Origin of the sequence: Streptomyces sp. NPDC127068 (assembly GCF_042724695.1) — a bacterium.
Taxonomy (GTDB): Bacteria; Actinomycetota; Actinomycetes; order Streptomycetales; family Streptomycetaceae; genus Streptomyces.
In genome coordinates this window covers 57672-113099 of record NZ_JBHXEN010000002.1, presented here as the reverse complement: position 1 = coordinate 113099, position 55428 = coordinate 57672, and the positions used below count along the sequence as shown (strand labels likewise).

At 72.1% G+C, this 55428-nt stretch carries 51 protein-coding genes and 1 pseudogene (2 of these 52 running past the window's edge); 24 read left to right on the top strand and 28 right to left on the bottom strand.

Annotated elements, in window-relative coordinates; all coding sequences use genetic code 11:
• On the bottom strand, window positions 1-744 hold the 5' portion of the coding sequence (locus ACFWIA_RS01845; protein ID WP_386999382.1) for a sigma-70 family RNA polymerase sigma factor. It extends 663 nt beyond the left edge of the window; 744 of the gene's 1407 nt are visible here — the first part of the coding sequence; it begins with the start codon at window positions 742-744; its stop codon lies off the left edge, out of view.
• A 325-nt stretch (window positions 745-1069) separates the two neighbouring features.
• Here ACFWIA_RS01845 and ACFWIA_RS01840 point away from each other — a divergent pair, with 325 nt between their 5' ends.
• On the top strand, window positions 1070-2032 hold the full coding sequence (locus ACFWIA_RS01840; protein WP_386999380.1) for a helix-turn-helix domain-containing protein: 963 nt from the start codon (window positions 1070-1072) through the stop codon (window positions 2030-2032).
• Between the two features lie 49 nt (window positions 2033-2081).
• On the opposite strand, the gene ACFWIA_RS01835 is transcribed toward ACFWIA_RS01840, so the two are convergent.
• Together ACFWIA_RS01835 and ACFWIA_RS01830 are read right to left on the bottom strand one after the other, a co-directional pair.
• Window positions 2082-3290, bottom strand: a complete 1209-nt coding sequence (locus ACFWIA_RS01835) for a S1 family peptidase (protein ID WP_386999378.1) — start codon at window positions 3288-3290, stop codon at window positions 2082-2084.
• 325 nt (window positions 3291-3615) lie between these two features.
• The gene (locus ACFWIA_RS01830; RefSeq protein WP_386999376.1) at window positions 3616-4620 is read right to left on the bottom strand and encodes a LuxR C-terminal-related transcriptional regulator; all 1005 of its coding nucleotides are present in this window, start codon (window positions 4618-4620) and stop codon (window positions 3616-3618) included.
• A 433-nt stretch (window positions 4621-5053) separates the two neighbouring features.
• Here ACFWIA_RS01830 and ACFWIA_RS01825 point away from each other — a divergent pair, with 433 nt between their 5' ends.
• Window positions 5054-6226 (top strand): S8 family peptidase, encoded by a 1173-nt coding sequence (locus ACFWIA_RS01825; RefSeq protein WP_386999374.1) that lies wholly within the window; start codon window positions 5054-5056, stop codon window positions 6224-6226.
• A 130-nt stretch (window positions 6227-6356) separates the two neighbouring features.
• Here ACFWIA_RS01825 and ACFWIA_RS01820 read toward each other — a convergent pair whose 3' ends face one another.
• Window positions 6357-7157 carry an SGNH/GDSL hydrolase family protein gene (locus ACFWIA_RS01820; protein ID WP_386999373.1) on the bottom strand — a complete coding sequence of 267 codons (801 nt, stop codon included), beginning with the start codon at window positions 7155-7157 and terminating at the stop codon, window positions 6357-6359.
• Between the two features lie 516 nt (window positions 7158-7673).
• On the opposite strand from ACFWIA_RS01820, the gene ppk2 reads away from it, so the two are divergent.
• Window positions 7674-8672: a polyphosphate kinase 2 gene (gene ppk2 / locus ACFWIA_RS01815; RefSeq protein WP_386999371.1), complete on the top strand. Its 999-nt coding sequence runs from the start codon at window positions 7674-7676 to the stop codon at window positions 8670-8672.
• Window positions 8673-8908: 236 nt separating this feature from the next.
• Here ppk2 and ACFWIA_RS01810 read toward each other — a convergent pair whose 3' ends face one another.
• On the bottom strand, window positions 8909-9811 hold the full coding sequence (locus ACFWIA_RS01810) for a hypothetical protein (RefSeq protein ID WP_386999369.1): 903 nt from the start codon (window positions 9809-9811) through the stop codon (window positions 8909-8911).
• Between the two features lie 373 nt (window positions 9812-10184).
• Here ACFWIA_RS01810 and ACFWIA_RS01805 point away from each other — a divergent pair, with 373 nt between their 5' ends.
• Entirely contained in the window at window positions 10185-12047 is a 1863-nt protein-coding gene (locus ACFWIA_RS01805) for a transglycosylase domain-containing protein (protein WP_386999367.1), read from the top strand.
• A gap of 45 nt (window positions 12048-12092) precedes the next feature.
• Here the strand turns inward: ACFWIA_RS01805 and ACFWIA_RS01800 are convergent, their stop codons facing one another.
• On the bottom strand, window positions 12093-12527 hold the full coding sequence (locus ACFWIA_RS01800; RefSeq protein ID WP_386999365.1) for an ATP-binding protein: 435 nt from the start codon (window positions 12525-12527) through the stop codon (window positions 12093-12095).
• A 379-nt stretch (window positions 12528-12906) separates the two neighbouring features.
• Here ACFWIA_RS01800 and ACFWIA_RS01795 point away from each other — a divergent pair, with 379 nt between their 5' ends.
• The gene (locus ACFWIA_RS01795; RefSeq protein ID WP_386999363.1) at window positions 12907-14604 is read left to right on the top strand and encodes a PucR family transcriptional regulator; all 1698 of its coding nucleotides are present in this window, start codon (window positions 12907-12909) and stop codon (window positions 14602-14604) included.
• 278 nt (window positions 14605-14882) lie between these two features.
• On the opposite strand, the gene ACFWIA_RS01790 is transcribed toward ACFWIA_RS01795, so the two are convergent.
• Window positions 14883-15125 (bottom strand): hypothetical protein, encoded by a 243-nt coding sequence (locus ACFWIA_RS01790; protein ID WP_386999361.1) that lies wholly within the window; start codon window positions 15123-15125, stop codon window positions 14883-14885.
• A 14-nt stretch (window positions 15126-15139) separates the two neighbouring features.
• On the opposite strand from ACFWIA_RS01790, the gene ACFWIA_RS01785 reads away from it, so the two are divergent.
• From ACFWIA_RS01785 to pxpA, 9 genes are all read left to right on the top strand, one after another.
• On the top strand, window positions 15140-15595 hold the full coding sequence (locus ACFWIA_RS01785; protein ID WP_386999359.1) for a cache domain-containing protein: 456 nt from the start codon (window positions 15140-15142) through the stop codon (window positions 15593-15595).
• On the top strand, window positions 15592-17094 hold the full coding sequence (locus ACFWIA_RS01780; protein ID WP_386999357.1) for a PucR family transcriptional regulator ligand-binding domain-containing protein: 1503 nt from the start codon (window positions 15592-15594) through the stop codon (window positions 17092-17094). Before ACFWIA_RS01785 ends, ACFWIA_RS01780 begins: the two co-directional genes overlap by 4 nt.
• 161 nt (window positions 17095-17255) lie before the next feature.
• Window positions 17256-18815, top strand: coding sequence for a purine-cytosine permease family protein (locus ACFWIA_RS01775; RefSeq protein ID WP_386999355.1), 1560 nt, complete (start codon window positions 17256-17258; stop codon window positions 18813-18815).
• 2 nt (window positions 18816-18817) lie between these two features.
• Complete coding sequence (locus ACFWIA_RS01770) at window positions 18818-19780, top strand: carboxyltransferase domain-containing protein (RefSeq protein ID WP_386999353.1); 963 nt, start codon at window positions 18818-18820, stop codon at window positions 19778-19780.
• Window positions 19780-20772 carry a biotin-dependent carboxyltransferase family protein gene (locus ACFWIA_RS01765; RefSeq protein WP_386999351.1) on the top strand — a complete coding sequence of 331 codons (993 nt, stop codon included), beginning with the start codon at window positions 19780-19782 and terminating at the stop codon, window positions 20770-20772. Before ACFWIA_RS01770 ends, ACFWIA_RS01765 begins: the two co-directional genes overlap by 1 nt.
• A 44-nt stretch (window positions 20773-20816) precedes the next feature.
• Window positions 20817-22178: an acetyl/propionyl/methylcrotonyl-CoA carboxylase subunit alpha gene (locus ACFWIA_RS01760; protein WP_386999349.1), complete on the top strand. Its 1362-nt coding sequence runs from the start codon at window positions 20817-20819 to the stop codon at window positions 22176-22178.
• A 6-nt stretch (window positions 22179-22184) separates the two neighbouring features.
• Window positions 22185-22400, top strand: coding sequence for a biotin/lipoyl-binding carrier protein (locus ACFWIA_RS01755; RefSeq protein ID WP_386999347.1), 216 nt, complete (start codon window positions 22185-22187; stop codon window positions 22398-22400).
• A gap of 17 nt (window positions 22401-22417) precedes the next feature.
• Window positions 22418-23002 carry a biotin transporter BioY gene (locus ACFWIA_RS01750; RefSeq protein WP_386999346.1) on the top strand — a complete coding sequence of 195 codons (585 nt, stop codon included), beginning with the start codon at window positions 22418-22420 and terminating at the stop codon, window positions 23000-23002.
• 83 nt (window positions 23003-23085) lie between these two features.
• A complete protein-coding gene (pxpA, locus tag ACFWIA_RS01745) occupies window positions 23086-23814 on the top strand; it encodes a 5-oxoprolinase subunit PxpA (RefSeq protein ID WP_386999344.1) in 729 nt (242 codons plus the stop codon).
• A gap of 82 nt (window positions 23815-23896) precedes the next feature.
• Here pxpA and ACFWIA_RS01740 read toward each other — a convergent pair whose 3' ends face one another.
• Entirely contained in the window at window positions 23897-24364 is a 468-nt protein-coding gene (locus tag ACFWIA_RS01740) for a hypothetical protein (protein WP_386999342.1), read from the bottom strand.
• A 160-nt stretch (window positions 24365-24524) separates the two neighbouring features.
• Window positions 24525-25031 (bottom strand): MarR family winged helix-turn-helix transcriptional regulator, encoded by a 507-nt coding sequence (locus ACFWIA_RS01735; protein ID WP_386999340.1) that lies wholly within the window; start codon window positions 25029-25031, stop codon window positions 24525-24527.
• 110 nt (window positions 25032-25141) lie between these two features.
• Between ACFWIA_RS01735 and ACFWIA_RS01730 the strand changes: the two genes are divergently transcribed.
• Window positions 25142-25891: a dienelactone hydrolase family protein gene (locus ACFWIA_RS01730; RefSeq protein WP_386999339.1), complete on the top strand. Its 750-nt coding sequence runs from the start codon at window positions 25142-25144 to the stop codon at window positions 25889-25891.
• Window positions 25892-25906: 15 nt separating this feature from the next.
• On the opposite strand, the gene ACFWIA_RS01725 is transcribed toward ACFWIA_RS01730, so the two are convergent.
• Window positions 25907-26815 (bottom strand): LysR family transcriptional regulator, encoded by a 909-nt coding sequence (locus ACFWIA_RS01725; RefSeq protein WP_386999337.1) that lies wholly within the window; start codon window positions 26813-26815, stop codon window positions 25907-25909.
• Window positions 26816-26910: 95 nt separating this feature from the next.
• Here ACFWIA_RS01725 and ACFWIA_RS01720 point away from each other — a divergent pair, with 95 nt between their 5' ends.
• Complete coding sequence (locus ACFWIA_RS01720; protein ID WP_386999335.1) at window positions 26911-28068, top strand: nuclear transport factor 2 family protein; 1158 nt, start codon at window positions 26911-26913, stop codon at window positions 28066-28068.
• A gap of 17 nt (window positions 28069-28085) precedes the next feature.
• Here ACFWIA_RS01720 and ACFWIA_RS01715 read toward each other — a convergent pair whose 3' ends face one another.
• Window positions 28086-29186: an epoxide hydrolase family protein gene (locus ACFWIA_RS01715; protein ID WP_386999483.1), complete on the bottom strand. Its 1101-nt coding sequence runs from the start codon at window positions 29184-29186 to the stop codon at window positions 28086-28088.
• 113 nt (window positions 29187-29299) lie between these two features.
• Between ACFWIA_RS01715 and ACFWIA_RS01710 the strand changes: the two genes are divergently transcribed.
• A complete protein-coding gene (locus ACFWIA_RS01710; protein WP_386999333.1) occupies window positions 29300-29764 on the top strand; it encodes a MarR family winged helix-turn-helix transcriptional regulator in 465 nt (154 codons plus the stop codon).
• A gap of 91 nt (window positions 29765-29855) precedes the next feature.
• Here ACFWIA_RS01710 and ACFWIA_RS01705 read toward each other — a convergent pair whose 3' ends face one another.
• The gene (locus ACFWIA_RS01705; RefSeq protein WP_386999331.1) at window positions 29856-30590 is read right to left on the bottom strand and encodes a vancomycin high temperature exclusion protein; all 735 of its coding nucleotides are present in this window, start codon (window positions 30588-30590) and stop codon (window positions 29856-29858) included.
• A 256-nt stretch (window positions 30591-30846) separates the two neighbouring features.
• Between ACFWIA_RS01705 and ACFWIA_RS01700 the strand changes: the two genes are divergently transcribed.
• Window positions 30847-31128, top strand: a complete 282-nt coding sequence (locus tag ACFWIA_RS01700; RefSeq protein ID WP_386999329.1) for a DUF5988 family protein — start codon at window positions 30847-30849, stop codon at window positions 31126-31128.
• A gap of 65 nt (window positions 31129-31193) precedes the next feature.
• On the opposite strand, the gene ACFWIA_RS01695 is transcribed toward ACFWIA_RS01700, so the two are convergent.
• From ACFWIA_RS01695 to ACFWIA_RS01675, 5 genes are all read right to left on the bottom strand, one after another.
• Window positions 31194-32474, bottom strand: a complete 1281-nt coding sequence (locus ACFWIA_RS01695) for an ABC transporter substrate-binding protein (protein WP_386999327.1) — start codon at window positions 32472-32474, stop codon at window positions 31194-31196.
• A gap of 20 nt (window positions 32475-32494) precedes the next feature.
• Window positions 32495-33460 carry a hypothetical protein gene (locus tag ACFWIA_RS01690; protein ID WP_386999325.1) on the bottom strand — a complete coding sequence of 322 codons (966 nt, stop codon included), beginning with the start codon at window positions 33458-33460 and terminating at the stop codon, window positions 32495-32497.
• The gene (locus ACFWIA_RS01685) at window positions 33457-34947 is read right to left on the bottom strand and encodes a VWA domain-containing protein (protein ID WP_386999323.1); all 1491 of its coding nucleotides are present in this window, start codon (window positions 34945-34947) and stop codon (window positions 33457-33459) included. Before ACFWIA_RS01685 ends, ACFWIA_RS01690 begins: the two co-directional genes overlap by 4 nt.
• Before the next feature lie 85 nt (window positions 34948-35032).
• Window positions 35033-37189 carry a tetratricopeptide repeat protein gene (locus ACFWIA_RS01680; protein ID WP_386999320.1) on the bottom strand — a complete coding sequence of 719 codons (2157 nt, stop codon included), beginning with the start codon at window positions 37187-37189 and terminating at the stop codon, window positions 35033-35035.
• Window positions 37190-37193: 4 nt separating this feature from the next.
• Entirely contained in the window at window positions 37194-38912 is a 1719-nt protein-coding gene (locus ACFWIA_RS01675) for a trypsin-like peptidase domain-containing protein (protein WP_386999318.1), read from the bottom strand.
• Between the two features lie 172 nt (window positions 38913-39084).
• On the opposite strand from ACFWIA_RS01675, the gene ACFWIA_RS01670 reads away from it, so the two are divergent.
• A complete protein-coding gene (locus tag ACFWIA_RS01670; protein WP_386999316.1) occupies window positions 39085-39558 on the top strand; it encodes an NUDIX hydrolase in 474 nt (157 codons plus the stop codon).
• 48 nt (window positions 39559-39606) lie between these two features.
• Here ACFWIA_RS01670 and ACFWIA_RS01665 read toward each other — a convergent pair whose 3' ends face one another.
• The 8 genes from ACFWIA_RS01665 to ACFWIA_RS01630 all read right to left on the bottom strand — a co-directional run bounded on the left by ACFWIA_RS01665 (window position 39607) and on the right by ACFWIA_RS01630 (window position 47568).
• Window positions 39607-40185 carry a dienelactone hydrolase family protein gene (locus ACFWIA_RS01665; RefSeq protein ID WP_386999314.1) on the bottom strand — a complete coding sequence of 193 codons (579 nt, stop codon included), beginning with the start codon at window positions 40183-40185 and terminating at the stop codon, window positions 39607-39609.
• Window positions 40186-40258: 73 nt separating this feature from the next.
• Window positions 40259-41053 (bottom strand): ABC transporter ATP-binding protein, encoded by a 795-nt coding sequence (locus ACFWIA_RS01660; protein WP_386999312.1) that lies wholly within the window; start codon window positions 41051-41053, stop codon window positions 40259-40261.
• Window positions 41054-41055: 2 nt separating this feature from the next.
• Window positions 41056-42138 (bottom strand): FecCD family ABC transporter permease, encoded by a 1083-nt coding sequence (locus ACFWIA_RS01655; RefSeq protein WP_386999310.1) that lies wholly within the window; start codon window positions 42136-42138, stop codon window positions 41056-41058.
• Window positions 42138-43205, bottom strand: a complete 1068-nt coding sequence (locus ACFWIA_RS01650) for an ABC transporter substrate-binding protein (protein ID WP_386999308.1) — start codon at window positions 43203-43205, stop codon at window positions 42138-42140. The genes ACFWIA_RS01655 and ACFWIA_RS01650 overlap by 1 nt, the downstream gene beginning before the upstream one ends.
• 73 nt (window positions 43206-43278) lie before the next feature.
• Complete coding sequence (locus ACFWIA_RS01645) at window positions 43279-44406, bottom strand: SagB/ThcOx family dehydrogenase (RefSeq protein WP_386999306.1); 1128 nt, start codon at window positions 44404-44406, stop codon at window positions 43279-43281.
• 211 nt (window positions 44407-44617) lie between these two features.
• Window positions 44618-45808, bottom strand: coding sequence for an MFS transporter (locus tag ACFWIA_RS01640; RefSeq protein WP_386999304.1), 1191 nt, complete (start codon window positions 45806-45808; stop codon window positions 44618-44620).
• Between the two features lie 75 nt (window positions 45809-45883).
• Window positions 45884-46219 (bottom strand): hypothetical protein, encoded by a 336-nt coding sequence (locus ACFWIA_RS01635; RefSeq protein WP_386999302.1) that lies wholly within the window; start codon window positions 46217-46219, stop codon window positions 45884-45886.
• A gap of 146 nt (window positions 46220-46365) precedes the next feature.
• A complete protein-coding gene (locus ACFWIA_RS01630) occupies window positions 46366-47568 on the bottom strand; it encodes an MFS transporter (protein ID WP_386999300.1) in 1203 nt (400 codons plus the stop codon).
• Window positions 47569-47660: 92 nt separating this feature from the next.
• Between ACFWIA_RS01630 and ACFWIA_RS01625 the strand changes: the two genes are divergently transcribed.
• On the top strand, window positions 47661-48272 hold the full coding sequence (locus ACFWIA_RS01625) for a TetR/AcrR family transcriptional regulator (RefSeq protein ID WP_386999298.1): 612 nt from the start codon (window positions 47661-47663) through the stop codon (window positions 48270-48272).
• A 35-nt stretch (window positions 48273-48307) separates the two neighbouring features.
• A pseudogene (locus ACFWIA_RS01620) lies at window positions 48308-48664 on the top strand (alcohol dehydrogenase); the annotation flags it as partial.
• A 150-nt stretch (window positions 48665-48814) separates the two neighbouring features.
• Here the strand turns inward: ACFWIA_RS01620 and ACFWIA_RS01615 are convergent.
• A complete protein-coding gene (locus ACFWIA_RS01615; RefSeq protein ID WP_386999296.1) occupies window positions 48815-50659 on the bottom strand; it encodes an FG-GAP-like repeat-containing protein in 1845 nt (614 codons plus the stop codon).
• Window positions 50660-50811: 152 nt separating this feature from the next.
• Here ACFWIA_RS01615 and ACFWIA_RS01610 point away from each other — a divergent pair, with 152 nt between their 5' ends.
• Complete coding sequence (locus ACFWIA_RS01610) at window positions 50812-51678, top strand: hypothetical protein (RefSeq protein WP_386999295.1); 867 nt, start codon at window positions 50812-50814, stop codon at window positions 51676-51678.
• A gap of 96 nt (window positions 51679-51774) precedes the next feature.
• On the opposite strand, the gene ACFWIA_RS01605 is transcribed toward ACFWIA_RS01610, so the two are convergent.
• Together ACFWIA_RS01605 and ACFWIA_RS01600 are read right to left on the bottom strand one after the other, a co-directional pair.
• A complete protein-coding gene (locus ACFWIA_RS01605; protein WP_386999293.1) occupies window positions 51775-52515 on the bottom strand; it encodes a class I SAM-dependent methyltransferase in 741 nt (246 codons plus the stop codon).
• 72 nt (window positions 52516-52587) lie between these two features.
• The gene (locus ACFWIA_RS01600; protein WP_386999291.1) at window positions 52588-54096 is read right to left on the bottom strand and encodes a helix-turn-helix domain-containing protein; all 1509 of its coding nucleotides are present in this window, start codon (window positions 54094-54096) and stop codon (window positions 52588-52590) included.
• 246 nt (window positions 54097-54342) lie between these two features.
• On the opposite strand from ACFWIA_RS01600, the gene ACFWIA_RS01595 reads away from it, so the two are divergent.
• Window positions 54343-55185: a siderophore-interacting protein gene (locus ACFWIA_RS01595; protein WP_386999289.1), complete on the top strand. Its 843-nt coding sequence runs from the start codon at window positions 54343-54345 to the stop codon at window positions 55183-55185.
• A gap of 147 nt (window positions 55186-55332) precedes the next feature.
• A protein-coding gene (locus ACFWIA_RS01590; protein ID WP_386999287.1) for an ABC transporter substrate-binding protein crosses the window boundary here: on the top strand, window positions 55333-55428 show its 5' portion. The gene runs 978 nt beyond the window's last position; the window shows 96 of its 1074 coding nt (coding positions 1-96); its start codon is at window positions 55333-55335; its stop codon lies off the right edge, out of view.

Below are 55428 nucleotides of genomic sequence, written 5' to 3'. Positions count from 1 at the left end.
GGCAGGGAGGTCGAGCGGGCCGAGGCCGGCGAGCAGTCCCTCCAGCGGCATGAAGTCCCCCGTGTGGCGACCGCATTGCGGGCAGCCGAGGACGTGCCGGCCGAGGCGGTGGCGCCAGACCGGGGCCGACCCGCCGTCCCAGCCGTCGGTGAGCAAGGCCAGCCCCGGGCATCCGGGCCGCTCCGCGAGGGCCCGGACCACGGAACGCGCCACGGTGAGACGGCCCTTGACCCGCTGGACGCGGACGGCGGTGTGCTGCCGGGAGAGGCCCAGGGCCGTGGAGACGTCGGAGCGGGTGAGTTCGCCGACCGCCTCCAGCCACCACAGGGACAGGACCTCACGGTCGGCGGGACCCAGCCAGCGGGTCGCCACGGCGACCTCCTTGCGCTCGCCGGACAGGCGCAGTCGCCAGATCATCAGGTCGACGAAGTCAGGGGCGGGGGTCTCGGTCGGTGCGAACGGCGCGTCGGGCAGGCGACGGACCGAGGCCCACCGGTCACGTACCCGGTTGAGGGCGATGGCGACGATCCAGGAGCGGAAGCGGTCCGGGTCACGGAGTTCGGGCAGCCCCTCGAACGCCCGGAGCATGGTCTCCTGCACCACGTCGTCGACGTCGGCGTGGCCGTTCAAGGCTCGTCCCACCACGTTGTAGAGGAGGGGTAGGTACCGCACGGCCAGCGCTTCCCTGGCCACCGGATCGCCGTCTCGTGCAGCGGATATCAGATCCGTCTCCCCGTTCTCCATCAGCTGTCCTGTCCTCCCCCGGCGGCCGGCTGAGCAGCCCGCGCGCCGTTCCGTGTTCGTTCATCAGCGCTCCCGTCCACCCGCGGCCGACCGCTTCCCGTGCTCCTGGTGCGCGAACGCTCGGCGTCCACTGGTGCATACGGATGCGGCACCCGGTCGCGACGGACCGGACCAGCGGAGCCGCTATGAGCTATGTCACCGCTGACCTCCTGTTATCCCGCTCGCCCAGCAGGGTCACCGACTACACGGGCGAACCGCCCGCGCCGTCTCAGCGCCCGTCGATCCCGCCCCGTGGGAGGGCCCGCGGCCAGCACCAGGAGGGTCAATGTCAGGAAGAGCCCAGGACCGCGGCAGCGGACGGACGTCGAAGCGCGGGTCGAGGGGCGGGCCGCGGCACGGTCACGACGACGCCTTCTCCTCGGCCCTACGGGAAGCCCTGGCCCGTAGCGGTCTCTCCCTGGAGCGGGTGAGCGAACGACTGAGGGGACAGGGGGTTCGGGTCAGTCCGGCCTCGCTGAGCAGTTGGCAGCGAGGACTCAGCCGACCCGAACGCCCGCACTCGATGCGCGCGTTGGAGGCGTTGGAGGTCCTGTTGGACCTCCCGACGTCCGCACTGCGGTCCCGGCTCGGCCCTCGCCGGCCTCGCGGCCGGTTGGCCCGTTCGCCGCAACCACCCTTCACCCACCCCGCGCTGAAGGACTCCACCGCGGTCAGGGCGCTGGCGGGCGATCCTCATGGGCTCGATCCCGACGTGCAGTCCGTCCTCATCCACGACACCCTGACCGTCGGCGAGGGCGCGACCATGAGCGGCATGTCGTCCACCAATGTGCTCCGGGCCACCCGGCACGGCGCCGATCGCGCCCTGTTCATCCATCGGTTCGACGACTTCGAAGCGGAACCCCGGAACATCGAGGTGATGTCGGGCTTGCTGGGAGACGTCCAGTACCTACGGGAGTCACGCACCCTGGTGATCGAGGTCCGGTTCGGTCACGCGCTGCCCAAGCTCGGCACGACCGTCGTCAACTACCGGATGGAGGTGAGCCCTTCCGGTGTGACCTCGGACCACCACGAACGCTGGGTGCGCACCAATCTGCACGCCTACCTGCTCCAGGTCCGCTTCCATCCGAACGCGCTTCCCGTACGGTGCCACGCGTACGTCCGGGAGCAGGGTGGCACGGCCGGCGCGAGACGGCGCCGCGTCCCGGTGGACGCGACGAACGCCGCTCACGTGCTGACGTCCCGGTGTCGTCCCGGCATCCACGGAATGTCATGGGAATTCCCCCCGTAGCAATGGGAAAAGGGACCGGCGCGGCCCTTGGGGAGACCGCGCCGGAGCTTTACTTGGTGTTGAGGGTGAGCCCGTAGTGGCGGAGCGCGTCATCGAGGGGCTGGAAGTACGACCTCCCGCGGGCGTTGACCTGCCCACCGCATCTCTGGCCCACGGGACCGCCCGAGGTCATGCCCTGGGCCTGGTTCCCCGAGAGGTAGGCGCCGCCGCTGTCACCGCCCTGCGTGCACACGGACGAGCTGGCCAGTCCGGTCACCACGGTGTTGGGCCCGCCACCCGGGTCGCTGTAGGTGACGCTCACGTGGTACGAACCGACCCGACCGCAGGTCCACCCCGTGGTCTGGCCGGACTTGCACAGTGCCGCTCCGCTCGGCGCCCGGGTGGCTCCCCGGACGGCGATCGAGCCGGCCCTGCCGTGCGTGGTGACGTCGACGCCTATGGAGTCGTCGGGGTCGACGACGGCTATCCCCATGTCGACGCTGCGGCGGCCCGCGGCGAACCGGGTGTGGGTCGCCTGGGCGAACCTCGCCCCGTTGTGAGCGAGCACCGGCAGGCCCTCGATGCAGTGTCCGGCGGTCACCAGCACCTGGCGGCCCTGTCCGTCCTTCGCCCCGTAGCCCACGGAGCACACGAAGCCGCCGAAGGTCATCCGACTTCCCGGCGCAACCACCGCCTGCGGCGCGAGCTCCGCCCGGTCCTCGACGACGCGCACGGCGCCACCGTGCCGCCCGGCCTCCTTCAGGAACGCGCGGGCGGAGGGCGTACGGGCGTCGTGGACCCGTACGGTCACCCGGTCGGCAGCGAGATCCACCTCCCAGGCGGACACGCCCCGAGGCGCCCGCCGTTGGGCGTGGGCATCGAGGCGGGCCTTGATCTCGCCCAGCTCGCGCTCGCCGTGCTCGGCGACGCGACCGTGCAGGCCGGCCTCCGTCACGGCGGCGGCGGCCTTCCGGTCGGCGACGTTGACGGTGAGCGTCCCGTCGTCGGTGAAGAAGGCGCCGCGGGTCCGCACGCCGTCACCACGCAGTTCGGCGAGGCGCCGCTGCTGCTCCGCCTCCCTGTCCAGCCGCTCGACGGCCGCGCGCTCCGGGACCCCCAGGGAGTCGGCCAAGGCCCGGACCATCTCCGGTTGGTACGTGGGTGCCGACGGCCCGGTGGCAGCTGCCACCGGGCCCCCGACCAGTGAGCCTGCCGTGAGGAGACCGCCGATGGTGGCCGCGACCACCACCGCTCCGCCCGGCTTCCGTGAGATCTTCACGCGATTCCTTCCGTGCTGCACAGGTACGTCCGAAACATGGGGGGACGGGAGCTTCCACCGGCATGCGGAACTCCCGGGTGAACGCGACCCCGCAGCACCGATCACGGACCTGCGAATCGCTGTGGGAAACCCTCGCTCACGTTCACCGATCACGACAAGTCCTCTTCATCACCGTTTTATTCAGTGAATTCGGCGTAAACCATGAATGACCGCACCGCGGGTGACGGGACGTCGGAACGTCATGAGCCACTCGCCCCGTCGAACGGGCCGGCCTCTCGAAGGCGCCTTCAGGGCGCGTCGCCGGTCACGGTCCGCACGGTCGGCTTCAGGAACCGTCGAGCAGGCCGAGCCGGGCCGCCCGTACGCCCGCCGCGAACCGGCTCTCCGCACCGAGCCTGTCCACCAGGGCCGCGAGCAGTCTGCGGAGCGTGCGCTCGGAGCACCCCAGTCGGCGCGCGATCGTCTCGTCCTTGGCACCCGCGGCGAGCAGGGCCAGCACCTCGCGTTCCCTCGGCGTCCACTCCTGCACGTCACCGCGGGGCGCTGTGCGCACGTGTGCGGCGGAGACGTCCCACTGGTGCTCGAAGATCCGGGCGAAGCACGCGGCGAGTCGGGCGCTACGCAGGACCGTTCCCTCCGCCCACGCCCCCTCTTCCTGCGGCTGCTCCCCCGCGAAGACGCTCACCCTCCGGTCGATGACGTCGAGTTGCAGGGGCACGGTGGCGGCCACCCTGATCTCCGCCCCGTGGTCGGACAACGTCGAGAGGTAGCCGGCGGCACCCGGGCTCCGCGCGGCACCCGTCGAGACGAGGAGCCGGAGGGTGACACCGCGGGCCAACATCTCCAGATCGTCGTCGAGACCCTCCATCGGATCCCCGGGGGCGGCGAACGTGCGGCGCAGACGCAGGAGTTCGCTCTGGCACAGGACGGCCAGATCCCGCATCCGTGCGCCGAACCGGGTCGGGTCGGCGAAGGACTCGGCCTCGACCGCTTCGCCTGAGGACCGCGGGGCGTCGAGCACGAGGCGCAGGAGGCCGTGCACGCTCTCCCATCCCCGGTGCAGTTCTCCGAGTTGCTGCCGCTGCTCGGCCAGCAGCTCGTGGAGCACGCTCTCCGGCGACCGGACCTGGGGTCGGGCCCGCTGGGCCGATCGCCGGATCGCGAGCCGGTCGGCGATGTTCCCGGAGCGTGCCTCCCGCACGGTTGCGCCCCGCACCACGGCGTCACCCGGCACGAGCGGACCGGTGCTGCCCTCCGGGGCGGGACCGGCCTTCCCGGGTGCGTGCCCAGGCGCGGCGGTGGCTCCCCCGGGGGGTTCGTCGACGGCCATGGCCCGAACCCTAGACCGAAGCAGGGAAGTTGACTACGGCCTTCCGGTTCGGTCGACACCGGGCACCCCGTCCGGAATCGGCCACGCCCGTTCCGGCCACGTCAACGCCTTGTTGACGCCTGTATGTTGTGGCCGAGCCCCGGAGGCGGAGACCGACACACGGCGGTCCCGCCCCCCGATCCCACGCGCCGAGCAGGCGTCCGGGGCACCTCAACGGAGCATGCGCGAGCCGACCCGGGTGTGACAGGGGCCGTCTCATGGCCCCGGCACCGCACGGTCAGCACCCGGCGCGGGAACGGGTGGCGTACGCCACTCGGGACGCCCCGGCCGCTCGGCGGTCGGTTCCCACCCCCCGGAACGAGCGGGAGCGTGCTCCGCACTTCCCCGGCCCGGAACACGACGGGGCCGGTCAACGAAAGGTGCATCCCTCCCCATGCGTAGAACCCACCTCGGCATACTCACCGTCGGTGCCGTCTGCATCGCCGTTCCGTTGACACTGGTGCCGCACATCGGCTCAGCGGCTCCGGCGGACGAGACGACCCCGACGCTGAAGGTCGCGCAAGCACCGGCCGACACGGAGATCAAGGGCCGGTACATCGTCACCGTCAAGGCCGGGACCGACCCGGCCGGCCTGGCCGAGAAGAGCGCGATCACGACCGCGTACGTGTACGACGAGGTCATCAACGGCTTCGCTGCGCAGCTGACGTCAAGCCAGCTCACCGCCTTGCGGGGCGACGAGCGGGTCGCTGCCATCGAGGAGGACCAGATCGTCACCAGTACCGCGGTGCAGACCGGCCCCTCGTACGGCCTGGACCGCATCGACCAGCGGAGCGGACGCAACAACCAGTACTCCTACGGGAGCGACGGCACCGGCGTCACCGCGTACGTCATCGACTCGGGAATCGACACGAGTCATCCCGATTTCGGCGGTCGGGCCCGCAGCGCCTTCGACGCCCTCGGCGGCAACGGCCGGGACTGTCACGGTCACGGCACCCATGTCGCGGGCACCCTCGGCGGCAAGACGTTCGGCGTCGCGAAGGGGGTCCAGCTGCGCAGCGTGCGCGTGCTCAACTGCCAGAACAACGGACCCAACTCCGCGATCATCGCCGGATTCGACTGGGTGAGGCAGAACGCGGTGAAGCCCGCCGTCGCCAATGCCTCGGTGGGCGGCGGGTTCTCCAACGCCCTGAACAACGCGGCCTCCGCGCTGGCCCGTTCCGGTGTGCACACCACGATCTCGGCGATGAACGACAACCGGAACGCTTGCGACGTCTCCCCGGCGAGCGCCCCCGGTGCCCTGGCGATCGCCGCCTCGGACGCCAACGACAACAAGGCGGGGTTCAGCAACTTCGGCCGCTGCGTCGACCTCTACGCGCCCGGCGTGAACATCGTCTCCGCCCGGCTCGGCGGCGGCACCACCAGAATGAGCGGCACGTCGATGGCGGCGCCGCACGTCGCGGGGGTGGCAGCCCTGTACAAGGCCGTCAACGGGGACGCCCCGACCGCCACGGTCAACAACTGGCTCATCGACAACAGCACCCCCCAAGCGATCCGCGGCAATGTGAGCGGCACACCGAACAGGCTGCTGTTCAAGTCCACCCTCTGAGTGGCTGCTGCGCCGGGTCCGGTACGGGCCGTGGGCGCAGCGTCGCCCCCCCGCGGTCCGGTTCGCGGCGCTTGGGGTGATCGCCCGGGTGGGCGCCTCGGCACCCACCCGGGCGATCACCGCCCGTGGGTCAGCCCGCCTGGGCGGTGAAGGCGGGCAGATAGCCGCCCGACTGGCCCGCCGCGGTGGGGTGGTAGGAGTGGAGGACCGGCAGGGCGACGCTGTGGAGCCAGGAGTCGCCCGAACAGATCTCATGACCGGTGAACGCCCCCCGCACGTCGGCGAACCGGAAGCCGGCCGCTGCGGCCCGCCCGGAGATCACCGTGTTCAGGTGGTCGGAGGCCGCATTGATCGCCGACCGTTCCCGCTCGCTCAGACCCACGACGCACGTACCGTTCAACCGGTAGAAGCGCGGATAGCCGGTCACCACGACACGCGCCGAGGGCGCCTCGTCACGGACCGCCGCGTAGGTGCGGTCCAACTTGCCCGGCAGGGTGGACGTGACGTACGCACGGGCCTGGTTCACCCGTGCCACGCAGGTGGCCTCCGAGTGGAGGACACAGGTGGTCATGACGTCCGCGAAGCCGGCGTCGTTGCCGCCGACGCTCAGCGACACCAGCCCGGTCCCCGGTCCCAGCGCGGCCAGCTGCGAGGCGAGCACCTCGTCGGTCCGTGCCCCGGAGCACGCCACGAAGGCGAAGGACGAGGGCGCCTGGGCCGCGGCCCACAGCTGTGGATACGCCTTGGTGCTGCGCTTGCAGGCGCCACTGGAGCTGAGGTACGAACCCGCGCCGACACCGGAGGCGTACGAGTCGCCCAGCGCGGCGTAGGCAGGGCGGTCTGCCGCCGTGGCCGCAGGTGCGACGGCCAGGGTCAAGGCACCGCCGACGAGTACCGCGATCGCCCAACGGGCGTATCGGAACGGTTTCACGGATCTCCCTAGGGTGGGCGCGCCGGAGCGCCTTCGGGCATGCCGGAGGAGGTCGCCCAACACGGGTTTCCCGGCGCGTGGTTGAGTGGGGCAGGCATTGACTACCAGCAAGTAGGTACGGGTGTCGACGGCCCCCGCGCCACGGTGGGAGCGCTCCCGGAGGCCGTGGCGAGGGGGTGCGCCACGGCCTCGCCACGGCCTCCGGACACCCGTCGCGCGGACGTCGGGAGCGCGACACCGGGCCTCGATGCCCGACCGGTGACCAAGGTCCCGCCGAATCAGGTCCTTTTCCTCTGGCCCGATTCCCCCGGACCTTCTGATCCCGCTGGTTCTTCCGGAATTCAACCGGGCACCCCGGTTGGCAAAGGGCCGCGCCCGGCCGACGGTCGGTCGTTTATCGGTCTGTTATCCGTGGAGGGAGATCCGGCGCGATGGTCACCGCGGACAATGGAGGTACCGGAGGTGGCCCACGTGGGAACCGAGCAAGTCGCCCGACAGACACGCGGAAGCCATCGCGTGAATTTCCGACTCCAGGGCTCGAATTCGCCCGACCCCGCCTGGCGGGAGGGATATCCGTACACCCGGAAGATGCGCCGCCGCGACTACGAGAAGGCCAAGCGCGCCCTCCAGATCGAGTTGATCAAAATGCAGCGCTGGGTGAAGGAGCACGACGAACGACTGGTGATCGTCTTCGAGGGCCGGGACGCCGCGGGGAAGGGCGGCACGATCAAGAGGTTCACCGAACACCTCAACCCCAGAGGAGCCCGGGTGGTGGCCCTGGAGAAGCCGACCGAACGCGAGCGCACCCAGTGGTACTTCCAGCGGTACGTGGCACACCTGCCGAGCGCCGGCGAGATCGTCCTGTTCGACCGGTCCTGGTACAACCGGGCCGGAGTCGAGCGGGTCATGAACTTCTGCACCGCCCGCGAATACCTTGAGTTCATGCACCAGACGCCGGACTTCGAGCGCATGCTGGTGCGGGACGGAATCCATCTGGTGAAGTTCTGGTTCTCGGTGTCCCGGGCCGAACAACACCAGCGGTTCCAGAACCGGCACAACGACCCGATCAGACAGTGGAAACTGAGCCCGGTCGACCTCGCGTCCTTGGACATGTGGGATGCGTACACCGAGGCGAAGGAACTCATGCTGTTCCACACCGATACCGCGGACGCACCGTGGATCGTGGTGAAGAGCAACGACAAGAAACGCGCTCGGCTGGAAGCGATCCGGCACGTCCTGCACCGTTTCGACTATCCGGACAAGGACCTGGCCGTGGTCGGAAGGCCCGACCCGCTCGTGCTGGGGCCGGCGTCCCGCGTGTTCGAACAGGGGGAGGGCGGCGGCCCGGCGACCGACCGCGAGGCGCCGCCCCCGGTGCAGCCGCCGAGCCCGCGGTCGGCGCCCGACCGACCCGGCGGCCGTTCGCTTCGTCCGGGGAGTTCGTCACATGGTGCCGAAGACGGCGGCGCGCAGTCGGCAAGAACCGCCGACGACGTGGGTACCGTGCGTGCCTAGAGTCGAGTTCGTCGCACCGAGCGGGACGCGCTCTCTTGCCCCGGAGAACGCGACCGGCACCGTGCGCAACTACCGCTCCCCGGACGACGCGACGGCTCCCCCTGTACAGCCGTCGCCGTCGCCCTCCGGGAAGAGCGGTTCCCGCAGGGCGGCCCCCCGGCGCCTGGTTCGGCTTGGCGCCGGGCGGAGCCCTGCTACCGGTGTCGGCCGGCCCTCCCGCCGGCCGGCACCGGCTCCTAGCGCACGCTGCGCGCGTACCCCGGGTTGAGCCCCCCGAGGCCGTCCTCCCTGACCGGGTCCCCGCCCCCCGCCACATGGACCACCGTGCCCCCGCCCGTCCAGACCCCCACCCGTTGACGGTCCCCGTGGAAGAAGAGCAGGTCCCCCGGCCGCAGACCGGGGAGGTCCAGTGGGTCCAACGGGGTCCCGTACCGGATCAACGCCTCCATCGCCGTGGGCAGTTCGACTCCGGCCAGCGCCCAGGCCGCCCGGGCGAGCCCCACCCCGTCGTAGGCCACGGGCCCCCGGGCACCACGCACCGACGGCTTGCCCACCTGCGCCAAGGCGAAGTCCACCACGTGCAGCGCCCACGGGGCGCCCGGCTCCCGGCCGACGTGACCGAGGGGCGGTGGTACCCACAGGCCGCCCTGGGCATGCGCGGGCGGCACGTCGGGCCGCCCGGTCACGTCCACGGCCGTGCTCCCACGAGCGAGGACGAAGCCCCCCGCGGCCCGGCCGGTCCGCCTCGGCCGGGCCGGCGCCGGCGTACCCGCGCGGGCGGCCCGCACCAGCAGGAACGCGGCACGAGCCAACCGCTGTTGACTGTCCGCCTTCCGGTCCCTCAGCAGGGCGCGCAGTCCGCCGTGCGGGTCGTACGGGGAGGGGGCGGCGACCGGTTGCCCACCCCCCGGCAGGCAGGGGGGCCGCTGCTCCTCCGGCGGGCCACGCGGCGCCTTGCGGCGCTGCTCTTCGGAGCGGGCCGCCGGGGGCCGGTACAGGGCGGCGACCCGCCTGGACACCTCATCGGCGAGGCTCTGCTCGGCCGGCGAGCGCGGTGGGGAACCCGCCCGTAGGGGTTCGACGACAAGGGGGTGCTCGGGTACGCCTCTTCGGGTACGCCTGCTGCGGCGCGGGGACAAGTCCGAGGTCTCCTTCCGCCGTTCCCCCTGCGGAGACCGGCCGGGGACGCGAACCCTGCCCCGGGAGCCGCGTCCAATGATCATGGTGTGTGCGGCGCAAGGATAGCCACAGGCAGCCGCCGGTACGACGTCCGCCCTCCGGCCTCCGGCTCGGCGGACGTCACCCCGCCGCCGGCGCGTCCGCGGACCCGGGCTCCGCGGATCGCCGGAGTCCGGGATCACGCACAGGGGTGATGAACGGCGCGCGCACCCCGGCCGTATGGAGGTGGCGAAGGACGTTCACCCGACGGGAGACCCTGTGACTCGGTCAGCGAAACCACGCCGACGACGCCTGGACTACCCCCGCGCGGGGCGGACCGGGCCGCGTCGCTGGTTGCCCTCCTGGCGTCAGCTCCTGGCGCTGACCTTCCTGGTCTGCACGGCGCTCGTCTGCGTGGTGGCCTACGTGTACGTCACCGTACGCGTCCCCTCGCCGCACGAGTTCGCGCGCGCCGAGGCCAACACCTACTACTGGTCGGACGGCAGTCACCTGGTCAGCGTCGGTTCCGTCAACCGGGAGAGCCTGCCCCTGGCGCAGATTCCGCGCGGCCTCCAGAACGCGGTGATCGCCACTGAGAACGCGTCGTTCTACTCCGACCCCGGGGTGTCGGCGAGCGGGGTGCTGCGCGCGGTGACGAAGATGGCGAGCGGCGAAGAGGTCCAGGGCGGATCGACCATCACCCAGCAGTACGTGAAGAACACCTTCCTCAGCCAGGACCAGACGATGACGCGCAAGTTGCGGGAGTTGTGCCTGTCGGTGAAGCTCACGCGGACGGTGTCGAAGCAGGACGTGCTGGAGGGGTACCTCAACACCAGCTGGTTCGGTCGCGACGCGTACGGCGTGCAGGCTGCCGCGCACGCCTACTACGGGAGGGGTGCGCTGCACCTCGATCCGAGCCAGTCCGCCTTCCTGGCGGTGCTCCTCAAGAACGGAAGCCTGTTCGACCCCGCGCGCGGCCCGGCGCACCGGGAGCGGGCGGAGCGGCGTTGGCGCTACGTCCTCGACCGGCAGCGGGACCTGGGGTTGATGTCCGCCGCCGAACGCGACCAGTACACCAGGTTCCCCGAGCCGCTGCTCCCCACGCGGGCCAACGCGCTGTCCGGGCAGATCGGTTATCTGGTCGACGTGGCGAACAAGGACTTCCACAGGCGCACCGGGATCTCGCCGGAAGAGCTGGGTCGCGGTGGGTTCCGGATCGAAACCGCCTTCGAGAAGGACAAGGTGGCGGAGTTGGACGCGGCGGTGGCGGACGCGGGGCGCGAGGCGGTCGGCCGGGAAGCGGTCCAGGTCGGCGCCGCGTCGATCCGCCCCGAGGACGGAGCCGTGGTGGCGGTGTACGGCGGGATCGACGCCACCCGGCGCTTCACCAACAACGCGGACACCCGGGGCGTTCCGGTCGGCTCGGCCTTCCTCCCGTTCGTCCTGGCGGCGGCCCTGGAGCACGGCGTCCGCGGCACCGAGCGCGCCGGAGCCGACGGAAGGGCTCGGACACCGGTGTCCCTGGACACCCGCTACGACCCGCTCAACGGGGCGCTCCCGCCACCGTCTGCCGGCAACCCCCTGATCCGCCCGCCACTGGCCGGGACCCCCCTCCGCTCCGCGCTGGCCAGCGCGGACCAGCGGGTCTACGGTCTCCTGGCGGCCGATACCGGACTGCGCACCGTCCGCGACACGGCCGTGGCCGCGGGGCTGCCGCGGGAGAGCATGGCCCCGCTCGACGGGGGTCTCGTCACGGGGACGTCCACGCCCAGTGCGATCCGGCTGTCGGTCGGCCTGTCAACGTTCGCCCGCGGGGGGACCCGGCCGGAACCGTACTCCGTGGTCCGGGCCTATCGCCGTGGCGCGGAGGTCAGCGGACTGGAGGGCTCGTCCCGTCGCCGGGCGGTCTCGACGGAGACGGCGCGGCAGGTGTCCGACGCGTTGCGCGACACGGCGGTCGACGTGCTGCCGGCCGGGACGCATGCCGCCCTGGGGCGAGTGGCGGTGACCCGTACGGGCGCGGGGGACCGGGTCCCCGCGGTGTGGTTCGCCGGGTACACGGACCGCTTGGCCACGTCCGTGGTGCTGTTCCGGGCCCGCAAGAGCGACGGCGCGCTCCTGCCGGTGCCCGACGCGGACGGATCGTCGCGGGCGGCGGGGACGACGCGGATCCCCCAACGCGTCTGGACCCGGTACATGACGGCCGTGAACGGCTGAGGATCCGGCACGACGCGGTGGCGGACCGCTGGCGGGTGAGGCGATTCAGCGCAGCGGAACGCTCACCGTGATGGTCTTGCCCCGCGAGGAGACGCTGACGCCCCGTGTCCCGGCGATGGCGCACACCATCGGCCAGCCGTAGCCGCCCTCTTCGAGTCCGTCCCGCGGCCGGGCGACGGGGAGGGCCACGCTGAGGTCGGAGACCGCCACGCAGATCGTTTCCATGTCGGCGGTCACGGAGAGGGCGGTGAGCCCGCCACCGTGCCGGATGGCGTTGGCGACCAGTTCGTGCGTGACGAGCACGGCGTCCGCGATCGCATTGTCGTGGGGTGGGGGATCGAGTCCCTGCAGGAGCCGGTGGGTGAGGGCCCGTGCCTCGTCCGCCCGCAGGGGGCAGGGGGGCTCGCCACCGGGCCGCCCGGCGACCGGGTGGTCGGCGGGGTACCCGGCGTGGGGGAACGGCTCGCACGGATCGGTCACAGGACTCACCTGACTTCGTCGGACGGAATGTGGGGCACGGTGGAACACACGCTGCCCGCCGGGCTCCGCGCCGATCCGCCGTTCCCTCCTTCGTCTCTCACCGCACCTAAAACCTACTTTATGAAAGGTATAAGGGAAATGGTCCAAGGTCCCTCGGTCACCTCATCGGGGGTGCACCGCTGTGATCATTGTCTCCGCGCTGCGCCTCCCTCACCTGGAGCGCCTGCCCCGCGCGAAAGCCCCTACCAGCGAGAACTCCGCGAGACACCTCGGGGGGCCGCCGAGAGCGGGCACCCCGTGACGGGGATCGCACCCCTGGCGCACCGAACCGGTCGGCCGCCGAAGGGCCGCCGCGACGCGGAAGCCTAGGGTGCCGCGCATGATCACACCGGAGAACGTCCAGCACCCCGGTCAGGCCCCGGGCCCCGGTGCGGCATCCGGCTGCTGCGCCCCGGGTGGGACGAGCCGCGCGGACGTCGGTGCGGACGAGGTGCGCCTCCCCTTCGAGATGACGGTCCGCGAGGTCCTCAGCACGGTGGCGCTGACGGGTGCCCGTGTGCTCGCGGGAGCACACGGGCTGGAGGCACGGGTACGGCGCCTGGGCGTCGGCCACCCGCCGTACCCGTCAGGCACTCCGGAGCCGGGCACCCTGTTGTTCGTGTCCGACCGCGCAGCCGTTCCGCCGCCCGCGGGGAGCAGCGTCCCGGGCCCGGCGGCCGTGCTGGTGACCGCCGGCGACGGCCCCCCGGGCGAACGGCCGGTGCGGGAGCCCTCACCGGCGGGACGGTCCGCCGTCCCGCTGATCCTGCTTCCGGGGCGGGACTGCCCCGCCCGGGCGCTGGGACGGATCGCCGCGGAGCTGTTCGACCGGCACGCGAAGCAGCTGGAGCGGGCGGAGGCCGCGCACCGCGCCCTCGACGCGGTGCTCCTGGCCGGCGGAGGGTTGGGGGCGGTGGCCGAGGTATTGGCCGCCGCCCTGGACGGCACCGTGTTGATCACCGCGGCCGACGGCCGGGTCCGCGTGCGCCGGGACTCTCCTCGCGGATGCCTTCCGCTGCCGGACGGTCTGCTCAAGGAGCGGACGCCCGGGCCCGCCCCGCGGCCCGGACAGCGCCCCCCGGACGGGGTCGGCGCGGTGCCGGTGCGCATCGGCGCCGACCCGCAGGGTCGCGTGCTGCTGGTGACCGGCGGCAGGGCGCTGGACGGCGGGGACCTGCGCATCCTGGAGCGCGGGGCGGCGACAGCGGCGCTCGTCATCGTCGGACGGCACTGCGTCGCGACCGTCGAGCGCCGGTACCAGGACGAGCTCCTGCGCGAGGTCCTGACGGGGCGGGGCGAGGACCAGCACCGCGCGGTCACCCGCTGCGCGGACCTCGGGTGGGACTTGGAACGGCCGCTCGCCGTCGTGGTGATCGAACGCGAGGCGGATCACCGGCCGTACGACGATCCGCGTTCCTTGCAGGGGGAGTTCGTGCGCGCGTGGGTCGCAGCGGCCCGCCGACGGGACAGCGGTGCGGCGGTCGTCGGGTACGGAACGGAAGTCGTCGTCGTCACCGGGGCCGGCGACCGTGCGTCGGCGCTCGACGGTGCGCGGCTGATGGCGGCGGAGGTCGCGGCGGCCCCCGGCCCCCCGCACCGTTTCTGCGGCGGGGTGAGCCGGGTCACGCAGGACCCGACCGGCTTGCCGGAGGCATATCGACAGGCCCGCAAGGCGGCGGCGGTCACCCGACGCGCCCACGGTCCGGGAACGATCGGCGACTTCGACGGGCTGGGGCTCTTCCGCCTGTTGAGCCTGGTACCGGATCCGGGCGAGTTGACCGACTTCGCGCGGACGACGTTGGGGGAACTGGCCGAGCCGGAGCGGGCTGACGGCGATGACCTGCGCGCCACGCTCACGGCCCTGTTGGATTCGAACCTGAACGTCGCGGAGACCGCCCGGGCCCTGCACTTCCACTACAACACCCTCCGCTACCGAATCGCCAAGTTGGAACGTCTCGTCGGGCCGTTCACCACCGACCCCGAGCTGCGGCTCAACCTCCGGGTGGCGCTGAAGATCCTGCGGATGGGCAGGCCGTGACCCCGCCGGCGGTTCCCCTCCCCCGGCCGGGCACGCCCTCCCGGCCCGGCCGGATCGGGACCTTCGGCACTGCTCACGGGCGGGTGGCCGCTCCTACCCTGAAGGCATCCGGGGTCGATGACACGGCGACCTCCCGGAACACCACTCGACTCGTGCACCGCACCGTCCGGTGGAACCGTTCCCGGGGCGCCGCCAGGCGGCCGTTCCCGTCCCGGCCAGGCCCCGGCGCATCCGGACGGCCCGTCCCCACGGAGCACCGAATGGGCCCCCTCACCCCCTCAGGACTCGCCCACTGCGGCGACACCGTACGGAACACCGTCGACTCGCTGTTCACCCCGCTCACCGATCTGGGCCACGTCGTGGCCGCCGCGTTGGCCACGACCGCCGCACGGGGGCGCCAGCACCTCGCCCACGACCTGCGGTTCGTCGGAGCGCACGCCCGCGCCCTGCTCCGGTCCCGTGCGGGTCCCCTGCTCGGGACCGGGGTGGTGGTGGCGCCCGGTGTCCTGCGCGACTCGCATCTGCACCTGGAGTGGTGGGAGCACCGCGACGGCGTGGTGGCCCCCTGCTGCCGGACCTCGACCCCGACAGCGACCACTACTACGACTACACCGGGCTGCGCTGGTTCACCGTGCCGCGGGACCAGCGCCGCCCCACGGTGTGCGGCCCCTACGTGGATCTGCACGGCAGCGACTCCTACGTCTTCACGTTCGCCCTGCCGCTGACCGTTGCCGGCGAGTTCTTCGGTGTCGTGGCCGGGGACGTCCTGGTGAGCACTCTGGCGCGGCTCCTCGTCCCGCCCCTGTTGCAGCTGGGGGGCGAGGCCGCCGTCACCAACGAGGAGGGCCGTGTCATCGCCACGACCACCCCTTCGTTGGCCGTCGGCGCCCTCGCCGCGACGCCACCCGCGGGCGGACGGCGGTCCGGCTTGCGGGTGGCCGGTGCCGAGTGGAACGTCCTCCACCTCCGACCCTCCCCCCACGCCGGATGAGCATCCCCCTGAAGGCGCTCCTGGACTGCCGCGCCCTGGGGCTGACCCTGCGCACCGGGGACCCGGACGCCGCCGTGTCCTGGGCCCATGTGAGCGAACTCGTCGACCCCACCGCGTACGTGGAACCGGGCACCCTGCTGCTCACCACGGGGCTGGGGCTCGGCCGAACCAGCCGGCGGTGGGGCGAGTACGCCCAACGACTCGTCCGCGCGGAGGTGGCCGCCCTCGGCTTCGGGGTCGGCCTGCGACCCGACGGGGTTCCCGAGGCGCTCGTCGCAGCCGCCGGCCGCCTCGGGCTGACGGTCGTCGAGGTGGCCGAGTCCACCCGGTTCGGTGCGGTGGTGCGGGCGGTGTCGGACCGGCTCGCCGCCGCCGGCCGGGCCGAGCAGCAGCGGACGACGGAGGCGTACCGGCACCTGGTGCGGGCGGCGCTCAGTTCGCCCGCGCACCGGTCCGTGGTCCGCCGGCTCTCCGAGCAACTCGACGCCTGGGTGGTGCTCCTGTCCCGTGAGGGGCACCTGTTGGCCGGTTCCCCGGAACACGCCCGCAGGCACGCCGAACGCGTACGGCTGGAGATCACGCAGCGGCCGTGGGCGCACGGCGCGGCCTTCGACCTGGGCGCGACCCGGGTCATCACGGTTCCCGTGGGCCGGGCCGCGCGCCCCGACGGTGTGCTGGCGGTGGGCCGTACGACACCCCTGACCGGATCCGATCGGGCCGTGCTCGGCGTGGCCGCCGACCTGATCTCCCAGGAGATCTCCAGGGCAGCCGAGTTGCTCGCGAGTGAACGGCGCGAACGGACGACGGTGCTCGGGTTGCTCCTCGCCGGAGCGACCGGGTCGGGAGAACGGGCGGCGGAGGCACTGGGCGTCCCCCTGCCCGAGGCGCCGGTGCGGATGGCGGTGCTGCACTGCGCCGACTCGCCCCACCGGGACCTGTTGGAGGCCCTGGAGAGCGAACACAGCCTCCAGATCGCCTCCGCGCTGGTGGCGCAGGAGCGTCCGGGGAGGATCGCGGTGGTGGTGCCCACGGTGGAAGGCGCGGTCGGCGTGCTGCACCAGGTGGTGGCGTCGGTGCCGGGCTCCTACGGAGTGGTCGGCGACCCGATGCAACTGGACGAACTCGGCGCGTCGTGGCCCCGGTTGGTGACCCTGCTGGACACCGTGCCCCCGAGCGCCGGCGAACGGCTCCTGCTCGCCTCGGAGGTGGCTCGGGTGGGTTTGCTCTCCCACCTCAGCGGGTCGGTGGCGCGCGGCTGGGCCACTGCGGTGCTGGGGCCGCTCCAGCACCCGGACGCCGGGCGGATCGACCTGCTGGCCACGGTCCGGGCGTTCCTCGCGCACAACGGCAACACGGAGGCCGCGGCACAGGCGCTGGGCATCCACCGCCGTACCCTCGCCTACCGCCTGGGACGCGCGGAGACCCTCCTGGGCAGGTCGTTCTCCGACCCCGGGCTCCGCGCCGAACTCTGGCTGGCCCTCACCGTGCACGGAGTCTGATGGCGCGCTCCGCTGCGCGCTTCGCGCAACGGGTCGGCAGACCTTGCGCACATCGCGCATGTACCGGGAACGGGGATGCCCGCACTCTGGTGGCCACCGGGGCTGTGGACCGACCCGATCGGCTCCGTTCAGCCCGCGCCCCTCCCGACTGGAGCGATGCCATGCCCCAATCCGCCCCCTCACCCCCCGCCCTGGAGGTCTCCTCCGTCGACGATCCGCGCGTGGTGCGGGAAGCAGCCACCGAGGACTACTCCACCCACGTCGTTCCGCACTCGTGGCGGGCCGGACGCTGGTCGCTGGCGATGGCGTGGTGGGCCCTGTTCTCCGCGATGTTCTGGCTGTACATCGCGGCGGCCTCGGCGGACGCGGTCGGTACCCCCGCCACGCTCGTCGGCATGGGCCTGACGATCGCCACCTACGGCGTGGTCAATCTGGTGCTCTCCCGGTACGCGTCCCGCACCGGCCTCACGGTCGCCCTGCTGTCCCGCCGCCTGTTCGGGCTGCTGGGCTCGGCCCTCGCACCGCTGATCTTCGCGGCGACCGCCCTCTACTACGGGGTGTTCGAAGGGTCCATCGTCGCGGTCGCGTTCCAGAAGTACTTCGGCGGCGACATCAGGATCTGGTACCTCGTCGTCGTCGCCTACGCGCTGCCGCTGGTCATCGGCGGGGTGCGCACCTGGCTGGACAAGCTGAACGGGCTCCTGCTGCCGTTCTACGTCGTCGGCCTCGTCGCGGTGCTCGTCGCGGCCACCGCCGAGCGGGGGTACCCCGAGGACTGGCTGGCCTCCACCGCCTCGTCGAGTGCGATGCCCGGCTGGCTGACGTCCTACCTGATCTACATGGGCGTGTACATCATGATGATGTACACCGTCGACTACGCCCGGCTGGGGCGGGTCGAGGACCAGCGGTTCCACGGCACGGTGACCTTCGGCTGGGTCTTCTACCTCTTCACCTTCGGCGTCAACGGGCTCATCGGGATCTACCTCCTGCGGGCCTGGGACATCGTGGGATCGGAGACCGGCGTCGTCGACGCCTTCATCAAGTCCCTCGGCTTCGTGGGCGTCCTGGTCATCTTCGTGTCGCAGACCAGGATCAACACCGCCAACTACTACCTCGCCTCGACCAACCTGGAGGCGTTCGCAGCCCGGGTGCTACGGCTGCGGCTGCCCCGGGTCGTGTGGGTCGTCGTCTGCGGGGTGATCGCCTACCTACTGATGCTCACCGACGTGCTGAGCTACCTGCTGCAAGCCCTCGCCTGGCAGGGCGTGTTCGTCACGGCGTGGGTGGCCATCGCCCTCGTGCACATCGCCCTGCGGGGCGCCGATCGTGACGGGCTGCCGGAGTTCCGCCCGCAGCGACTCGCTCCGGTCACGGCCGGTGCGGGTGCCTGGCTGGTGGCCGCCGCGGTCGGGATCGCGCTCACCGAACAGTCCGCCAGCCCGGTCCTCGCCCAACTCGCCCCGCTGATCACCCTCGCCCTGGCCGGGGTCCTGTACGCGGCTGCGCTGCTGCTCGCCCCGAGCCCGGTGCGCAGGCGCGGAGGCGACCCGCGGGACGAGGTGGCGGACGTCTGGGAGACCCGCATCCGCTGCCACGCCTGTGACCGCGCGTACGTCGCCGTGGAGATGGACCGCGACATCCGGTCCGGAGAGGCGATCTGCTCCGCCTGCGCCGCGGAAGCCCGCCCGGTCACCGTCCCCCCGACCCAACGGAAGGAGTAGTCGTGTCCGCTGTCATCACCCGTCGCCGCGCCGTCGGCGACACTCCGCGCATCGTGTACCGGGCCGCCGGCGACCGCCACGTGCTCGTCGAGTACGGGGAGCTGGCCCTCGACCTGGAACTGAACTTCTACGTCACCGCCGTCGCGGCGGCCCTCGCCGCACGACGGGTGGCGGGACTGGTGGAGGCCGCGCCCGGCTTCCGCTCCCTGCTCCTCCACTACGAGCCGACCCTGATCGGTCGCGACGCCCTCGTCGACGTCCTGGAGGACGTGCACGGCGCCCAACCACCGGTGCGTTCGCTGACGCTCCCCAGCCGCCGGATCACCCTGCCCATCGCCTTCGACGACTCGGAGAGCCGGGAGTCGGTCCGCCGCTACGCCACGACGATCCGCCAGGACGCCCCGAACGTGCAGGACGGTTCCAACATCGACTACATCGTCGAGTACAACGGGCTCGGCGGGCGGGAGGACCTCTACGCGACGATCACCGGAACGGAGTGGTGGAACGCGTACACCGGATTCTTCCCCGGCCTGCCGTTCATGTACCCGCTCGACCCGCGCAACGCCCTGACGGTGCCGAAGTACAACCCCACCCGGACCTGGACCGCCGAGGGAGCGGTCGGCATCGGTGGTCCCTGCGTGGCGATCTACCCCGTCGCGTCCCCGGGCGGCTACCAGCTGTTCGGACGCACCGTCCCGGTCTACGACGTCCTCGGGCGGCACGACGTCTTCCGGGGCGACCCGCTGCTGTTGCGACCCGGGGACCGGGTGCGGTTCCTGCGGGTGAGCGAGGACCAACTCCTCGCAGCCCGCAGGGACGTGCTGGAGAACCGGTACGAGTACATGATCGAGGACGACCCGTTCCCGGTCGCCGACCACCAGGCGCGGATGGACGCGGTGCGGGACGAGGCCGCCGCCCTGCGCGCGGAACGCGACGCGGCCGCCGCGCGGACGGAGGTGCCCTGATGTCCGGCACCCAAGCGGTCTTCGACGTGGTCTCCCCCGGCCTGCAGACCCTGGTCCAGGACCATCCCGGGCGCCGGGGCCTCCAATCCAAGGGCTTCTTCCCGGCGGGGCCCGTCGACCCGGTGTCCTTCCGGATCGCCAACGCCCTCGTGGGCAACGCCGCGGACGCGGCGGCCCTGGAGATCCCCATGGGCAGGCTGACGGTACGGGTGCTCGCGGACACCGCGATCGCCGTCACCGGAGCCTCGGGGGCCGAGCCCACCCTCAACGGCACGCCCGTCCCGCTGTGGCAGACCGTGCCGGTACGGGCGGGCGACGAGGTCGTCTGCCCCACCGTGAAGGGCCCCGGTTTCCGCCTGTACCTGGCGGTGGCCGGGGGTGTGGACGTCCCCCTCGTCCTGGGGTCACGCGCCACCTACACCATGGGCGGCATCGGAGGCGTGGAAGGACGCGCCCTGGCCAAGGGGGACGTCCTACGGGCCCACCGGGTCGCCGCGCCCGCACCGCTGCGGGTGCCGGACGCGCTGCGCCCCGTCATGACCAACACCTGGGAGATCGAGGTCATGCGCGGGCCGCACGCCGACCCGGACTTCCTCACCGAGGCCGACTGGCGCGACCTCGTGGGCCGGGAGTGGAAGGTCGACCTCAACTCCAACCGGGTGGGAACCCGTCTGAACGCCCACCGCTTCACGTGGTCCCGCTCCTCCGGCGGGGTCGCCGGCGGTCACCCGTCCAACATTCTCGACGGCAGCTACCCGATCGGCGGCGTCAACACCAACGGGGACGTGCCGGTGATCCTCGGCCCGGACGGCCCGACCGCCGGCGGGTTCACCGTCGTCGCCACCGTGGTCCAGGCGGGGCTGTGGAAGGTCGGCCAACTCAGGCCCGGCCGGGACACCATCCGCTTCCGCGAGGTCGACCTGGACGAGGCGCTGGCCCTGGCCGAACGCCTCGACTACACCACCGACGCACGACACTACGAGGAACTGTGATGCGGCACGTCGACCCCGGTCCCGCGCCCGTCCGGGAGGAAACCATGATCCGATCGCTTCTGGTGGCCAACCGGGGTGAGATCGCCCGCCGCGTCATCCGGACCGCCGGGCGACTGGGCATCAGGACCGTCGCGGTGCACAGCCCCCATGACGCGCAGTTGCCGTTCGTCAGGGAGGCGGACGAGGCGGTCGCCCTGGCCGGCAACACCCCCGCGGAGTCCTACGGCAACGCGGACGCGGTCCTGGCCGCGGCGCGCGCCACCGGCGTCGAGGCCGTCCACCCGGGCTACGGCTTCCTTTCCGAGAACGCGGACTTCGCCCACCGGGTGCTGGCCGCAGGATTGACCTGGGTGGGGCCCTCGCCCGAGGTCATCGCCCTGATGGGCGACAAGAGGAACGCCCGCGACCAGGCCGTGGCCGTGGGAGTGCCCGTCGCGCCGGGCACCTCCGAGCCGCTGGCCGACGAGGGGGCGGCCGTGCAGGCGGCCCGGACCGTCGGCTATCCGCTGATGGTCAAGGCCGCCGCGGGCGGCGGCGGCATGGGCATGGCCGTCGCCCGCGACGAAGTGGAACTGCGCGCCCAGTACCGGGCCGTGGTGGCGTTCGCCTCCCGGCTCTTCGGCGACCCCGGTGTGCTCCTGGAGCGGTACTACCACCGCGCCCGCCACATCGAGGTCCAGATCCTGGGCGGTGCGGACGGCGAGGTCCTGGCCCTGGGCGAACGCAACTGCTCCGTCCAGCGGCGCCACCAGAAGCTCGTGGAGGAGAGTCCTTCCCCCGCGCTGGACGCCGCCTTGCGCACCCGGATGCTCACCGCCGCCGTGACGCTGGGGCGAGCGGTGGGCTACCGGGGCGCGGGAACCGTCGAGTGCCTGGTCCACGGACCGCCGGGGCAACAGGACTTCGTCTTCCTGGAGATGAACACCCGCCTCCAGGTCGAGCACCCGGTGACCGAAGCGGTCTTCGGCGTGGACCTGGTGGAGGAGCAGCTCCGAGCGGCTTCCGGGTTGGCGCCCACCCCCGGCCTGGGTTCCCGCACACCGGTCGGACATGCGATCGAGTTCCGCGTCAACGCGGAGGACCCGGTGCGGTTCCTGCCCGGGCCGGGACGCGTCACCAGGTGGCGGGAGCCGGTCGGGGAGGGCATCCGGGTCGACGCCGGCTACGCCGAGGGCGACACCGTCACCCCCGCGTACGACTCCCTGATGGCCAAGCTCGTCGTGCACGCCGGGACGCGTGCGGAGGCCCTTGCCGTGGCGGCCGGGGCGCTGGCCGAGTTCGTCGTCGTCGGCCCCCGCAGCACCCTGCCGTTCCACCAGGACCTGTTGGGCCGCAGCGAGTTCGCCCGCGGCACCTACGACACCGGAATCGTCACGCAGATGCGTGCCGGCGACCCCAGAAGGTGAGTCGACATGACCCAGCAGATCACCGCCGACCTGGTGGCCAACGTATGGAAGGTCCTGGTCAGCGAAGGCACCGTCGTCGCGGCCGGTGACACCCTCGCGATCTTGGAGTCCATGAAGATGGAGATCCCCGTCCACGCGGACGGCGCCGGCACCGTGACCCGGCTCGCCGTTGCCGAAGGCGACGTCCTCGACGAGGGCGATCTGATCGCCGAGATCGACTGAGAACGGAGCACTGCGCCATGACCACTTCCCTCTCCCTCCCCGCGACCCGCCCCGGCGTTCTCGTCGACCGCCTGCCGGGGGCCGCCCTGCGCGACGTCCTGCTGGTCCTCGGCGGGGCGACGGTCACCGGGCTCAGCGCCCAGTTCGCGTTCGTCACCCCGCTCAGCCCGGTCCCATTCACCCTCCAGACGCTGGCCGTGCTGCTCACCAGCACCGCCCTCGGCGCCGCTCGCGGTGCCGCTGCGATGGTCGTCTACCTGGTGGCGGGGGCGGCGGGAGTGCCCTGGTTCGCCGGGCACTCCCACGGCGTCGGCGCGCCCACCTTCGGTTACGTCGTCGGGTTCGTCCTCGCCGCGGCCCTCGTGGGGCGGTTGGCCGAACGCGGCACCGACCGGCGCTGGGGCAGCACCCTCGCCGTGATGGTGGCCGGCAACGCCGTGATCCACACCGTCGGCGCCACCTGGCTGGCCCTGGCCACGGGTCTCGACGTCCAGCAGGCGTTCGGCCTCGGCGTCGCGCCGTTCCTGCTGACCGACGCCTTGAAGATCGCCTTCACCGTGGGCGCACTCCCCCTCGCCTGGCGGCTGGTCCACCGCGACTGACCCCGTGTGCCCGCCCACCCGGGCGGGCACACGCCGCAAGCCCCCCGCACCGTCGACTTCCTGCACCCCTCACGGAGCACGCCATGACCCTCACCATCAACGCCGACATGGGCGAGTCCCTCGGCATCCACTCGTTCGGCAACGACGAGGCCCTCCTCCCGTACGTCGACACCGTCAACGTGGCCTGCGGCATGCACGCCGGGGATCCGAGCGGCATCGCCCGTACCGTGCAGCGGGCGCTCACCGCCTCCGTCACCGTGGGCGCCCACCCGGGGCTGCCGGACCTCGTCGGGTTCGGGCGCCGTGAGATGGCGCTCGACACGGACGAGGTGCGTGACCTGGTCCGCTACCAGGTGGGCGTCCTGTCCGCCTTCCTCCACGCGGAGGGCGGCGCACTCCACCACATCAAGCCGCACGGCGCGCTCTACGGCATGGTGTCGCGCCGGGAGGACCTCATGGACGCGGTGTGCGACGTGGCCGAGCAGTACGGGGTGCCGGTGTTCGGCCTCGCCGGCACCGCACACCAACGCGTGGCTGAGCGCCGGGGCATCGGTTTCGTCGCGGAGTTCTACCCGGACCTCGACTACCAGGACGACGGCACCGTCGTCGTACGACGGGTGAGCGCCCGCCCCGACCTCGACGCGGTCGAGCGGAAGGTCCGCCGGGCGCTGGACGAGGGCCTCACCACCTCGGTCCACGGGCAGGACGTCGAGGTGACGGTGGAGTCGATCTGCGTCCACTCGGACATACCCGGTGCTCCGTCGGTCGCCGCACGACTGCGTGCGGTGCTCGGCCCCCGGCCCGTCCGGTAGGCCCTCCACCGCGCCCCTACGGGACGGTACGCCCGCGGAGGGGGGCTCACCGGGCGGACCGGCGGACCGGCACGCGGACCGCTCAGTCGTCCTCGGACATGCCGCTCGCCCGGGCGATGCCCTCCACCGTCTGTTCGTCCTGCTTGCGCTGGTGCTGCTGGGCGTCGAGCCGGTCCCGCATCGCGCGCAGCCGGTCCGGGTCGTCGGCGACGTCCGGGGGCACCAGCGACATCGCGGCCTTGACGTGCTCGCCGTCACCGAGGCGAGCGACGACGCGGTCGGCCCGGTCCTCGTGGCCCGGCTCCATCGCGCCGAGCAGCCCGAGGAGGTTGAGCAGCTCGTGCTGCACCTCTTCGGTGAAGAGTTCCTTCTCGGCGGGTTCCAGATCGAGCCGGAACCGACCGCCGCCGGCCTTCACGTACTCGCGGATGATCTCCATGAGGAGGGTGTACTGATCGTGCGGCATGCGGACCCGGAGCGATTCCACGTAGAGCGCGTACCGGGCCCGGACGATCGCGCCCGGGTCCACGGGCTCCTCTGCGTCGGCCATGCTGGACTCTCCCCCTCCAACGGTTCGGATCGGGCGGTCGGTTCCGCCGGCAGCGGATGCGGTCGGCGGCGCACTCGCGCCCTGTGCCCCGCGCCCGGCGCCACCGGTGTGCGACACCCTGCCCCGACCGTACAGCAGGACGTACAGCACGGATGCGGATTCACCGCGATCCCCCCGGCGGGGGTCCGGGTCTGCGGTCGTGGTGGTCGAGCAAGCGGGTGAGCAACTGCACGAACTGCTCGCGTTCGGCCGGGTCCAGCGGGGCGAGCAGCTCGTCGTGGAGGACGTCCAGGACCTGGTCGAGGCGGCGCAGCTGACGGCGGCCCCGGGCGGAGATCGTGATGACGTTGCGGCGCCGGTCGGCGGGGTCCGGTGTCCGTTCGACGAGGTCGCGCTCGGCCAACTCGTTGAGCACGCCGACCATGTCGCTGCGGTGGATGCCGCTGCGCGCGCTCAACTCCGCTTGGCTGCCCGGCCCGTACTCCTGGAGCGAAGCGAGTACCGCGTAGTGCCACTTGCGGGCGTCGACCCGGGCCAACCCCTCGTTGACCAGTCGGTCCGACCGGGTGGACAGCTGCGACAACAGTCGGCTCGCCCGTCGACGCAGTCGGTCGGGCGTCCGCGACGCGCCGTCGCCGGGCAGGTCCCCGACTCCAGGTCCGATCATGGCGCACATCCCGCCCATTGCCGTTGGCCCGACTAACGATATACGGTCGCTCGCGCCGATAATGTTAGTGCCACGAACGTTGATGGAGCGTACTCCCAGGAAGGAAGAACGTGCCCACCAGGACACTGGAGATCCCCACCGCTGACGGTCGGTCCGACGCCTTCGCCGCCTTCCCCGACCGCGGCGAGCGGCACCCCGGGGTACTGCTGTACACGGACGTCTTCGGCGTGCGGCCCGAACTGGAGCGCAGGGCCCGCGAACTGGCCGCGCACGGTTACTACGTACTCGTCCCCAACTTCCACTACCGGCACGGCCCGGCACCGGTGGTCGAACTCCCCGAGCACATCGGGGAGGACCTACGGCCCGCGCTCGTCGCCCGGCTGATGCCCCTGGTCCAGGGGCACACCACCGAGCACGTCCTGCGCGACGCCGACGCCTACCTCAGGTTCCTCACCACCCGGCCCGAGGTCAGCGCCGGGCCCGTCGCAGTGATCGGGTACTGCCTCGGCGCCGTCCTGGCGGTGCGCACCGCAGCGGCCCACCCCGACCTGGTGACCGCCGTCGCCGGGTTCCACCCCGGTTTCCTGGTCACCGAGGCGCCCGACAGCCCGCACCGCCTGGCCTCCGAGCTCAACGCCCGATTCCACATCGGCCTCTCCGAGAACGACATGTCGTCCGAGGCCGTCAAGGAACTCGACCGGGCGCTCGATGCCGCGGGCGTCGACCACTCCATCGAGATCTACCCCGGCACCGTCCACGGTTTCACCATGTCGGACACCGACGCCTTCAACCCCTCCGGGCTCCAGCGGCACTGGGACCGGCTGCTCCCCCTCCTCGACCACTCCCTGACCGGCCGCTGAGACTCCGGCCCGGCATCACGCCCGGTGCGGGGAAGGTCCGATCTCGGCGAAGACACCGACGAGTCGTCGGACCAGGGGTGCTGCGGCGGGGTGGGGGTCACGGTCCGGGGTGACGGTGTAGATGCCGCGGGTCGGCGGATCGACGAGGTCCGCCGTGACGACGTCGCTCCGTAGCGCACGCGTCAGCGTTCCCGGTATCAGCGCGATGGCGTGACCGCTGGCGACCAGGGCGATCTTGCCGAACAGATCGGCTGCGGCCAGGTCGATGCGGGCGCTGACTCCGGCGCGGGCGGCGTGTTGGCGCAGCAGCGCCGCCGATCCGTCGTTGTCCTCGACCCAGGTCTGCTCGGCCAGCGCCGCGATGTGCAACGGGCCGCGGCCGGCCAGCGGATGGCCGACGGGCAGGACGACGACCATCTCGTCAAGACCGAGGAACCGTCGGACGACCGTTGGGTCCTGGGGCAGTCCGGGCGGTGCGTCGGTGACGACGGCGATGTCGAGGTCACCGGTGACCACCCGGTGGTGCAGGGGTGCGCTCAGTCCGGGGGCCAGGCTCCAGGGGACGGCGCCGACGTCCGCCAGGAGGCCCCGGATGGCCTCGGGAACGATTCCCGCGGCCAGTGCGGGGGTGGCACCGACGGCCAACGGGCGGTGGAACGTGCCGTCACGGAGGTCCCGTACCGCGCGGACGGCGCGGTCGGCCTCGTTGAGCGTGGCCAGGGCGTGGTGCCGGAACACCTCGCCGGCAGGCGTCGGACGCACTCCGCGCGCATGGCGCTCCACCAGGGGCACCCCGAGCTGCCGCTCCAGCCCGGCGATCTGTCGGGACACGGCCGACTGGGTGTGGTGGAGCTCGACGGCCGCCGCCGACAGCGACCCGAGTCGACACACCGTCACGAAGGCTCGCCACACGGCTAGTTCCATCACGTCAGTATGCCCGGCAGGTATGCGTGTCCCACAGGGCTGTCCTGCGAAGTGTGCGCTTGTCGCAGTCGGCGTCCTGCACCACGCTGGCGCTCATGGACACACCGCACACGATCGCCGTCCTCGGCCTGGGGCGCATGGGTCACGCGATCGCGACCCGACTCGTCGCCCTACACTGGGACGTCATCGGCTGGACGCGTTCCGGGCGCACCTCGGGAACGGTCAGGACGACCGGCAATCCGCACGAGGCCGTGGCGAGGGCGGACGTCGTGCTCCTGGCACTGTTCGACGGCCCCGCCTGTCAGCATGTCCTCGACGAGGTCCGTGGCTCGCTGCGCACGGGGGTGACGGTCCTCAACACCAGCACCGTCGGCCCCAACGAGGCAGCGGAGCTGGCCCGACGAATCGGCCCGTCCTACGTCCACGCGCCGGTGTTCGGCTCGGTCACGGCCGCCGCCGCCGGCACCCTACGGTTCCTCGCCGCCGGTGATCCGCAGGCAATCGACCGGGTCGGACCGGTTCTGGAGACGCTGGGCACGGTGTGCCGCGTGGACGACGCCGCGGGCGCCGCCGCACTCAAACTGATCGCCAACCACAGCCTCGCCGGTGCCGTCCTCGCCCTGCGCGAGGCGCTGCGGCAGGCCGATGCCCTCGGCCTGCCACGGGCCCGGGTGCTGGACGTCCTCGAACGGGGCCAGCTCGGGGGGCTGGTGGCGCGCAAACGCCCCTTCCTCACCGACCCGCCGGCCGCGGTCACCGCCGAGTTCACGATCAGCGCGCTCGTCAAGGACATGGCCCTCCTGGCCGACGCGTCGCCGACCCCCCTGCGCAGCGCAGCCGGCCTGGTGGACGCCCGTACCGACCCCGGGGCGGACTTCGCCGTCGCCGCCACGGTCCCCGCCGTGGCGGACGCCGTGCTCGAACCGCTCCGCGCCTACGTCCGCGGGCACGCCACCGGCGATCCCGTCCACTTCCGCACGGCGTTCCTGGCCGGCGCCCGCATCGAGGGCGTCCGGGACGGCGCCTTCCTCTCGTGGACCCTGGACGAGTACGGCGCGCTCTTCCCGGGGCGACCGGCGGTGGACGAACCGACGCGTTCGCGCCGCATCGACTCGATCGAGGTGCACGGCACCGTCGGGACCGCGACGATGACGCTGCGGCACGGCCCGGACACCTTCACGGACGTCTTCCTCCTGGTCCGCGTCGACGGCGGTTGGCGCATCGCCAACAAGGTCCACCACCGACACCCCTGAGCGGCGGGGCCGGGAGTTCACGGCCGGCGGCGTTCGTCCTCGGTGCGGGCGAGGAAGAACGCCCGTACGTCCTCGGCGAACAGCTCGGGCACCTCCATCGCGGCGAAGTGCCCCCCGCGCGCGAACTCCGACCAGTGCCGGATGTCGTACAGCCGCTCGGCCAGCGGGCGCACCGACAGCGTGATGTCGTGCGCGAACACCGCCACGCCGACCGGTACCGGGCACGGCGCGGTCTGCCGCGGAGCGTCGTGGTGCAGCCGCGCCGAGGAGGCGGCAGTGGCGGTCAACCAGTAGAGCGAGACGTCGGTGAGCATCCGTTCGTCACCGACCGGCGTACGGGGGTCCGTCCACTGGGCGAAGCGCTCGGCGATCCAGGCCAGTTGGCCGACGGGCGAGTCGGTCAGCGCGTAGCCGATGGTCTGGGGGGTGGCGGCCTGGAGCGCCTGGTAGGGCGGGCGGTTGGCCATCAGGTGCCTGACCCGGTCCAGTCGGGCCTCGTCGGAGGCGGACAGTTCGAGGTCGGCATCGGGGTCCGGCCTGGTCGGCAGGTAGTTGACGTGCACCCCGACGACCCGATCGGGTGCCACCGCGCCGAGCGCCGTCGAGACGGCCGCGCCGAAGTCGCCGCCCTGCGCCCCGTAGCGCCGGTACCCGAGTCGGTGCATGAGCCGGGCCCAGGCCCGGGCGATGCGGACGACGTCCCAGCCGCGCTCGTGGGTCGGTCCGGAGAAGCCGTACCCCGGTAGGGACGGGATCACCAGGTGGAAGTCGCGCGACAGCGGTTCGATCACGTCGAGGAACTCCAGGAAGGAACCGGGCCAGCCGTGGGTGAGGACCAGGGCCAGCGCGTCCGGCTTCGACGAGCGGACGTGGACGAAGTGGATCCGCTGGCCGTCGATCTCGGTGGTGAAGTGCGGAAGCCCGTTGAGCGCGGCTTCGTGTGCGCGCCAGTCGTAGCCGGTGCGCCAGTGCTCGGCCAGTTCCTTGAGCCGTGCCAGCGGGAAGCCGTAGTCCCATCCGGCGTCGGCGACCTCGTTGGGCCAGCGGGTGCGCGCGAGCCGTTCGTCGAGGTCGTCGAGGTCGGCCTGCGGGACGTCGATGCGGAACGGCTCGATCATGGTCTCCACTCCGGAAGGATTCATTGGAAGCCCAAAGATTTAGGCACCTAACGTTTACCCCACAAACGATATCGCAATCATTGGCGGAACCAACGGTTCGGTAGACTCGTCCCATGGAGAACCCGTCCGAGGACACACCGCACAGCTGGGAGACGCTGCCGAGCTGGCTCCTCACCCAGACCGCCCACCACACGCACCGGCTGGTGGCCGACGGCTTCTCGTCGGTCGGCGCCCGCGGTTACCACTACCGTCTCCTGGCGACGCTGGAGGCGTTCGGCCCGGCCAGCCAGACCGCGCTGGGCCGCGGCAGCGGCATCCACGTCAGCGACATGGTCGCGACCGTCAACGAGCTGGCCGACCGCGGACTGGTCGAGCGCGCGCCGGACCCCTCCGACCGGCGGCGCAACATCATCTCGCTCACCGCCGCGGGCAAGCGGCGGCTGCGGCAGCTGGAGAAACGACTGGCCGAGACTCAGGAGGAACTGCTGGTGCCGCTGTCACCCGAGGAGCGTCAGCGGTTGACCGAGCTGCTGTCGAAACTGTTGGACCACCACAACCGGCGAACCGGCGCCTCCTGAGCGCCGCGGCGCCCGGCCGGTCCTCACCTCGGCCGCCGCCGGCCCACGGGGTCGGCCGGCGCGGCGCCGGCCCGAGCGGCGCCTCGAAGCCTCAGCGCACTTCCAGCGCCTTCTGGATGCCCTTCTCCTTGGCCCCCAGGAAGCGCGGGTCCGGTTCGAACAGCACGTTCAGCGCGCCCTTGCCCGCCGCGAAGACCTCCCGGGCCTTCCCGTGGTACCAACTCGAATCGAGCCGCTCGGCCACTCCGATGCCGTACGCGTCGACACCCGCCGAACGGCACAGCGTCAGCGCACGACGGATGTGGAAGTCCTGCGTCACCAGCACCGCGCGGTCGACACCGAAGATCTTCTTCGCCCTGACGCAGGAGTCCCAGGTGTCGAAGCCCGCATGGTCGCTGACGATGCGCCCGTTCGGCACCCCGCGCTCCTTCAGGTAGGTGCGCATCGCGTCGGGCTCGTCGTACTCCACCCGACCGTTGTCCCCGGTCACCAGGACCACCCTGACCTTGCCCGCACGGTAGAGGTCGGCCGCCGCGTCCAACCGGTGCGCCAGGTACTTGGTCGGCTTGCCCTCCAACAGGCCGGCCCCGAACACCACCGCCACCTCCTGTCGCGGCACGTCGGCGACCGTGGTGACCCTGCCGTCGGCGGCCAGGTGCATCCAGGTGGTCGGGGTGAGGGCGAGGACCGACGCGACCATGGTCGCCTGCACCAGCCGCCGCTGGGCCCGCCGGGACCTCGGCAGGCCCGGCCGCGGCAGCTTGCGGAGGCCGGACAACTTGAGCCGCCGGGACGCGGCCTCAAGGATCAGTCGTCGTTGCTTCATACCTGGTCGGACGACTCCTGTCGGCGGATGGTTCTCCGCGCCGTTGACGCAATTGCGGCGGTCCCGGGCCACCCCGCGGATCGGTCGCGCACGCCCGGGACGGCGCAGGGGTCCGGCACCGACGCGCGTCCCGGCACCCGGGCTGCGCCGGAAGCAAACCCGCGGCGCGCAGGACGAGGGGGCGTGCGAGGTCGGCGCGGCGTACGGAAGCACGACGAGCGCTCTTCCGTACGCCTAGCGGGACATCTCCCTGATCATGCCCAATGGGCACCAGAGGAACGAATCCACGGGAATCGGGGTGCGCATGACCGGTGGGGATGCCGTGCGGGCAAGCCAGTGGGTGGTACTGAGCGGTGGGCCGCCGGAGCTCCCGCGGGTGCAACGGTTACCGGAGGGGACGGTCGCGGATGCGGCACGACTGATCCTGGCCTTCTACGGACGGCACCAACGCTTCGTGCGCACCGCCGAGACGGAGTTGGTGGAGGGACGCACGGTGCCGGTGTTCCGGTTCGACTACAGCACGAAGATCGCCGAGTAGACAGCGGTCGAACCGCCGCCGACCGGTCCGGTGGTCGAGGGGACCGTGACCGCAGGGTCGGGCCGTCAGGTCGGTTCGGAGCAGATGCTGCTCCCGGGAACGGGCGCGTTCCGGAGCCCGTCCTGCACCCGCTGGAGCCGGTTCAGCAGCGTGCGCAGGTCCGCACCGTCGGCGTAGTCGAGGACGGCCCGGTAGAACGCGGCGGCCACGTCGGGGCTCATCACGTCGGCGGCACCGAAGCACAGCCGGTAGCCCGAACGCGGCTGCAGCATCGCCGCGATGCGCTGCTGCACCGCGTCGGCGTACCGGCTCACGTCGGTGCGGGCCGAGAAGGCGGAGGACCCGGAAGCCTCGACCCAGGCCCGTTGCCCCGCGGTCCCCGCCAGGTAGGCGACGAACCGGCGGGCGCTCGGATTGCCGTCCGTGAACATGCCGATGAAGTCGCCGGACACCTCCACGGGGCGGCCGGCGGCGGGCGCGACGAAGTCGAACCGGTCGGCCCCCTGGAGGTCGGCGGCCAGGGCCGACCGGGCGCCGTGGACCAGTCGGCAGGTGGCAGCCGCCGTGGCCATCGGCTCGGTCGCCTCCGCGAAACCCCGGTGGGCAGCCCCTCGCAGCGCCGACGCCCCCATCAGGTCGTGCCAGCGCGACCACGCCCGCTCGACCTCCGGAGACGTCCACGGCAAGGTGCCCGACACCCACCGCACGTAGGCGTCGGGACCCGCGTCGGCGAGCAGGACGTCGGCGATCCAGTCGGCCCCCGGCCAGCCGGAGGTGGGGCCCGAAGCCAGGCCGAGGCACCACCGGAGACCGGACCCGGGGACGAAGTCGAAGACGTCGGCCGTATCGGTGCGCCGGGTGCCGCGCGCCGCGGAGTCGTACCAGACGAGGCTCTTGACGTCGACCTTGACCGGTACCGCGTAGGTGGTGCCGGCCACCCGGGCGAGGTTGCGGAAGGGCTGGAGGTACGCACCGATGTCGACGGTGTCCGCGTCCAGCGGTCGGAGGCCGTCGTCCTTGCCCGCGTACCGGGTGATGGCGCCCACGCTCGGCAGCACGGCGAGGTCGGGCGCGGCGCCCGCCGTCACCGAGGCGTCCAACTGCTGGGTGAGCGCCCGGGTGACCTGGACGTCCACCTGGATGCCCGTGTCGCGTTCGAAGTCCTTGACGAGGGAGTAGAACGCCTGGAACTCGCCCTGCTGCGTCCACGGAACCATGATGGACACCCGCTCGCGCGGAGCCCTGTCCGTCACCGCGCATCCCGCCGTGACCAGCAACAGTCCGAGGACCACGAGGACCTGCAGCAGTCGGCAACCCTGGCGGGGCACCGGCACCGGTGTCCTCATGGCGGGCCTCCCCGGTGTCGTCATGGCCGCGGGAACTTGTACTCGGCGAGCCGGGGACGGTACGCGACGTGGTTCAGCACACCGGCCACCACCAGCGCCAGGAGCGCCAGGACCATGGCCACGGGGTGCCCGGCGGTCGGTTGGGCGGCCAGTCGGTCCTCGTCCCACGCGATCAGCGCCGCGGAGGTGCCGGCGACGGCCGCGGTGACGACGAACGCCCCCACCAGCCGCAGACCGACGTGGCGGTGGAAGTGGCGCGCGAGGACGCGCGCGGTGGCGAGGACCAGCGCCAGCATGACGAGCGGCGGGGCCGAGGCCAGGCCCCAGAGTTGGACGGGGTCGAGCCAACCGTCGTTCTGTCGCCGGGCCAGCGCGCCGTTCTGTATCGCCGCCAGGTCCTGGAGGGAGGCCAGCAGTCCGCCCGTGCCGGGAATGGGCCGGCGGGTCTCGGGATCGACGAGTCGTCGGGCGGTGAGCGCGCCGCGCGCGGCGTCCACGCCCGCCCGGCCGCTGCGCGGATGGTCGCGGACCGCCGTGGCGGCGAGTGCCAGGCAGGTGGTCAACTGTCCCTGGACGAACTGGATCTGCTTGCGTCCGGTGGCTCCGGCGGCATTGCCCTGGGCGGCGGCCGTGACGAGGGTACTGATGCGTGCGGTCGCGTTCGCGAACTCCGTTCCCGTGCCGATCAGTGCGAACTGGCCGGTCCGGCTGGCCCGTTCCAGCGCCTCGTCCGCCTGCTGCACGGCGTGTTGGGCGTTGCCGATGTCGTCGATCGCCGCATAGGTGTCCCGGACGGAGGTGATCTCCTTCCCTCCGTTGGTGGACACCGCGAGGTAGACGACGGCGGTGGCGCACACCGTGGCCAGGATGCTCCCGCGCAGCCAGCGCAGCACCCGGACCGGATGCGCACCGCGCAGCCTCCGCCACGCCCCGGCCGACCGACGCCGTGGGCCGGCCGCGGACGTCCCTGCGGGCGGGACGCTCATCCGACGGTTCCGGCACGGCCGCCGTCGAGGCGGTGACCGCACTGTTCGCAGTAGTGGGCGGCGCGCGAGACGAGCGGCGAACCGCAGTGCGGGCAACGGCCGGGGCCCTCCCCCGCAGCGGCGGGGACGACCTGTTCGACCGCGTCCACGGGTGGGGGGCCGGTGCGCGTGGAGTCGAGCCCGAGTTGCTGCATCGCCCCGCGCGACACGTCCGGCCGTACGACCACCCGGCCGTCGGAGGTGGTGTCCGCCACGGCTCGCAGCAGGCGCAAGCGCTGTTCGTCGCCGAGTTCTTCGGCGAGCCGCAGTGCGAGGCGCAGTTCCCGGTCGGCCCGGGCCCGGTCCTCCTGCTGGTGGGCGTCGGCGCAGGCCCGCATCGCCATGCCGAGTTCCCGTTCCGTCTCGACCCGGGTGAAGTCCGTGGACACGGGGATCCGGAAGGCCGGGTTGGAGCGACGCCGCAGGATGAGGGTTTCCACCGCTGCGCAGGGCACCCGCCCCCGGCCGTCGGGCGGTTCGCTGTAGAGCGTGAGGCGGGCGGCCCGCAGCTGCTCGTCGACGGGCAGCGCACCGAAGGGGAAGCGCAGCGAGATCTGGTACTGGCGGACCCCCGGGGACCAGGCGCCGAGCGGGATGTGGATCTCCTCCGTGCGGTCCGGTCGTCGGGGCGTCAGGTCGGCTTGTACGGGGCGGGTCTGCTGGACGAACCCCAGGTCGAGCCGTTCGTTGATCCGTAGCCCCAGGTAGACGCGGGGCACGACGATGCTCTGTGCCTTCTCCACCAGGTGCACGAAGTCCTGGGTGAGGTCGGCGATGTCGATGACGGCCGCGGCGGTTCCGTGCAACGCCTCGGTGATGCGGTGGAGTTCGCGGTAGTTCCAGTCCTCGCCGAGCCCGCGGGCGTCGCAGGTGAAGCGGTCGGTGCAGGCCGCGAGGACGGCGTCGAGCTCCGCGGGGCTCTCGTGTTCGTCCCTGCCGTCGGTGTAGAGCACGGCGTGGCGCACGGTGCCGGGCGCGGTCGAGGTCTCGAAGAGTCGGCGGGCGCAGTCCAGCCAGGCGCCGATCGCCGTTCCGCCGCCCGTGAGTTGGGCGGCGACATGGGCCTTCGCCTCCTGTTTGCGGGCGGCGTCGACGCGCACCAGACGCCCGTCGGGCGGGTAGACCACGGTGGCTTCGTGGTGGCCCGCCACGATCCCGAGCAGGGTGCCGTCGCGCAGGGCGTCGATGGCGGCGCAGATCGCACGTTTGGCCTCGTCGAGCTTGCCGAGCCCGGCCATCGACAGGGACCGGTCCATGATGAAGACCTCGGCACCGGGTGGCGGGCTCCCCGGGGCGCCCGCAGCGCCCGCGGCGCCCGCAGCGCCCTCGTCGTCTGCGCGGGCGCACACCGTGACGAGTACGTCGGCCCGCGTGGCGTCGAACGCCAGGTCCGGTGAGAAGTCCTTCTCCCACGTGAAGGTCAGCGCCGCGCGCGATGAGTCCCCCATCGGTCCTCACGACCCCCTCGTCGCTCCTGACCGCCCGGTGTCCCTTGGGTGTCCGTTCAGGCTAGCGGGAGCGTAGCGCCTGCGTTCAGGAACGGGAACGGCTACGCCGATTCGGGTGGGTCGCCCCGCGGGTCCGTCGTACGGACCAGGGCCACCGCGGTTCGGGTCGCAGTCGGTTGGCCAGATCGACCAGGGCGACGAACTCCCGCTCGGTGACGGAATGGCGTGCAAGGGCCCGGATCGCCTCCGACAAGGCCAGCCGATCACCGGTGACCTGGAACTCCGCGGTCGCCAACTCGGCTGTCAGGGCCGCCCGTTCGGCGTCGTCCCCGTCGAGTTGGTCGAGCAGCGCGCGGACTCCGGTCGTTTCGTCCGGGTCGGCACCCGGTCCCAGTCGCGCCACGGAGAGTCGGAAGGCGGCGACGCGCGCCACCCGTTCGAAGCGGATCTCCTGCGACAGTTCGCCGACGATCCGCACCGCCTGTTCGGCCCCGCCGGTGCGCCACACCATGCGGGCCAGGCCGAAGCCGGCCGCTCCGAGCGCCGGAGTGGTGGCGAAGGCGGTGGCGTAGTGCGCCTCGGCGACCGGGTGGTCACCGGCCCATTCCGCGCACAGCCCGAGGGCGAGCTGCGGGATCAGCTCGCCGGGCAGCGCACCGCGCACCCGGGTGAAGTGGGACTCGGCGCCCGGCACGTCCGCTTCCGGTCGGGTGAGCGCGAGCAGGGCCTCGTACCAGTCGCGGAGCCAGTGCCCGTCGGGCAGCGGAACACCCCGCAGGACCTGTCCCGCCGCTTCGGTGTCCGCCGCGCGCAGCAAGCGCCGGCATGCGGCCAGGTGGCCGACCACGTCGGCGGTCAACGCACGGTCGTCGGCGTCGCCGAGCGGCATCGGCAGCGCCGCTGCGATCTCCCGCGGGCCGGGGGCGGCGAACGACGGTGGCAGGGTCAGGCGCACGCCGTCGGGCGAACCGTGTTCCCTGCCGGGCGCGGCGCCCCCCGGTCCCACGGTGGCGCCGATCCAGTGGCCGAGCGGCCGGGCCGCGCCGATGCCGCCGTGCAGCGACTCGTTGAGCGGGCCGAAGAGCGCCGAGGAGCGGGCCACCCGACGGCCGATCGGCGGCGTCGCCACGACCTGTCGGATGACACCGCTGAGCTGCTCACCGAACTGCCGAGCGGAGGTGAACCGCCAGGTCGGCCCGTTGACGTGGGTGGCGCGCTCCAGGAGCAGGGCCAGCGAGCGCACCCCCGGAGCGGACGGGTCCTCCAGGTGTGCGCGGGAGGCCTCCTTCAACGTCATGCCGAGGCCGTAGAGGTCGAAGCCGGGTGTGGGCCCGTCCGTGTACTCCGCGTCCCCCCGCAGCGGCGCGTACCTTTCGGTGTACTCGGCCATCGGCGAGCGGTCCGTGACGGAGCGCACCGCGCCGAAGTCGATGAGTCGGACCCGGTCGAGCGGACCCGCGGGGCCCGCCTCGTGGAAGCGGATGATGTTCAACGGCTTGACGTCACAGTGCAGCAGCCCGCGGCCGTGCAGGTAGTCGAGCGCCTGGAGCAGGCGCAGGCCGTGCGCCAGCAGCGTCTGGAGCCGGTCGCCCCGCCGTGTCGACAGCGCGGCGCCGGGGACGTACTCCAGCACCAGGTAGCTGCGTCCGTGCTCCTCCTCGTAGCCGAGGATGCGGACGATCGCGTCGTGCCGGAGCCCGACCAGTGCGTCGCGTTCCCGGTCGGACCGGGCGAGCGAGGTGCGCAGCTGTTTGACCACCACCTCGGTTTCGAGGTTGCGGTCGTGCGCGAGGTACGCCGCGCCGTACGATCCCTGGCCGACCAGGCGGCGGACCTCGTAGCGGCCGGCGATGACGAGGCCGACGACCCGGTTGAAGTCGAAGAGGGTGCCGCAGTGGGAGCAGTACCCGGCGATCCGGCCGGCGCGGCCGTCCTGGCCGCGCCCGACGGGCCGCCCGCACCCGGGGTTGGCGCAGAAACGGTGTTCCTCGGACAGCGGTCCGCTGCCCGTCTGCGGCGACTGCTCCTCGGTGCGGGCCGTGTCCGGCATCGGGAGGTCGTCGACCAGGGTGAGGCCGTACCAGGGGTCCGGCCGCACCTGCTCCACGCCGGTGGCCGCCGGTTTCGGCGGCGCCGCCACGGGCTCCGCGTCCGGCGGCAGCGGCTCCCTGTCGCAGGCGGTGCAGAATCCCTGTTCGTCGATGGTGCCGAGCCCGCATGCGGGGCGCTTGCACACCGCCATCGCCTCAACCTCCCTGGCTCCGGTGACCTTCTCCGATCCGCTGGTCGACCGCCCCGATGTAGCGGGGGACCCGCCGTCGGGCCGCCGCGAGGTCGATCGGCACCCGTTGCAGCGCGCGGGCCGCGGCCACGTACAGTTCGCCGAGCCGCAGGTCCTCGGCTCCGACCAGCCGGGCGGCGCGCACCCGGTGCAGGTCCAGGGAGACGGCGAGGTCCTCGCGCTCCCCTTCCATCTCCCGCAGCGCGTCGACGTAACGGGTGACGGCGGCGCGTGCGGCGTCCGCATCCTGCTCGACGGCGGCGATCTCGGCGTTCGGATGCGTGGTCCTGGCGACGGCGAGGCGGACGGCCAAGCGGGGCGCCCGGCCCGGTGGGAGGCGGGGCGGCGCCAGGAACGTCGTTCCCAGGGCCCGTTGGAGCGCCCGGGCCTGCTCCTCGGCTGCGGCCAGTCGCTCGACCGCCGCCCGGGCCTGCTCCTCGGTGGCCGGCCGCGCTCGGTCGCCCGCGGGCAGCGGCGTCGGGTCGAGGTGCACGTCGTACGCGAGGTCGTCGGGCGGCGCCCCTTCGAAGCCGAGGACGAGCCGCAGTCCGCGTGAGCGTGCGCGCAGGGCCAAGGGGGCGAGGAGTTCCGTGACGAGCCGGGCGGGGTCGGCGGCCCGGTCGACGCCGTCCACGATCAGACAGGGGGGCGGCCGTCGGTGCAACAGGTCGCGCACCAGTGCGGCGACACCACCCCGGGTGCCGAAGCCGAACCGCCCCGCGAGGTAGGCGCAGGCGTCGTCGGTGGAGCGTCCCCGTGCGTCGAAGGCGGCGTCGACGGTGCCGAAGCCGAGGACGGTGCCGCTGGGCGCCCTCGTGCGCGGATCGGCTTGCGTGCCCGTTCGGCCGGTGGGGCCCGACGTGCGGGCGAGGCGCACCAGCCAGGAGGAGCCCGCGCCGGTCGCACTGCCGGTGCCGACGAGGAAGGTGCCCGACCGGTCGCCTTCGCACAGTCGGGCCAGCTCCCGGGTCAGGGCGAGTTGCAGCGGATCGTCGAGATCGGGTCCGGGCAGGTCGGCGGGGCCGAAGTCGGTGATGCCGTTGCCGCCGGAGATCGTGCCGAGCCCCGGCAGGTACGACAGGATCGTCTCGGTCGGCAGCATCCAGGCCGCCTTGGCGTCCTCGTTGACGTAGTCGGCGATCACGATGCCTATCACCCGTCCGGCGAACTCCCCGTCGAGGGCCATCACTCCGGCGCCCGAGTAGCCAGGCTCGATCCAGGGATCGCCCTCGCTCACCCGCTTGAGCAGCCCCCGCTCCCCTTCGCGGCCCCCGGAGCCGGCCAGTTCGGCGTCCACTCCGACGCCGTACGCATCGACGTCCGGGAAGCCGTAGACGCGTACCCTGCCGCCGGAGATGGGCACCTTCCACAGCTCGGTCCGGATGTCGCATTCGGCCGGCTCGTCCAGTTCGAGCAGGGCCACGTCCCCGCGTCGCGTCCCGTTGCGGTAGACCCAGGTGCCGGGTGCCACGCGGGCGGTACGGGTCCACTCGGGACTGCACACCGTGCTCCGCACGCGGACGCAGGTCGCGGGGCCTCCGGGGTGGGCGCCCGCGTCCTGGACCACGTGCGCGGCCGTCAGGACGGCCCGCCCGTCGAGCAGCACGCCCGCGCCCCACGGCACGCCCTGCTCGTCGTCGACCCTCACCCGCCATGGTCTGTCCCGATGGTGATGCCGCGTCATGTGCCCACGCTAGTGGAGTAGTTGGCAGGGGAGAACGGACTCGGCAGGACGCGGAAGTGTGCGGGGAACGTCGGTGCGTACGAGTGGGGCGGCAGGCTGCTGCGATCCCTCCGCGCTCCTGGCGCCGCCCCGGCCCCGGGTCTCGGGATAGGGTCCCGTGGGAGGTGTGGACATGAGTTTCCGGCTGGCGGCGTACGCCGTGTGCATCGAGGGCGGGCGGGTGCTGCTCGCCCGCCACGTACCGTCGCGGGGCGAGAGCAACTGGACCCTGCCGGGCGGCAGGGTCGAACACGCGGAGGACCCGTTCGACGCGGTGATCCGGGAGGTCGCCGAGGAAACCGGCTGCGACGCGGTGGTCGAACGGCTGCTGGGCGTGGACTCCCGGGTGATCCCCCCGGCCGAGCGCCTCTCCCCCGGGCTGCCCGAGCACCAGAACGTCGGCGTCTTCTATCAGGTCCGCATCACCGGTGGCCGGCTCCGGCCCGAGCCGAACGGCGAAACCGCCGAGTCGGTCTGGACCCCCCTCCCCCGGGTCGCCGACCTGCGCCGGTCCTCGCTGGTCGACATCGGCCTCGCCCTGGCCCGGACGCTCCCGGCCACCGGGCACGTCGCCGCCGTCCCGATCGGCGGCCTGATCCAACACTGAAGGACCCATCGGCAGCGGCCTGACGACACCGACCGGCTTCACGCGCCCCTACGCGATGCGGTCGAGGAAGTCGAGCGCCCGGTGTTCGACCCGCGCCGCGGCCACGGCGTCGTGGGACGGCAGGCTGCTGTCGGTGAACAGGTGCCCGTCGCCGGGGTAGAGGAACAGCTCGGCGTCCGTCGCCGTCTCGACCAGCGCGCGGGCGGCGTCGACATCGCCCTCCCCGGCGAAGAACGGGTCCGCGTCCATGCCGTGGATCTGGACCGGGACGTCCGCGGGCCAGGCGCCGCCGAACTCCGCGAGCGGGAGGCACGCCTCGAACAACAACGCGCCCTTCGCGCCGGGGCGCGTCTGGGCCAGTCGCTGCGCCGGGAGGACACCGAGCGAAAAGCCGAGGTAGACGAGTTCCGCGGGCAGTCCCTCGGCGGCGGCGGTTCCGCGCGCGGTGATCGTGTCGAACCCCACGGCCTCGGCGTAGCCGACGCCTTCCCCGAGGCTGTCGAACACCCGCCCCTCGTACAGGTCCGGCGTGTGGACGGTGTGCCCGGCCCGGCGCAGCCGCTCGGCGAACCCGCGCACGCCGACGGTCAGCCCGTGCCCGTGGTGGAAGACCAGTACCTCGGCCATGACGCTCCCCTCGCTCTGCGGCCTCCGAGTGACACCGCGGCACGAGTATGGTCCGCGGCGCTGACAGGACCGTTCAGGCGTCACCGCGTTCGGGACTGCGGCCGGCGAGGACGATGTGGGGCCGGCCGCTGCGCGGGTGGTCGATGACGTCGGCCTCGACTCCGAACACGGTGCGCAGCATCTCGGGCGTGATGATCCGCGCCGGATCACCGTGCCGCACGGTCGTGCCCTCGCGCATGACGACGAGCTGGTCGCAGTACTCGGCGGCGAGGTTCAGGTCGTGCATGGCCATGACCGTGGTGAGCCCCTGTTGACGGACGATGCGCATCAGCTCCTCCTGGTGCGCGAGGTCGAGGTGGTTGGTCGGCTCGTCCAGGACGAGGACGGTTGCCGCCTGGGCGAGCGCACGTGCGAGGAGGGCGCGTTGGCGCTCGCCGCCGGAGAGCGTGGTGACGGAGCGGTCCGCGAGCCGGTCGACGCCGGTGCGCCGCATCGCGGCACGGACCCGTTCGAGGTCGTCCCGGCCCAGGGCCTGGAGCGGTCGCAGATGGGGGGTCCGCCCCACCGCCACCAGTTCCTCGACGGTGACGTCGAAAGTCACCCTGGTCTCCTGCGGCACGCCGGCGATCAGTCGTGCGGCGGAGCGCGGCTTCATCGACCAGACGTCCTGGTCGTCGACGTGCACCGCGCCGCTCTGCGGCCGTAGATGGCGGTAGACGGTCCGGATCAGGGTGGACTTTCCGGCGCCGTTCGGTCCGATCAGCCCGATCAGGGTACCCGCGGGCGCCTCCAGGGCGGCCTTCGTCACCACCTGGACGGAGCCGATGGAGACGGACACCCCGTCGACGACCAGTGCACCGTCGCCCATCCTCACGAGCCTTCCAGTCGGACCCCGCGGCGACCCATCAGGAAGAGGAACAGCGGAGCACCGATCACGCTGGTGATGACGCCGACCGGGAGTTCCTGGGGGGCCATGACGGTACGGCACACGATGTCGACCGCGAGCAGGAACAGCGCGCCCAGCAGGGCAGACATCGGGAGGAGTCGGTGGTGGTCGTTGCCCACCAGCAGCCGGGCGATGTGGGGGACGATCAGTCCCACGAACCCGATCGATCCGCAGAGGGACACCGTCAGCCCGGTGAGGAGGGCGGCGACGACGAAGAGCGTCACGCGCAGGCGCTGCGGGTCCACTCCCACGCTCGCCGAGGTCTCGTCGCCCAGGAGCATCGCATTGAGTTGGCGGGCCCCCGACATGAGGTAGACGAATCCGATGACCAACGCCACTGCGGGGAAGGTGAGTTGGTCCCAGGTGGCGCCGGCGAGGCTGCCGAGGAGCCAGAAGAGCGCCGAGTTGGTCTTGCCCGGATCCTGGGCCTGGAAGATGAGGTAGTTGGTGATCCCGGAGAGTCCCGCGCCCACCACCACCCCCGCCAGCAACAACCGGGTGGGCGAGAACTCCCCGGTCAGCCGCACGAAGGCGTAGATGGCGAGCAGGGCGGCCAGGGCGCCGACGAAGCCCGCGACGCCCGTTGAGGCACCTCCGAAGAGGGCGACGCCCAGGACGATCGAAGCGACCGCGCCGAGCGCGGCCCCCGAGGAGGTGCCCAGCAGGTAGGGGTCCGCGAGCGGATTGCGCACCAGGGCCTGGGCGACGACTCCGACGACGGACAGCGCGGCGCCGATCAACAGGGCGAGCAGGACGCGCGGCAGCCGGAGGTCCCACACGATGCCGTCCTGCACCAGCGTCCAGCCGTGCGGGTCGCCGACTCCGGTGACCCGGTGGACGAGGATCTCCAGGACCTGCGGCGCGGGGATGGCGACGGAGCCGACCACGAGCGCGAGCAGGGACAACAGGGGCACGCACAGGACGAGTACGGTCATCGCCCAGCCCGTCCGGCGACGGGCGGGGCGGGCGGCGGGGACGGTGGGCGGCTCGGTCTCGGTGCGGGACATCAGTCGAGGCGGCCGGGGTGGAGTTCCCGTGCGAGGTCGACGACCGCGTCGGCGTTGCGGACGCCGCCGATGGCGTACTCCTCGTAGGTCACCGGGATGAAGTTGCGCTCCTTGACCGCCGTCACGTCGTCCAGCGGTGCGAAACCGGTGAGGAACCGCTCGGCCTTGCGCACGACCTCGTCGAACTGGGCCTTCGTGCCCTTGCCGTAGACGACGATGGCAATCGCCTCGGGGTTGCGGGCGGCGACCTGCTCCCAACTGACCTTCTCGTAGGTGTCGTTCACATCGGAGAAGATGTTCTTGCCCCCCGCCTGGGCGATCACGGCGTTGGCGAGGTTGCGGTTGCCCTCGGCGTACGGGGTCTGGGTGCCCTCCTCGTACTCGAAGCCGAAGACACTGACCGGTTTCGCCGCGCCCACCGCGTCCCGGACCGTGGCGATCTGCTCGCGCATGCCGGAGGCGAGGGCGTCGGCCCGGGGCTCCGCGTCGAAGATCCGGCCGTAGTTGTCCAGGTCCCGGTAGACCGAGGCGAAGTCGGTGACCGGGGCCTTGGCCGCCTTCTCGCAGGCCGTGCTGAAGGCGTAGTACGCGTTGACTCCCCGCTGGGCGAGCTGTGCCTGGCTGAGCGCGCCGAGGCCCGCGTCGAAGTTCGAGGACCAGCCGCCCACGACCAGGTCGGGGTCCACGCTCAGCAACTGCTCCTTCTGGACCGGCGCGTAGGACTTCGGCTTGTACGCGCCCGACAGGGTGCGCAGACCGTTCGCTTCGTCCTCCAGTGCGGGCGGGAACGCCCCCGGGGCCACTGCCTGGATGCCGGCGATCCGCTTCTTCTGACCGAGGGAGAGCAGCATTTCCAGGACGCTGGAGGTCACGGTGGCGACCCGCGCCGGTGGCGCCCGGAAGGTCGACTCGTGCCCGGTGCAGTCCGTCACCGTGCGCTTCCCGTAGGGCTTGGCGTCCGTGGTGGACGCCGAGGAGGGGTCCCGCCCCGCGGGTTCTCCACACCCGGAGAGGCAGAGTGCCGTCAGCACCAGGGCCGTCGTGAGTGGTCTGGTTGTCCTGGGCATGCGACCCGTCCGTTCTGGTGGAGAGTGGTGCTCCGGCCGGTCGCTGACGCGTCGATCGGCGCCGGCCGGTGAGTCAGCGGGGTGAGGCGGCGACGCTCATGTCGATCGGATGCCCGTCGACCGGGCCGGACGGGTGTCCCGCACCGATCAGGTAGAGGGCGGTCTCGGAGATGCCGTCGATGCCGAGGGCCGCTTCGACCTCGCTGTCGCGGAACGCGGCGGTCTGGAAGGGGCCGAGGCCCGTCGCCGTGCTGACCAGGGCGAACGTCTGCGCGAGGTGCCCGGCGTCCAGGAGGATCATCCGCAGGGTGCGCGGGTGACGGTACTTGTAGGCGGCCCGGGACACCAGTGCGGTCAGGAACGTCACGAAGCCCGCCGTGACCGCCATCTGCTGGCCGAAGCCGAGGCGGTCGACGTCCTGGGCCGTGAAGTCGGGGTCGACCAGTTCCAGCGCGTGCTGTTCCACGTTGTAGTGGTAGAGGCCCGGTGCCACGCCCTCGACGTTGAGCACGCCCACGTACGCCTCTATCTCGTGGCGTGCGCCGCCGCCGGGGCTGGTGCGCATCATGAGCGTGCCGTACTCACGGGCGTCCACGAAGTACATCGGGCCGAACGTGTAGTGCAGCACCGTCGCGAGTTCCCGGAGCGTGACGGGGTCGCCGGTGAACTCCCGGTGCGTGCGCCGGGCCAGCAGTACGTCGTCGAAGTCCCGGCGCAGCGGCAGGAAGGCCCGGGGCAACCGCACCCGGGGGGCGTCGGGGTAGCTCTTGAAGACGGCGGGGGGCGGGCCGCTCTCCAGGGCGACGGCGGCGGCCGCGGTGCGGTGCTCGTCGTCGTCACCGATGTAGACGGCGTCCTTGGTGCCGAAGTGGAAGAAGCGGGCCTCTTCGTTCCAGTTGGCCCACTCCTCGGCGAGGTGGTCCTCCCGTTGGGCCTGTTCCGGCGTGTGCAGGAGTCCGGCTTCGGCCAGCGCGCCGATGGCGTCCCGGACGGACTCCGGGTCGTAGTCGGGCAGGGCGTCCAGAACGGATTCCGGGTCCGTCCAGTCGTCGAAGCGGTGCAGCAGGAGCAACGCCGTCTCGTCGATGACGACCGCGTTGTCCTCCTCCACATCGGAGGACTTGGTGGTCAGGTAGTCTTCAAGGACGAATTCGCCTTCGTGCCAATATCCGATGAGGCTGCGAGTTCGGCGAAGCTTCATACCGTTTCTCCTTGGAGCGCTGTGTGGGGCACCGGTGACGGGGTGCGGGACAATGGGCAGCATTGCCCCGCACCCCGCCGCTCAGCCGATTAGGCCGGGTGGTTCGACAGCAGGTTGCCGCGGGTCTTCTTGGAGCGGACCTGGATCTTGATCTTCGCCATGGTCGGTCACCTCCTCTCCTGCTCGGACGGTCGTGTCACCCTCGCGCGTCTCACGACGGCAAGGGAGTTCGGGGGCGCAGCAGGTCGATGCGCCACAGGGCGGCGACCGCTGCGATGAGGAGGAGCGTCGCCGCGACGGCGATGCCCGCCCTCCAGTGGACGTGTTGGACGAGCCAGCCGCCCGCGCCGGTGCCGGCGGCGTTTCCCGCGAAGGTCGCGGTGGTCGCCCAGGCGAACGCCTCGGTGACGGTGGCCGCGGGTGCGCAGCGGCCGATCAGGGCGAACTCGCCGATGGTCGCGGGTGTCAGGGCGAGCCCGGTGAGGATCGCCAGCCCGAACATGACCGCGGTGCCGGTTCCGGCCAGCAGCGGTAGCACGCAGGCCCCGTAGAGGGCCAGCAGCACCACGTACCGGCGTTCCACCGGTGCCGACCAGCTGCGGCTGCCGTACCAGAGTCCGCCCAGGGCGCTGCCGATGCCGATGGCCGTGTACAGCACCCCTCCCCACGAGGCGTCGCCGAAGGCGTCGGCGAAGCCGATGAGGGAGACGCGTACGACGCCCAGTGCCGCTCCGGTGGCGGCGATCGTGGCCAGCAGGAGCAGGAACCCCGACGAACGCAGGGGGCCCAGGCCGCGTTTGGTGCCCGCAGGGCGAGCGGTGCGGCAGGCGGGCAGTGCGGCGAAGACGAGCGTGCCGACGGCGATGAGGACGGCGGTGACGCCCACCGCGACGGCCGGGCCGGCCACCGCGGACAGCGCGGTCACCAGCAGCGGGCCGAGGATGAGGAAGGCGTCCAGCTGGAGGGAGTCCAGGGCGAGCGCGGTCTCGCGCCGCTGTTCGTCGAGCAGCTTGGGCCACAGCGCGCGCTGGCAGGAGGCGACCGGGGGTACCGACGCTCCCACGAGGAAGGCCGCTGCGCCGAGCGTCCAGACCGACGGGGTCAGGGCGGCCACCGTGAGGCAGACCCCGAAGGCGCAGGCGTTGATCGCCGTGGCGGCCAGCAGGGGGCGCACCGGGCCGTGCCGGTCGGCCGCCCTCCCGAAGGCGGGGCCGACGACGGCGTATCCGGCTCCTGCGGCGGCCCCGACCGCGCCGGCCGCGCCGAGCGATCCCGTCGTTTCGTGCGCCAGGAAGAGCAGTCCGAGCCCGTACATGCCCACCGGCAGTCGTGCGAGGGCGCCGGCTCCGAGCACTGCGGGGACTTGGGGGGTGCGCAGGAGCGTCGTGTAGGACTCAGTCATGGACACGCTCCTCCCGGGGGATCGGACGTAACCGTGGTTCTGACGGTGGCTGCGGCGCGGACGTACGGCGGGCTCTCATCGTTCACCGCCCTGGTGGGCACGGGCGGTCGCCGTGGGCCGAGGTGAGAGCTGAGCGCGCAGGATGCGGACGGCGTCCGACGCGTTCGGGGGCACGGACCACTGGCGGCATCCGACGTGCGGGCCGGCGAGGACGACGGCGACCCCGTCCTCGGGGCAGGTGCGCACGCATCCCGACACGGTGACCGTCAGGGTGTCCTTCGCCACCAACCCGTACAGGCGTCGGCGGGCTTCGCGTACCCATTGCTGCCCGGCTTCGGGACGGCACTGCTGGCAGATGAACACCATCGTGTCGTCCCGCTGCCAACCCTCGGCCCTCTCATCAAGTGCCATGTCTAAGGAGTCGCGACGCCCCCGCGCTTAGTTCCCGACCGTTCGCGACGAGTTCGCAGGGAAGTTAACGCGGTCCCGCCGCCCGGATCGATCATCGTCACCTGCGCGGCGGATCAGGACTGCGGGGAGCGCGGTGACGGCGTCGGTCATCGCAGGGCCTCGTGGGTGCGGGCGGTCCGGATCGCCAGGGCGGCGAGCAGGGCGCAGGCGCCTCCGAGCCACAGCACGCCCTGGAGGGTGAACGTGTCGACGATGACGCCACCGACCAACGCGCCGAGGCCGATGGACAGGTTGAACACCGCCACCCACAGCGAGGAGGCCGCTTCCACGGCCTGCGGCGCGGACTTGATCATCCAGGTCTGGAGGCCCACGGACACACCGCCGTAGGCCAGACCCCAGACGGCCAGCAGAACGGCGCCGCCGACCGCGGTCCGACCGAGCAGCAGGAAGAGCGGCATCGCCACCGCCAGGGCCACGGCGGTGATCAGCACGCTCCGGTACACCTGGCGGGAGAGCGCCGCGCCGGCGGCGAAGTTGCCGATCATGCCGGCCACGCCGAATCCGAAGAGCAGCGGGCCGACGTAGCGTTCGTCGATGCCCGACAGTTGCTGGACCACCGGGCTCACGAAGGTGTAAGCGGCGAAGTGACCGAACACGATGAGCACCGTCGCGATGATGCCGATGCGCACGCCCGGGTTGCGGAACTGTTCCCTCAGCAGCTTGGGCCGGATGGCCTGGGCGGCGGTCAGCCCCGGCAGTACGGCCAGCAGGGCGATCAGCGTGACGAGCGCCAGGACGCTGAGCGAGGTGAAAGCGATGCGCCAGCCGGTGAAGTCACCGAGCAGGGTGCCGAGCGGGACACCGAACACGTTCGCGGCTGCGACCCCGCCGAAGATGACCGCGGTGGCCCGCGGCACGTCCGCCGGGGCGACGAGCCGGACGGCCAGCCCGCTGGCGACCGCCCAGAACCCGCCGATCGCGATCCCGACCAGCACCCGGGAGCCCACCAGCACGGCGAAGTCGGGTGCCAGGGCGGTGGCCAGGTTGGACACGGTCATCAGCGTCATCAGTGCGAGCAGCAGGAGGCGTCGGTCCATCGCCCCGACGAGCATCGGCACCAGCGGCGCCGCTAAGGCGGCGACGATGCTGGGCACCGTCACCATCAGCCCCGCCGTCCCCTCGGAGACCGACAGCGCGGACCCCACGGAGGTCAGCAGACCGATCGGCAGTTGTTCCGCGGTCACCAACAGGAAGGTGCCCAGCGCCACTGCGGAGACCGCCGCCCAGCGGCTCTTCTCGGGGCCTTCCGGTTCCCGTGCCTGGGCCGGGGTCTGTTCTGCGGTCGTCAACGGAGCCTCCTCCATCATTCGGGAGCGATCGCTCCCATATTGAGGACGGTAGTATGGGAGCGATCGTTCCGCAAGTTGGGTAGGGTGAACTCATGGCACGGCCAAGGCAGTTCGACGAGATGAACGCGGTCACTTCGGCGACCGAGCTGTTCTGGCGACGCGGTTACCACGCCACCTCGGTACGCGACCTGGGCGACGAGCTGAGGCTCACGCCCAGCAGCCTGTACCGCACCTTCACGGACAAGCACACGCTGTTCCTGCGCGCGCTCGACCACTACCGGGCCAGCGAATCGGCTGAGGCCCGGCAACGGCTGGACGCCTCGGACCGTCCGGTCCGCGAGGTGCTGCGGGAGTGGTTGCTGTGGCTGGTCAGCTGCCCGACCGACGGCGCTTCCGGCGACGGCGGTTCCGGCCGCGGTTGCTTCGTGGTCAACACAGCCACCGAACTGGGCACCACCGACGAGGAGGTCAGTGAGCGGACCGAGGCCGCGTTCGAAGCCACACGACAAGCCCTGCGCTCCGCACTGACCGAGGGGCGTGACCGCGGTGAACTCTCCGCGGACCTCGACGTCGACGATGCCGTGGAACTGCTGTTCACCACGGTGCTCGGACTACGGGTGCGGGAACGCGCCGGCCATGACCCCGCACGCCTGACCGTCGCGATCGATCGCGCGCTGCGCACCCTGGGACCGACGCCCCCGTGACCTGACGGACGGCCCGGGGCGCGAGGTCGCGGTCAGGGGCGGACGCGGCAGGCGTCGTCATCAAGGCCGCGGCCGACGGCTCCGGTCCGCCCGCCGGCGCACGTGTCGTGACCTTCGGGTGGGCGTCCGGAGCCTGGGCCGAACAGCGCGCCGCCAACGTCGCGGACCTCGCCGTCGTGCCCGACTCCGTCGACTTCGCCGCTGCGAGTGCGCTTCCTGCCGCTGGCGGCACCGCGTTGCGAGCGCTGCGGCGACTGGGTGCGGTGTTGGGCCGGCGCGTCCTCATCACGGGGGCCTCGGGCCGTGTCGGGCGCTTCGCGGTGCAACTCGCCGCCCGGGCCGGCGCACACGTCATCGCCTCCGTGGGCAGCCGTGCTCGGGGTGGAGGGCTGCGCCCGGAGCATCGGGACGGCCTCCCGCGAGCCGACCACCGGCTCGACGCCCGTCCGGTGCAGCGGATCGCCCCCGGCCGTCCCGGGCGGCACCACGGACGGGCCCCGCACGCGGTTGCGCGTGCCGCGGCTCGTCCGTGGGCCGGGGTGTTAGAGGAGCAGGTCGTTCTCCGGGAAGCCCCAGCCGGCCCGGGGGTCACCGGTCGCCGGCGGGTTGGCGAACGGGGTCGTGCGGTCGCCGGTTCCGGGGTACAGGAAGAGATCTCCGTTGGGCTTGCGGGCCAGGAGGTCGGGCTTGCCGTCGCCGTTCATGTCGCCGGGAGAGACGACAGTGTTGTAGATCTGCCAGCCCCAGCCGATCCTGACCCGGGGCTGGAACGTGCCGTCCCCGTTGCCTTCCAGGAGGAAGAGTTCGTCGCCCGAGGTCGTGCCCGACGGCTTGCGGACCACCAGGTCGGGGCTGGCGCCACCCGCGACGTTGCCCGGGGCCAGGATCGTGGTGTAGTCCCCCCAGGGGCCGTCGGAGTCCGCCACGACGGTGACCGGAGTACCGATGCCGCCGTCGGGTTCGATGGGCATCCGTTGGAGCACGTTCCCGGTCCTGACCAGCAGTTCGGCGCGGCCGTCCCCGTCCAGGTCCGGACTCACGTCCAGCAGGCTCGCACTGCCGAGGCCCTGCTTGACGACCTGGGGGGCGATGAAGAACAGCTCGGTCGCGTGCCCGGGGTGGAGGAGGAGGTTGCCGCTGGCGTCGATCCCGTACAGGTCCTCGTCGCCGTCCCGGTCCGCGTCGCCGGCTCGCGCGATGTGTCGCAGCGCGCCCCAGTTGGCGTTCCAGTGAGCGCCCACCTTGCAGTACAGGGACTGGATCTTGTTGTCGGTCCGGCCGAAGTGCCGGTACAGATCGCCGTCGAGACCGCGGCGCAGCAGATCGGCCCGGCCGTCGTCGGGGTTGTTGCAGTGGTTCCAGGTGGCTGCGCCGCGCAGTGCGTAGTGGTCGGAGACCCCGGCGTGCCGGGGCATGGCGTCGGCCGCCACGTTCTTGAAGTGCGCCTCGCTCAGGAAGATGTAGTCGTACTTGGCCTCCACGCGCCCGATGGTGGGGTCCGCGCGCAGGGTGGGTTCGCCGGAGCGGCAGCGACCGGGGGGCGGCGCGAGGGCCAGGCATTCCGGGGTGTTGCGCGAGGCGTCGGTCTCGTCCGCCTCGATGAACTTCCCGGCCCCGTTGGAGTGGCTGTAGAGGTGGCTGAGGGGCGCGGCCAGGGGGGCGAGGCGCGGCTCGACGATCGTCGAGCCCGGCGGCTTCTGGGGGTTCGGGTCCGGGATCACGTGCTGGGCGTTGAAGTCCCCGCCGAGCACCACCGGTATGCCCTGGTCGATCCAGGGCTGGACCCCCTCGGCGAGCTTCTTGGCCTGCGCGGTCCGCTCGGTCCGGTCGTTGTGGGTCAGATGGACGGAACAGGCTCGGGTCTTGCGGCCCTGGAGCGAGGTCTCGACGCAGGGCGCCTTCCACCGGCTGTCCTTGCCGGGCGTGTACAGGTGGAGGGCGGGCAGGGCGGTGGCCGGCGCCTTGGCGAAGATCGCGATGCCGAAGTCGTTCTCGGCGACGGCGGGACCTCCGGGCGGGTCGTACTTGCACAGGTCCCCGCTGCCGTCCTGGGCGGGGGTGATCATGGGCTCGAACACGCCCTGGTAGCCGTGGCTCGTGAGCCGTGTCGTCAGCTCGTTGAACTGGGACCTACAGACCTCCTGGAGGAAGACGATGTCGGAGTCCCACTCGGTGGTCTGCCGGACGACCTCCGCGGACCGCTGCTTCACCTCGTCGGTGAGGGAGCAGTCCGCCGTGGTGTCGTTGTTGCCGCAGATGTTGTAGCTGAGGAAGCGCAGCACCGGGGCCGATGTCGGTGACACGGTGTCGGCGGACGAGGTGGGCGCCAGCACGCCCCCCACCATCACCGCCGTCAGCAGGGCAACGAATAACGCGCGTAGTCGCATGTTTCTCCTTCGTCTCAGGCATCACCAACTATTGCGTATCTCATACGCAATGCATAGGGGTCGACGTGTGGCACCTACAACTGGCCGTACGGCGGGGGGACGATGCGACCTGGTCGAACTCCCTGTCAGTGGCGGCTGCTTGACTCGACGGCATGAACGACGAACAGCTTCTGGCCGACGTGTTCACGACCCTGTGGCCTGACGTTCACGACCTGACCTGCCGGGAGCCCGGGCACGCACCGGGTCACGCCTGTCTCTCCATCTCCGGAGGCGTTGACCTGCGCAATGTCGTCGAGGAACTCTCCGCGCGGTACGGCGAACCCTTGGCCGGCACCGACCGACTGCCGCCCTTACCCTTCTCGGGGCAGGTCGACTGGACGTTCGCCTGGCCGTTCAGCAACCGATGGATCGCCTTCGGCCGGACCGGCCACGGCACACGAGGTGCACCCGTCCTGGTGATCGCCCCGCGCAGCACGCCGAACGCGGAGCAACTGCCCCCGGAACTCTCCTGGTGGGAGCGGCTCGTCGCCGTGACCGGCTGGGAACCGAGGACCACGGGGACGGTCGACTGGCCCGCAGTCGAATCGTCACTGGGAACGCCGCTGCCGAGCGACTACAAGAAGCTCGTGGAGACGTTCGGCGAGGGCCTGTTCTCCGACTTCTACCAGGTGTTCATGCCGGACGGCCTGATCAGCAGGACCCGGTGGGGGGCGAGGCACGGCCAGGAGTCCTGGGAGCCGTATCCGCCCTTCCCCGCCCCGGGCGGGCTGGTGCCGTGGATGGGCAACGAGCACGAGCAGTCGTTCTCCTGGATCACCGAGGGCCCCGACCCCGACCGGTGGCCCGTCTACGCCACCGAGGCCGAACCCGTGGCGGGACAGCGGTTCGCTTGTACGGCCACGGAGTTCCTGTTCCGCAGCCTCACCGACCCGCAGCACCCCATCGGCCTGCCCGTGGACCTGCGGGCCCACTGGTTCCTCGACACGGACAGACCTGTGGACTCCGGGAGGTGCGAATGACGACCCGTCAGTGCCGAGGGCTGCGGGACCCGACCCGCCCGCGGTACCGCCACCGTCCGGCAGGCTTGGACGTCGCGTCCGGCGGCCCGCCCGGTCCTAGAGCTCGGCCACGAGGAGCCGGTAGCCGACGTCGAGTTCTTCGCGGTCGAGCAGCTCGGCATGACGTTCGTGCCACCGGCCGGAGGACAGGTCCTCGGCCAGCCGGGCCAACCCCGGCTGGAGGACTTCGTCCCGGGTCTGGGCGAGCATCGACATGCCGGCCCGGACCTGCGGGTCGAGGTATGCCTCGGGTCGGCGCCAGAAGGCGGCGAGGAATCCGTCGGTGCAGTCGTGCGGGACGGGCACGGTCTCGACACGGGCGCCCCCCAACAGCGTCACCAGGTGGTCGACCGCGACCGCTCGCACCTCGTCCACCGCCGCCGCCTCGGGCAGGTACTCCTGCGACAGCCAGAAGCCGCGGCTGACGTCGTGGTCGAAGGTGAGGATGACGATCCGCTGCCGGGCGATCCGACGGAGTTCCGCGATGCCGGCTTCCAGGTCGCTCCAGTGGTGCACGGTCAGCACGGCCATCGCCGCATCGGCCGAGTCGTCAGGCACGGGGATCGACTCCGCGGAGGCTTCCAGGGCCCGCGCGGACCCGGCCGGACGCTGGGCGATCATCACCGAGCTGGGTTCCACGGCCAGCACCGTGTGGGACGGTTCGTAGGAGCCGGCGCCCGCTCCCACGTTGATCACCGTGGCGGCATCGCCGAGGGCCTGATGGATTCTGGCAGCGATGCGCGGGTCCGGTCGCCGAGTGTCTGCGTAGGTCACACCGATGCTGTTGTAGGTCGCCACACCGCGAAGTATGCGCCTCGTGTGCCGTACGGGGAAGAACGCGCAGCGGCGGCGTCGGTGGTCGCGGTGGGCCTACCGGAGGATGAGCCCTTCGTCGGTGTGCTGCCAGCCGTTCCGTTGGTACGCGCGGGGTGACATCCCGTGGGCGCGGGTGAAGACCCGGGTGAGGGCGGAGGCGTCCGCGTAGCCGAGTGTCCGCGCGGCCCGGCCGACCATCATGCCTTCTTCGAGGTACTGGCGGGCGAGGGTCATGCGGAGCTGGGCCCGCCACTGCACGTAGGGCTGGCCCGTGGCGTCGACGAAGTCCTGGCCGAGGGTCCTGGCGTCCACCCCGAGTTCCGTCCCCCACTGGGCGAGCGTGCGTCGACTCGCGGGTTCGCGTCGGGCTTCCTCGACGATCCGGGCGACTGCCGGGGTGACCGATCCGCCGACCCCGGTGGACGGGCGCGGCACGGCGAAGGGTTCGAGGAAGCGTCGCGTGATGTCGTTCGGATCGTGTCCCTCGGGGCGGATGAAGCTGTAGTTGGCGACGACGGTGTGCAGGAGCCGGTGCTCGGCCTGCGGGGGGAAACTCCGGATGAGGGCGTCCGCTGGCAGGGCCGCCGCAACCCCGGGACGGGAGCCGAGCGGGAGCAGGAGTGCACCGCGCGGGAGCGTGACGCTGTTGGGCACTCCGGCCGGGAGCCAGGCGACCTCGCCCTGCCGCAACCGGTGCTTGCGGCCCCCGACGACGAGCCGTGCGGTCCCGCGGTAGGCCCAGACGAGCACATGGAAGTCGCTGATCCGGTTCCAGGTCCGTGACGCCGGGATCGGCGGGGGCTTCCCGATCGTCCCGCCGTCCGCGTCCGTCTGCGGGCGGGCGTCCATCTGCGCGTCGAGGGGGTTCGGGAACGGCCGGATTCCGGTCGGTCCGTTGCGGTGCTGTTCCTGGTACGCGCGGGGTGTGACACCGCAGTGCGCGCGGAAGGCCTTGGTGAACCCGGCGGGGGTGGAGAAGCCGACCTGTCGGCCGGTCCAGCCGATGGCGTGGCCGAGGTTGAGGTAGCTGGCCGCGGCGGCGACCCGGGCGGCGGTGCGCCACCGGGCGAACGGCCGTCCCGTCTCGTTGAGGAACTGCTGTTGGAGCGTTCGGACGCCGATGCTGACCGACTCCGCCAGTTCGTCGATTCCGGCGCCGTGGCCCGGATTCCGGAGCAGCGTCCGCGCGACGGCGAGGGCTTCGGGCGAGGTGGGCAGTGGTGGGGCGGGCAAGGTGCTGCGGCTGTCGTGCGCCGGGTCCGCCGGGCGCGCGTTGGCCACGAGGTCGAGCACCCCGCTGTCGTCCGCGGCCCCGCGCAGATAGCCGAGGCTGCGGGCGAACTGGTGGGTGAGCCAGTCGGACCAGCCGACCGGGAAGTCGACGCGGAGCGGACGGTCGATGGCGTTCGACCGGGAACGGGCGGCGGGGAAGATCGGAACCGCGACGGAGCCGGCGTCGACCTCCACCTCGTAGGGGACGCCGGCGGGCAACCAAACGCCCTGGCCCGTAGTGAGGCAATGGCGTTCCGTCGCCGTCCGCACCCGGGCGGTCCCCGTGTGCATCCACAGCAGGGACGGCTGTCGCGCGTTTCCCGGTGAGCTCGCCCGAGCGGCCGGCACCTGCGGAGTCAGTGCGATCGGCAGCCGAGGGCCTGCGGCCGTGTCACCCACGGTCCGTCAGTCCATAGATCATGCACATCAGGATAACTGCTGGCCGGAAGGCAAGGCTAGCCTTACTTAAGTGGCTCCGGTGGCGGTCTGACGCCCTGATCCCCAGGCCATGTCCCGCTCTCGTCAAGGAGTTCCTCCGTGTCTGTCCCTGCGCGTCCGCTGGTCGTGTTCCCCGTGACCCTGCGGGAACTGGTCGTCGCCCGGACGGTCGACGTCACGGCTGGCATGCGACGCGTGACCTTGACCGGTGACCAGCTGGGGGCGTTCACCTCCGCGGACGGGACCGCGTGGCCGGCGTTCACGTCGCCGGGTTTCGACGACGACATCCGGCTGCTGTTCCCGTACCCGGGTGAGCACGAGCCCGTCCTGCCGCTCATCGAGGATGGACGGGTGACGTTCGCCGAAGGACGCCGGCCGATCGCCCGGGCCTACACGGTGCGCCGCTACGACCCGCACGGACGTGCACTGGACGTCGACGTCGTCCTCCACGGTGACGGGGTCGCTTCGCACTGGGCCCGTGCGGTGGTGCCGGGAGACCGGATGCACATCGCCGGTCCCGGCAAGACCCGAGGACTCCCGGTCGGCGCCGACCGGTTGCTGATCGCCGGCGACGACACGGCGGTTCCCGCGATCGCGCGGCTGCTGGAGGAACTTCCCGACGACGCTCGCGGGCGCGTGTTCATCGACGTCGAGCACGCGACCCACGCACAGGAGCTGCACGGTCCCGCGGGAGTCGACGTCACCTGGCTCCCCCGAGGCCCGTCCGCTCCGGCGCGCCCCGGCGCACTGCTGACCGCCGTTCGCGAGATGGCCTGGGCGGACGGCGCGTGGTTCGCGTGGCTGGCCGGCGAGCAGTCGGCGGTCCAACAGATCCGCCGGCACCTCGTCCGCGACCGCCACCTGCCCAAGTCCGCGATCGACTTCACGGGCTACTGGAAACGTGAGGCCGTCGCGGACGGAGTCCGCTCCCACCGGCCCTGACTTCCCCAGCCCTGAATCCCCGGCCCTGACTTTCCGGCCCCGGCAAGGGGCCGTCCGTCCGGCCGCTCGCTCCGACGCCTCCTCACCGACCGTCGGGGCGGCCCCGCCCTGTTCGTCCCCACCCCGAGAAACACAAGAACGGCACTCATGAACCTCACACGACGCCGCAGCATCACCGGCTTGATCGGCGCGGCGCTGGCCGCCGCCCTCACCCTGACCGGATGCTCGTCCACGGAGTCCACA

What these genes read in the sequence shown, in the direction of transcription:
- ACFWIA_RS01755 (WP_386999347.1), top strand. Translation starts at nt 22,185, where the DNA reads ATGACCCAGCAGATCACCGCCGACCTGGTGGCCAACGTATGGAAGGTC.
- pxpA (WP_386999344.1), top strand. Translation starts at nt 23,086, where the DNA reads ATGACCCTCACCATCAACGCCGACATGGGCGAGTCCCTCGGCATCCAC.
- ACFWIA_RS01795 (WP_386999363.1), top strand. Translation starts at nt 12,907, where the DNA reads ATGATCACACCGGAGAACGTCCAGCACCCCGGTCAGGCCCCGGGCCCC.
- ACFWIA_RS01780 (WP_386999357.1), top strand. Translation starts at nt 15,592, where the DNA reads ATGAGCATCCCCCTGAAGGCGCTCCTGGACTGCCGCGCCCTGGGGCTG.
- ACFWIA_RS01625 (WP_386999298.1), top strand. Translation starts at nt 47,661, where the DNA reads ATGGCACGGCCAAGGCAGTTCGACGAGATGAACGCGGTCACTTCGGCG.
- ACFWIA_RS01720 (WP_386999335.1), top strand. Translation starts at nt 26,911, where the DNA reads ATGGACACACCGCACACGATCGCCGTCCTCGGCCTGGGGCGCATGGGT.
- ACFWIA_RS01635 (WP_386999302.1), bottom strand. Translation starts at nt 46,219, where the DNA reads ATGGCACTTGATGAGAGGGCCGAGGGTTGGCAGCGGGACGACACGATG.
- ACFWIA_RS01740 (WP_386999342.1), bottom strand. Translation starts at nt 24,364, where the DNA reads ATGGCCGACGCAGAGGAGCCCGTGGACCCGGGCGCGATCGTCCGGGCC.
- ACFWIA_RS01760 (WP_386999349.1), top strand. Translation starts at nt 20,817, where the DNA reads ATGATCCGATCGCTTCTGGTGGCCAACCGGGGTGAGATCGCCCGCCGC.
- ACFWIA_RS01645 (WP_386999306.1), bottom strand. Translation starts at nt 44,406, where the DNA reads ATGAAGCTTCGCCGAACTCGCAGCCTCATCGGATATTGGCACGAAGGC.
- ACFWIA_RS01650 (WP_386999308.1), bottom strand. Translation starts at nt 43,205, where the DNA reads ATGCCCAGGACAACCAGACCACTCACGACGGCCCTGGTGCTGACGGCA.
- ACFWIA_RS01685 (WP_386999323.1), bottom strand. Translation starts at nt 34,947, where the DNA reads ATGGGGGACTCATCGCGCGCGGCGCTGACCTTCACGTGGGAGAAGGAC.
- ACFWIA_RS01775 (WP_386999355.1), top strand. Translation starts at nt 17,256, where the DNA reads ATGCCCCAATCCGCCCCCTCACCCCCCGCCCTGGAGGTCTCCTCCGTC.
- ACFWIA_RS01690 (WP_386999325.1), bottom strand. Translation starts at nt 33,460, where the DNA reads ATGAGCGTCCCGCCCGCAGGGACGTCCGCGGCCGGCCCACGGCGTCGG.
- ACFWIA_RS01830 (WP_386999376.1), bottom strand. Translation starts at nt 4,620, where the DNA reads ATGGCCGTCGACGAACCCCCCGGGGGAGCCACCGCCGCGCCTGGGCAC.
- ACFWIA_RS01600 (WP_386999291.1), bottom strand. Translation starts at nt 54,096, where the DNA reads ATGCACACGGGGACCGCCCGGGTGCGGACGGCGACGGAACGCCATTGC.
- ACFWIA_RS01700 (WP_386999329.1), top strand. Translation starts at nt 30,847, where the DNA reads ATGCCCAATGGGCACCAGAGGAACGAATCCACGGGAATCGGGGTGCGC.
- ACFWIA_RS01725 (WP_386999337.1), bottom strand. Translation starts at nt 26,815, where the DNA reads ATGGAACTAGCCGTGTGGCGAGCCTTCGTGACGGTGTGTCGACTCGGG.
- ACFWIA_RS01695 (WP_386999327.1), bottom strand. Translation starts at nt 32,474, where the DNA reads ATGAGGACACCGGTGCCGGTGCCCCGCCAGGGTTGCCGACTGCTGCAG.
- ACFWIA_RS01765 (WP_386999351.1), top strand. Translation starts at nt 19,780, where the DNA reads ATGTCCGGCACCCAAGCGGTCTTCGACGTGGTCTCCCCCGGCCTGCAG.
- ACFWIA_RS01710 (WP_386999333.1), top strand. Translation starts at nt 29,300, where the DNA reads ATGGAGAACCCGTCCGAGGACACACCGCACAGCTGGGAGACGCTGCCG.
- ACFWIA_RS01610 (WP_386999295.1), top strand. Translation starts at nt 50,812, where the DNA reads ATGAACGACGAACAGCTTCTGGCCGACGTGTTCACGACCCTGTGGCCT.
- ACFWIA_RS01825 (WP_386999374.1), top strand. Translation starts at nt 5,054, where the DNA reads ATGCGTAGAACCCACCTCGGCATACTCACCGTCGGTGCCGTCTGCATC.
- ACFWIA_RS01735 (WP_386999340.1), bottom strand. Translation starts at nt 25,031, where the DNA reads ATGATCGGACCTGGAGTCGGGGACCTGCCCGGCGACGGCGCGTCGCGG.
- ACFWIA_RS01640 (WP_386999304.1), bottom strand. Translation starts at nt 45,808, where the DNA reads ATGACTGAGTCCTACACGACGCTCCTGCGCACCCCCCAAGTCCCCGCA.
- ACFWIA_RS01665 (WP_386999314.1), bottom strand. Translation starts at nt 40,185, where the DNA reads ATGGCCGAGGTACTGGTCTTCCACCACGGGCACGGGCTGACCGTCGGC.
- ACFWIA_RS01790 (WP_386999361.1), bottom strand. Translation starts at nt 15,125, where the DNA reads ATGCGAGTCGCGCAGGACACCGGGCGCCACCACCACCCCGGTCCCGAG.
- ACFWIA_RS01615 (WP_386999296.1), bottom strand. Translation starts at nt 50,659, where the DNA reads ATGCGACTACGCGCGTTATTCGTTGCCCTGCTGACGGCGGTGATGGTG.
- ACFWIA_RS01675 (WP_386999318.1), bottom strand. Translation starts at nt 38,912, where the DNA reads ATGACGCGGCATCACCATCGGGACAGACCATGGCGGGTGAGGGTCGAC.
- ACFWIA_RS01705 (WP_386999331.1), bottom strand. Translation starts at nt 30,590, where the DNA reads ATGAAGCAACGACGACTGATCCTTGAGGCCGCGTCCCGGCGGCTCAAG.
- ACFWIA_RS01655 (WP_386999310.1), bottom strand. Translation starts at nt 42,138, where the DNA reads ATGTCCCGCACCGAGACCGAGCCGCCCACCGTCCCCGCCGCCCGCCCC.
- ACFWIA_RS01670 (WP_386999316.1), top strand. Translation starts at nt 39,085, where the DNA reads ATGAGTTTCCGGCTGGCGGCGTACGCCGTGTGCATCGAGGGCGGGCGG.
- ACFWIA_RS01840 (WP_386999380.1), top strand. Translation starts at nt 1,070, where the DNA reads ATGTCAGGAAGAGCCCAGGACCGCGGCAGCGGACGGACGTCGAAGCGC.
- ACFWIA_RS01660 (WP_386999312.1), bottom strand. Translation starts at nt 41,053, where the DNA reads ATGGGCGACGGTGCACTGGTCGTCGACGGGGTGTCCGTCTCCATCGGC.
- ACFWIA_RS01750 (WP_386999346.1), top strand. Translation starts at nt 22,418, where the DNA reads ATGACCACTTCCCTCTCCCTCCCCGCGACCCGCCCCGGCGTTCTCGTC.
- ACFWIA_RS01715 (WP_386999483.1), bottom strand. Translation starts at nt 29,186, where the DNA reads ATGATCGAGCCGTTCCGCATCGACGTCCCGCAGGCCGACCTCGACGAC.
- ACFWIA_RS01680 (WP_386999320.1), bottom strand. Translation starts at nt 37,189, where the DNA reads ATGGCGGTGTGCAAGCGCCCCGCATGCGGGCTCGGCACCATCGACGAA.